General features: G+C 62.6%; 53 protein-coding genes (1 of these 53 running past the window's edge). 20 read left to right on the top strand and 33 right to left on the bottom strand.

Features of this window, described 5'->3' with window-relative positions:
- From BRAO375_RS05950 to BRAO375_RS05975, 6 genes are all read right to left on the bottom strand, one after another.
- A partial coding sequence (locus tag BRAO375_RS05950) for a cbb3-type cytochrome c oxidase subunit I (protein WP_035639157.1) occupies window positions 1-603 on the bottom strand: 603 nt, incomplete at its 3' end.
- A gap of 11 nt (window positions 604-614) precedes the next feature.
- On the bottom strand, window positions 615-1,685 hold the full coding sequence (coxB, locus tag BRAO375_RS05955; protein WP_009026551.1) for a cytochrome c oxidase subunit II: 1,071 nt from the start codon (window positions 1,683-1,685) through the stop codon (window positions 615-617).
- A complete protein-coding gene (locus BRAO375_RS05960; RefSeq protein WP_009026552.1) occupies window positions 1,685-2,305 on the bottom strand; it encodes a c-type cytochrome in 621 nt (206 codons plus the stop codon). The genes coxB and BRAO375_RS05960 overlap by 1 nt, the downstream gene beginning before the upstream one ends.
- Before the next feature lies 1 nt (window position 2,306).
- On the bottom strand, window positions 2,307-3,143 hold the full coding sequence (locus BRAO375_RS05965; protein ID WP_009026553.1) for a substrate-binding domain-containing protein: 837 nt from the start codon (window positions 3,141-3,143) through the stop codon (window positions 2,307-2,309).
- Window positions 3,127-5,019, bottom strand: a complete 1,893-nt coding sequence (locus BRAO375_RS05970) for a PQQ-dependent dehydrogenase, methanol/ethanol family (protein ID WP_009026554.1) — start codon at window positions 5,017-5,019, stop codon at window positions 3,127-3,129. Before BRAO375_RS05970 ends, BRAO375_RS05965 begins: the two co-directional genes overlap by 17 nt.
- 293 nt (window positions 5,020-5,312) lie before the next feature.
- On the bottom strand, window positions 5,313-6,386 hold the full coding sequence (locus BRAO375_RS05975; protein WP_009026555.1) for an FUSC family protein: 1,074 nt from the start codon (window positions 6,384-6,386) through the stop codon (window positions 5,313-5,315).
- A 577-nt stretch (window positions 6,387-6,963) separates the two neighbouring features.
- On the opposite strand from BRAO375_RS05975, the gene BRAO375_RS05980 reads away from it, so the two are divergent.
- Both BRAO375_RS05980 and BRAO375_RS05985 read left to right on the top strand, forming a co-directional pair.
- Entirely contained in the window at window positions 6,964-8,178 is a 1,215-nt protein-coding gene (locus BRAO375_RS05980; RefSeq protein WP_009026556.1) for a zinc-dependent alcohol dehydrogenase, read from the top strand.
- 83 nt (window positions 8,179-8,261) lie between these two features.
- Complete coding sequence (locus tag BRAO375_RS05985) at window positions 8,262-8,705, top strand: MgtC/SapB family protein (protein ID WP_009026557.1); 444 nt, start codon at window positions 8,262-8,264, stop codon at window positions 8,703-8,705.
- 167 nt (window positions 8,706-8,872) lie between these two features.
- Here the strand turns inward: BRAO375_RS05985 and BRAO375_RS05990 are convergent, their stop codons facing one another.
- The 3 genes from BRAO375_RS05990 to BRAO375_RS06000 form a co-directional block, all read right to left on the bottom strand.
- On the bottom strand, window positions 8,873-9,052 hold the full coding sequence (locus BRAO375_RS05990; RefSeq protein WP_009026558.1) for a CsbD family protein: 180 nt from the start codon (window positions 9,050-9,052) through the stop codon (window positions 8,873-8,875).
- Between the two features lie 120 nt (window positions 9,053-9,172).
- Window positions 9,173-10,657: an aldehyde dehydrogenase family protein gene (locus BRAO375_RS05995; RefSeq protein ID WP_009026559.1), complete on the bottom strand. Its 1,485-nt coding sequence runs from the start codon at window positions 10,655-10,657 to the stop codon at window positions 9,173-9,175.
- Window positions 10,658-10,699: 42 nt separating this feature from the next.
- Complete coding sequence (locus BRAO375_RS06000) at window positions 10,700-11,641, bottom strand: NADP-dependent oxidoreductase (protein WP_009026560.1); 942 nt, start codon at window positions 11,639-11,641, stop codon at window positions 10,700-10,702.
- A gap of 322 nt (window positions 11,642-11,963) precedes the next feature.
- Here BRAO375_RS06000 and BRAO375_RS06005 point away from each other — a divergent pair, with 322 nt between their 5' ends.
- The 6 genes from BRAO375_RS06005 to BRAO375_RS35615 all read left to right on the top strand — a co-directional run bounded on the left by BRAO375_RS06005 (window position 11,964) and on the right by BRAO375_RS35615 (window position 19,443).
- A complete protein-coding gene (locus BRAO375_RS06005) occupies window positions 11,964-12,845 on the top strand; it encodes a YihY/virulence factor BrkB family protein (protein WP_052536049.1) in 882 nt (293 codons plus the stop codon).
- Window positions 12,846-13,222: 377 nt separating this feature from the next.
- The gene (locus tag BRAO375_RS06010) at window positions 13,223-14,491 is read left to right on the top strand and encodes a substrate-binding protein (protein ID WP_009026562.1); all 1,269 of its coding nucleotides are present in this window, start codon (window positions 13,223-13,225) and stop codon (window positions 14,489-14,491) included.
- A 37-nt stretch (window positions 14,492-14,528) separates the two neighbouring features.
- Window positions 14,529-15,404, top strand: coding sequence for a branched-chain amino acid ABC transporter permease (locus BRAO375_RS06015; protein WP_009026563.1), 876 nt, complete (start codon window positions 14,529-14,531; stop codon window positions 15,402-15,404).
- 16 nt (window positions 15,405-15,420) lie between these two features.
- Window positions 15,421-17,250 (top strand): branched-chain amino acid ABC transporter ATP-binding protein/permease, encoded by a 1,830-nt coding sequence (locus BRAO375_RS06020; RefSeq protein ID WP_009026564.1) that lies wholly within the window; start codon window positions 15,421-15,423, stop codon window positions 17,248-17,250.
- Window positions 17,247-17,945 carry an ABC transporter ATP-binding protein gene (locus tag BRAO375_RS06025; RefSeq protein ID WP_009026565.1) on the top strand — a complete coding sequence of 233 codons (699 nt, stop codon included), beginning with the start codon at window positions 17,247-17,249 and terminating at the stop codon, window positions 17,943-17,945. The genes BRAO375_RS06020 and BRAO375_RS06025 overlap by 4 nt, the downstream gene beginning before the upstream one ends.
- A gap of 217 nt (window positions 17,946-18,162) precedes the next feature.
- Window positions 18,163-19,443 (top strand): DUF4142 domain-containing protein, encoded by a 1,281-nt coding sequence (locus tag BRAO375_RS35615; protein ID WP_139031310.1) that lies wholly within the window; start codon window positions 18,163-18,165, stop codon window positions 19,441-19,443.
- A 105-nt stretch (window positions 19,444-19,548) separates the two neighbouring features.
- On the opposite strand, the gene BRAO375_RS06035 is transcribed toward BRAO375_RS35615, so the two are convergent.
- Window positions 19,549-20,352: a Crp/Fnr family transcriptional regulator gene (locus BRAO375_RS06035; RefSeq protein ID WP_139031311.1), complete on the bottom strand. Its 804-nt coding sequence runs from the start codon at window positions 20,350-20,352 to the stop codon at window positions 19,549-19,551.
- A gap of 830 nt (window positions 20,353-21,182) precedes the next feature.
- Between BRAO375_RS06035 and BRAO375_RS06040 the strand changes: the two genes are divergently transcribed.
- Window positions 21,183-22,397 (top strand): cation:proton antiporter, encoded by a 1,215-nt coding sequence (locus tag BRAO375_RS06040; RefSeq protein ID WP_035639185.1) that lies wholly within the window; start codon window positions 21,183-21,185, stop codon window positions 22,395-22,397.
- Window positions 22,398-22,607: 210 nt separating this feature from the next.
- Here the strand turns inward: BRAO375_RS06040 and BRAO375_RS06045 are convergent, their stop codons facing one another.
- The 4 genes from BRAO375_RS06045 to BRAO375_RS37875 form a co-directional block, all read right to left on the bottom strand.
- Complete coding sequence (locus BRAO375_RS06045; protein ID WP_009026570.1) at window positions 22,608-23,324, bottom strand: peptidoglycan-binding domain-containing protein; 717 nt, start codon at window positions 23,322-23,324, stop codon at window positions 22,608-22,610.
- 938 nt (window positions 23,325-24,262) lie between these two features.
- Window positions 24,263-24,550, bottom strand: coding sequence for a hypothetical protein (locus BRAO375_RS06055; protein ID WP_009026572.1), 288 nt, complete (start codon window positions 24,548-24,550; stop codon window positions 24,263-24,265).
- 155 nt (window positions 24,551-24,705) lie between these two features.
- Window positions 24,706-25,914: a bacteriohopanetetrol glucosamine biosynthesis glycosyltransferase HpnI gene (hpnI, locus tag BRAO375_RS06060; protein WP_052536050.1), complete on the bottom strand. Its 1,209-nt coding sequence runs from the start codon at window positions 25,912-25,914 to the stop codon at window positions 24,706-24,708.
- A gap of 33 nt (window positions 25,915-25,947) precedes the next feature.
- Window positions 25,948-26,133 carry a hypothetical protein gene (locus BRAO375_RS37875; RefSeq protein ID WP_175345294.1) on the bottom strand — a complete coding sequence of 62 codons (186 nt, stop codon included), beginning with the start codon at window positions 26,131-26,133 and terminating at the stop codon, window positions 25,948-25,950.
- Here BRAO375_RS37875 and BRAO375_RS35620 point away from each other — a divergent pair.
- Window positions 26,132-26,833, top strand: coding sequence for a phosphorylase family protein (locus BRAO375_RS35620; RefSeq protein WP_175345295.1), 702 nt, complete (start codon window positions 26,132-26,134; stop codon window positions 26,831-26,833). The two genes, BRAO375_RS37875 and BRAO375_RS35620, sit on opposite strands and share 2 nt — an antisense overlap.
- Window positions 26,833-27,876 (top strand): hopanoid-associated sugar epimerase, encoded by a 1,044-nt coding sequence (gene hpnA, locus BRAO375_RS06070; RefSeq protein WP_052536051.1) that lies wholly within the window; start codon window positions 26,833-26,835, stop codon window positions 27,874-27,876. Before BRAO375_RS35620 ends, hpnA begins: the two co-directional genes overlap by 1 nt.
- Here hpnA and BRAO375_RS06075 read toward each other — a convergent pair.
- The 7 genes from BRAO375_RS06075 to hpnN form a co-directional block, all read right to left on the bottom strand.
- A complete protein-coding gene (locus BRAO375_RS06075) occupies window positions 27,841-28,485 on the bottom strand; it encodes a YkoP family protein (protein ID WP_009026576.1) in 645 nt (214 codons plus the stop codon). The genes hpnA and BRAO375_RS06075 overlap by 36 nt on opposite strands.
- On the bottom strand, window positions 28,485-29,807 hold the full coding sequence (locus tag BRAO375_RS06080) for a class I SAM-dependent methyltransferase (protein WP_009026577.1): 1,323 nt from the start codon (window positions 29,805-29,807) through the stop codon (window positions 28,485-28,487). The genes BRAO375_RS06075 and BRAO375_RS06080 overlap by 1 nt, the downstream gene beginning before the upstream one ends.
- Window positions 29,804-30,913: an AI-2E family transporter gene (locus BRAO375_RS06085; RefSeq protein WP_009026578.1), complete on the bottom strand. Its 1,110-nt coding sequence runs from the start codon at window positions 30,911-30,913 to the stop codon at window positions 29,804-29,806. Before BRAO375_RS06085 ends, BRAO375_RS06080 begins: the two co-directional genes overlap by 4 nt.
- The gene (locus BRAO375_RS06090) at window positions 30,910-32,061 is read right to left on the bottom strand and encodes a glycosyltransferase (RefSeq protein ID WP_009026579.1); all 1,152 of its coding nucleotides are present in this window, start codon (window positions 32,059-32,061) and stop codon (window positions 30,910-30,912) included. Before BRAO375_RS06090 ends, BRAO375_RS06085 begins: the two co-directional genes overlap by 4 nt.
- Window positions 32,062-32,121: 60 nt before the next feature.
- Window positions 32,122-33,144, bottom strand: coding sequence for an AI-2E family transporter (locus tag BRAO375_RS06095; RefSeq protein WP_009026580.1), 1,023 nt, complete (start codon window positions 33,142-33,144; stop codon window positions 32,122-32,124).
- A 65-nt stretch (window positions 33,145-33,209) separates the two neighbouring features.
- Window positions 33,210-33,944 (bottom strand): PAQR family membrane homeostasis protein TrhA, encoded by a 735-nt coding sequence (gene trhA / locus BRAO375_RS06100; protein ID WP_009026581.1) that lies wholly within the window; start codon window positions 33,942-33,944, stop codon window positions 33,210-33,212.
- A 166-nt stretch (window positions 33,945-34,110) separates the two neighbouring features.
- Window positions 34,111-36,726, bottom strand: a complete 2,616-nt coding sequence (gene hpnN, locus BRAO375_RS06105) for a hopanoid transporter HpnN (protein ID WP_009026582.1) — start codon at window positions 36,724-36,726, stop codon at window positions 34,111-34,113.
- A 204-nt stretch (window positions 36,727-36,930) separates the two neighbouring features.
- Here hpnN and hpnK point away from each other — a divergent pair, with 204 nt between their 5' ends.
- Window positions 36,931-37,824 carry a hopanoid biosynthesis-associated protein HpnK gene (hpnK, locus tag BRAO375_RS06110; RefSeq protein WP_052536052.1) on the top strand — a complete coding sequence of 298 codons (894 nt, stop codon included), beginning with the start codon at window positions 36,931-36,933 and terminating at the stop codon, window positions 37,822-37,824.
- A gap of 5 nt (window positions 37,825-37,829) precedes the next feature.
- Here the strand turns inward: hpnK and BRAO375_RS06115 are convergent, their stop codons facing one another.
- The 5 genes from BRAO375_RS06115 to BRAO375_RS36070 form a co-directional block, all read right to left on the bottom strand.
- On the bottom strand, window positions 37,830-38,507 hold the full coding sequence (locus tag BRAO375_RS06115; protein ID WP_009026584.1) for a ZIP family metal transporter: 678 nt from the start codon (window positions 38,505-38,507) through the stop codon (window positions 37,830-37,832).
- A gap of 78 nt (window positions 38,508-38,585) precedes the next feature.
- Entirely contained in the window at window positions 38,586-41,729 is a 3,144-nt protein-coding gene (locus BRAO375_RS06120; RefSeq protein WP_009026585.1) for an efflux RND transporter permease subunit, read from the bottom strand.
- 25 nt (window positions 41,730-41,754) lie between these two features.
- A complete protein-coding gene (locus BRAO375_RS06125; RefSeq protein ID WP_052536053.1) occupies window positions 41,755-42,930 on the bottom strand; it encodes an efflux RND transporter periplasmic adaptor subunit in 1,176 nt (391 codons plus the stop codon).
- Window positions 42,931-43,125: 195 nt separating this feature from the next.
- Window positions 43,126-43,395 carry an SH3 domain-containing protein gene (locus BRAO375_RS36065; RefSeq protein ID WP_009026587.1) on the bottom strand — a complete coding sequence of 90 codons (270 nt, stop codon included), beginning with the start codon at window positions 43,393-43,395 and terminating at the stop codon, window positions 43,126-43,128.
- Window positions 43,396-43,488: 93 nt separating this feature from the next.
- Window positions 43,489-43,662, bottom strand: a complete 174-nt coding sequence (locus BRAO375_RS36070; protein ID WP_009026588.1) for a DUF1328 domain-containing protein — start codon at window positions 43,660-43,662, stop codon at window positions 43,489-43,491.
- 440 nt (window positions 43,663-44,102) lie between these two features.
- On the opposite strand from BRAO375_RS36070, the gene BRAO375_RS06140 reads away from it, so the two are divergent.
- Window positions 44,103-44,324: a hypothetical protein gene (locus BRAO375_RS06140; protein WP_009026590.1), complete on the top strand. Its 222-nt coding sequence runs from the start codon at window positions 44,103-44,105 to the stop codon at window positions 44,322-44,324.
- Between the two features lie 6 nt (window positions 44,325-44,330).
- Window positions 44,331-44,768 carry a hypothetical protein gene (locus BRAO375_RS06145; RefSeq protein WP_052536055.1) on the top strand — a complete coding sequence of 146 codons (438 nt, stop codon included), beginning with the start codon at window positions 44,331-44,333 and terminating at the stop codon, window positions 44,766-44,768.
- Between the two features lie 77 nt (window positions 44,769-44,845).
- On the opposite strand, the gene BRAO375_RS06150 is transcribed toward BRAO375_RS06145, so the two are convergent.
- Window positions 44,846-46,618: a glycoside hydrolase family 15 protein gene (locus tag BRAO375_RS06150; protein WP_009026592.1), complete on the bottom strand. Its 1,773-nt coding sequence runs from the start codon at window positions 46,616-46,618 to the stop codon at window positions 44,846-44,848.
- Between the two features lie 304 nt (window positions 46,619-46,922).
- Between BRAO375_RS06150 and BRAO375_RS06155 the strand changes: the two genes are divergently transcribed.
- The 6 genes from BRAO375_RS06155 to BRAO375_RS35635 all read left to right on the top strand — a co-directional run bounded on the left by BRAO375_RS06155 (window position 46,923) and on the right by BRAO375_RS35635 (window position 50,831).
- The gene (locus BRAO375_RS06155) at window positions 46,923-47,699 is read left to right on the top strand and encodes a hypothetical protein (RefSeq protein ID WP_009026593.1); all 777 of its coding nucleotides are present in this window, start codon (window positions 46,923-46,925) and stop codon (window positions 47,697-47,699) included.
- 280 nt (window positions 47,700-47,979) lie between these two features.
- Window positions 47,980-48,132: a zinc ribbon-containing protein gene (locus BRAO375_RS39000; RefSeq protein WP_083842436.1), complete on the top strand. Its 153-nt coding sequence runs from the start codon at window positions 47,980-47,982 to the stop codon at window positions 48,130-48,132.
- A gap of 252 nt (window positions 48,133-48,384) precedes the next feature.
- Window positions 48,385-48,849 carry a PRC-barrel domain-containing protein gene (locus BRAO375_RS06160; RefSeq protein ID WP_052536056.1) on the top strand — a complete coding sequence of 155 codons (465 nt, stop codon included), beginning with the start codon at window positions 48,385-48,387 and terminating at the stop codon, window positions 48,847-48,849.
- A gap of 54 nt (window positions 48,850-48,903) precedes the next feature.
- Complete coding sequence (locus tag BRAO375_RS06165; protein ID WP_035639207.1) at window positions 48,904-49,455, top strand: YetF domain-containing protein; 552 nt, start codon at window positions 48,904-48,906, stop codon at window positions 49,453-49,455.
- 180 nt (window positions 49,456-49,635) lie between these two features.
- Window positions 49,636-50,262 (top strand): AI-2E family transporter, encoded by a 627-nt coding sequence (locus BRAO375_RS35630; RefSeq protein ID WP_139031315.1) that lies wholly within the window; start codon window positions 49,636-49,638, stop codon window positions 50,260-50,262.
- Window positions 50,263-50,312: 50 nt separating this feature from the next.
- On the top strand, window positions 50,313-50,831 hold the full coding sequence (locus BRAO375_RS35635) for an AI-2E family transporter (protein WP_244423121.1): 519 nt from the start codon (window positions 50,313-50,315) through the stop codon (window positions 50,829-50,831).
- 152 nt (window positions 50,832-50,983) lie between these two features.
- Here BRAO375_RS35635 and BRAO375_RS06175 read toward each other — a convergent pair whose 3' ends face one another.
- The 6 genes from BRAO375_RS06175 to BRAO375_RS06200 form a co-directional block, all read right to left on the bottom strand.
- Entirely contained in the window at window positions 50,984-51,229 is a 246-nt protein-coding gene (locus BRAO375_RS06175) for a DUF2798 domain-containing protein (protein WP_009026599.1), read from the bottom strand.
- Between the two features lie 137 nt (window positions 51,230-51,366).
- Entirely contained in the window at window positions 51,367-52,530 is a 1,164-nt protein-coding gene (gene nhaA, locus BRAO375_RS06180) for a Na+/H+ antiporter NhaA (RefSeq protein ID WP_035639174.1), read from the bottom strand.
- Window positions 52,531-52,706: 176 nt separating this feature from the next.
- Window positions 52,707-53,957, bottom strand: a complete 1,251-nt coding sequence (locus BRAO375_RS06185; protein ID WP_009026601.1) for a glycosyltransferase — start codon at window positions 53,955-53,957, stop codon at window positions 52,707-52,709.
- An 85-nt stretch (window positions 53,958-54,042) separates the two neighbouring features.
- Entirely contained in the window at window positions 54,043-54,804 is a 762-nt protein-coding gene (locus BRAO375_RS06190) for an SGNH/GDSL hydrolase family protein (protein ID WP_009026602.1), read from the bottom strand.
- Entirely contained in the window at window positions 54,801-55,946 is a 1,146-nt protein-coding gene (locus BRAO375_RS06195) for an OpgC domain-containing protein (protein ID WP_009026603.1), read from the bottom strand. The genes BRAO375_RS06190 and BRAO375_RS06195 overlap by 4 nt, the downstream gene beginning before the upstream one ends.
- 272 nt (window positions 55,947-56,218) lie before the next feature.
- On the bottom strand, window positions 56,219-56,471 hold the 3' portion of the coding sequence (locus BRAO375_RS06200; protein WP_009026604.1) for a pyrroloquinoline quinone-dependent dehydrogenase. It continues 1,886 nt past the right edge of the window; 253 of the gene's 2,139 nt are visible here — the last part of the coding sequence; its start codon lies off the right edge, out of view; the stop codon is at window positions 56,219-56,221.

Here is a 56,471-nt window from a genome sequence, read left to right on the forward strand (position 1 = left end):
ATGCAGGATGGTGACGACGAAGTTCAAAGAGCCCAGTGTTGTGGAGATCCCGAGCATGATGTTGGCCAGGGCATAGAAGTCGATGTTCAGTCCCGGGTTGAACGTCTTCGACGCGTAGGGCACGTAATCGAACCAGCCGTCGTTTGGCGCTGCGCCGAGAGCAAAGCCGACGTAAAGGTAAATCCCGGACAGCACGAAGAGCCAGTAGGTGAATGCGTTGAGTCGCGGCATTGCCATGTCGCGGGTGCCGATCACCAGCGGTTGCAGGTAGACGCTGAAGCCGGTCAGGATCGGGAAGGCGTACCACAGGATCATGGTCGCGCCGTGCATCGTGAACAGCTCATTGTACTGTTCGGGCGTCAGCACGGTCAGGTTGGGCTGGGCAAGCTGGATGCGAAAGATCAGCGCCTCGATGCCGCCGACGATCAGGAAGATGAAGGCGGTCACGACGTAGCGCAGCCCGATCTCCTTGTGATCGACGGAAGACAGCCAGCCGATCACGCCCGGTTTGGTCTCCCACAGGCTGTGCAGCTTCTCGGCGAGCGGCGAGGCATAGTCGCGCACCGCAAGTCGGGGGACGCGATCATATTCCGCGGCGGTCATCGGCGGCTCCCTTATTTCAGCGTCTCGACATATTGCCGGATCAGCGTGAGCTGCTCGCCCGATAGGCCGAGGCGCGGCATCCGGTTGCCCGGCTTGATGTGCTGCGGATCGGCAATCCAGGCCGCGAGATTGCCGGTGTTGTTGGGCACGGTGTCGGCTGCGATGGCGCGCCGGCTCATGACGTGGGTGAGGTCAGGGCCGAGGATGCCGCCGGCCTCGGTGCCGCGGACGGTGTGACAGATGCCGCAGCGGGTCCTGAACAGGCCTTGGCCGGATTGCGGCTCCGGTGCGTCGGTCGCCTTGGCTGGCTGCAGCTGTTGCTGCCGCCATTGCGCATAGGCATCGGGCGGCGACGCGATCACCTCGAACGCCATATGGGCGTGCTGCTGGCCGCAATATTCGCCGCATTGGCCGCGGTAGACGCCTTCGTGGTCGGCCTGCAGCCAGGTCTGGTTCTCCTGCCCGGGGATAACGTCCGTCTTGCCGGCGAGCTTCGGGACCCAGAATGAATGGATCACGTCGGGGCCGCGCAGCTTGACCTCCACTACTTGCCCGACCGGAATATGAATCTCGTTCGCGGTGGTGAATTCCTCCGACGGCTTGTCGGAGAGGTAGCGCACCTCCCACCACCATTGATGTGCGGTTATCTGGAGCCGGACTGCCGCGGGCCCGGGTTGTGGACCAGTGCGCGCCAGTGTTCCGAATGTCCAGACCGTCGTGAACACGAGCACTGCCGTCGAAACACCCGCGCCGATATAGATCCACGATGCGCCGCCACTGGGACGATTGATTGCCGCTTGTCCCGGCATTTGCGGCGGCGGCAGGCCGCGGCGGCGGAAGATGCCGGCGAGGAGTAATCCGCTGACAATCGCGATCACCAGGATCGATACGGCGGTCGAGAACCACAACAGATGCGCGATCGACTGCGCGCGCGATCCGTGGGTCCACCAGTAGTCCAGCGGTGTCTCCGCGGCTCGCGCGGCGCTGGACGCAAGCAGCGCGCAGGTCGTGGCGGCGCACAGGCTCAGACCTCGGACGCCACGTCCGCCGACCTCCGGTCGGCTATGGTCGCGTCTGGTCATCAGGGTTTCTGGCCTTGACTGAAGGTCTCCGTTGCGGTCCACGGATCGACCCTCGGGCCCTTTTCGGCCGGGATCTGCTCGATCGCCGGCGATAGCGGCGCGGCAGAGAAAGTCCGACCCCACTCGGTCGTCGGCTCGTTGCTGATCTTGCCGATATAGCTGACGAGATCCCAGATCACGGAATCCGGCAGCACCGCGCCCCAGGCCGGCATGCCATTGGGGCGTCCTTGATAGATCGACAGGTAGATGTTGGCCGGCGTCGATCCGTAGATGAAGACACTGTTGCTCAGCGCTGGCCCCATCCCGCCGCCGCCATTTGGTGCATGGCAGCCGACGCAGTTCATGCTGATGAAAGTGTTCATGCCGCGTTCGGCCGATTGCGGGTCGCCAGCGGCAGGATTTTTCAGAGCAGGGGCCGTGGACAGGCCGCCCGGCGTCAGATGGCTGACAGGAACCTGCAACAGCGTGCTCGCCCGACCGCCGGCGATCTCGGCTCCGGCGTTGGGCGAGGGGGTATCGGACGGTGTGGCCTCCGCTCGAGGCACGGCATTGGGTTCGAGCGCGATGACACCGGCTATCAGCAGCACGCTGGCAACAGACAGGACAGCAACAGAGCGCATCTCAATGTCCTCCCGATGCCGTCTGTACCGGCTCGACCAGCGGCACGCCGTAGCCCGTCAGCAGCGCCGAAATCGCGGCCTTGTGGGCTTCAATGAAGGCGTTGAGGCGGTCGCGTAGCGCGTCGTCGCCCTTGCGCACGCCCATCGTGATTGCGAACTGAAAGCGCAGCGGCGCGAACCGGCCATCATCATCGATCGGGGTCACCAACAGCGGCACCTGCGATCGTTTTGCGAAATAGCCCGCGAGCGGGCCCCAGGCCGCGGCAATATCGACGTCTCCATCGGTCACAGCATCGATCAATCGGGCCGGCGGATTAGGCTCGCGATAGTCACCGTAAATTGGATAGCCCCTGAGATTGTCAACGATGCCTTCCTGTCCCAGCGCATGTACGGGGGGCGGGTTGTTGCCGTCGTCGCCGATCAGGTGCACGCCGATGCTCAGTGCATGCAGCCGCGAGTCTTCAAGCGATGCGAGATCGAGATGACGGTCCGCGCGCGAAACGAAGACGTAGGTGGAGCGATAGTAAGGCTTCGTCGTCTCGACCAGATCATAATGCTCGGGTACGCCCATCACGACGTCGCATAATCCTGCTTTGAGCGTTCGACGCACGAAGCCACGCCGCTGCGGCCACCATGTGTAGGTCACGCTCCAGCCAAGCGTCTTCGCCACCATCTCGGCGAGCCTGTTCTCAAAGCCCTCGCCAGCCTGGTTCGAGAACGGCAGATTGTTCGGGTCGGCGCAGACGCGCAGCGCTGGTGCATACACCGGCTCCTCCGCCAAGGCGGGAGCGGCGATCCAGAGCGCCGCGAGCAGCGCCGTGTCAGTGAGTCGGCGCATCGGTCTTCTCCTGGTCCCGGGCGGCCGGTTGCGTGGTCTGGGGCGAGGGTTGCTGAGTTGCGTGCTGCGCGGCGTTGCCGACCTTGAACACCAGGAGCTCGCTGCCTCCAGCCGTATAGAATGGCAAATCTTGCGTCGCGCCGGTGAAGCCGAGCGCACTGTTGCGCACGCGTGGATCCACCTCGGCATTCGCGACCACGCCGGGCCAGCCCCCGACGCCGGAGAGGATCGCCACATATTGCTGGCCATCGCTGCCGCGATAGGTAACGGGCTGGCCGATGAAGCCGGAGCCGGCGCGGAACTGCCAAAGCACCTCACCGGTCCTGGCGTTCACCGCCTTGAACATCCGGTCCATGGTGCCGTAGAAGGCGACATCACCCGCGGTCACCAGTGTGCCGGACCACACCGGCAGCTTCTCGTGGATCTCCCAGACCTTTTTGCGGGCGACCGGATCCCAAGCCATGAACTCGCCGCGATAGCCGCCGGGGCCGGCGAACATGTCGACGTCGGCACCGACGAACGGCGTGCCGGCGATATAGCCAACCTCGCTCGCCCGGAAGTTCATGCACAGATGCTGATGCGGTACGTAGAGCAGCTTCGTGCGCGGTGACCATGCCGTCGGCTGCCAGTCCTTGGCGCCTGGCGCGGTGGGGCAGATGTTCTCGACAGTTTTGCCGAGCACCGGGGTCTTCTCTTCGTTCGGGATGATGCGTCCGGTCTTGAGATCGACTCCCTTGTAGGCGTTAATCAACTCGTAGGCGTCGGCAGAGATGACCTCGCCCGTGGTGCGGTCGATGACATACATGTAGCCGTTGCGTCCGGGATGGATCAGCGCCTTGCGCGTCTTGCCGCCGATGTCGAGATCGACAAGGACATTCTCGTTGATCTCGTCATGATCGAACAGATCGTGAGGATTGACCTGGTAGGCCCATTTGGCATGACCCGTATCGATGTCGCGCCCGAAGATCGTCGAGCTCCAGAGATTGTCGCCCTTGCGTTGATTGGCGTTCCAGGGACTCGGATTCGCAGTGCCGAAGAAGATCATGTTGAGTGCCGGATCGAACGACACCCAGCCCCACATCGTGCCGCCGCCGACGCGCCAGCGGTCCGCCGGCCAGCTGGTGACGCCGAGGTCCTTGCCCTTGAGGGAATCATAGAATGGCTTGAAATCGTCGCCGATCAGGACGTCCTTGTCCGGCCCGGTCGCGTAGGCGCGCCATGCGATGGCGCCGGTGTTCTCGTCGAGTGCGGTGACCCAGCCGCGCACGCCAAGCTCGCCACCGCTGTTGCCGACGATGACCTTACCCTTGGCGACGATGGGGGCCATCGTGACGGTCTCGCCCTTGTTGATCTCGCCGAGCTTGGTGTGCCAGATCTCCTTGCCGGTCTTGGCGTCGATGGCGACGGTGTTGTCGTCGAGCGTGTTGAGGAAGACCTTGCCGTTATCGAACGCGAGCCCGCGGTTCACGACGTCGCAACAGGCGACACCTTTCGCCGCCGGCTCGGGCTTGGGTGCATACGACCACTTCAGCTCGCCCGTTGTGGCATCGAGAGCGAAAACGCGGTTCGGATAGGGACCATCGTAGGGGCCGACCACATACATCGTTCCGTCGATGATGATGGGCGCCGCCTCCTGGCCGCGATCGACGCCGACGGAAAATGTCCAGGCGAGCTGCAACTGTCCGGCATTGCCAGTGTTGATCTGGTCGAGGGCACTATAGCGGGTGTTGGCGTAGTCCCGCGCCGGCATCGGCCACTGCGCCGGATCCTGCATGCGGCGTTCGAGGTCGCTCTGCTGCCCGATGGCGGCCGGGAGCCAGGCAGCCAGACCGCAGATTGCCGCAAGCCGTGCAGCACGAAGAGCTGGAGCTAACATAGGTTGCTGGTCTCCGCCTGGCGGACAGCGATATGGGTGCTGCCGCGACGTACAAACGATGCGGCCCAGGACTGTTCCTAAAAATCGCCTCCAACACTGCGGCCCATGGAGGAGAAGTCTCATAAACTTCGAGAGGTGATCAGGGTCGGACCTCGCAGACGCGCGAACCAATAACAAGACGGTACGCCAGCGAACCATACTTATTAGCGTCTGGAGGTTGAGCGCGCCTCAATGAAGGAGCATTGATCATGGTACCTGATATTTCAGGCGCCTCATTGTAAACTGCGTGAGAGCTAAGGTGGCTGCCGTGGCTCGGAGGATGGGCTGGCCAGCAGCCCAGCGGCAACGGCCAACGCGGCACCTATTGCGGTCGCAATCGTACGACGCCAAGCGGCTTCCGATTCAGGCAATCCGGTCAACGCGATCAGGAAGACAACCGTCGCCGTGATGGTAAACGAAAAGGCGGCATAGTTGACTCGTTGAACAGCATAGGTGGCCCACGCGAGAACAACGACACCGGAAGCGAGGACGATGCTGTCAGGACGGACGATGACTGCAAAGAGCGTTGCGGAAATTGCGCCTGCCAGCGTCCCGGCGACGCGTTGAGCTGTCCTGTTCAGAGTATCGCGGCGCTTGGGTTGAAGGATGATGAGGGCGGTCATCGGGACCCAATATCCATTGCCCAGATGCAGCAAACGCTCGATCAGGATCGCCATGCTGACCATGCCGCCGGCGACGGCCGCATAGCGGAGTTCAGCGCGTCCCGTTACAGCACGTCGCAAAATGTGAATGAGCTGGGCCGATTGTGATCGTGTCGGCGCCGGATCTGCCGGAGCTTCGCTTCGTGCAGCACCGAAGGGGTGCCAATGCCACGCGATCACAATGATCAGGGTTTGCAGACCTGCGCCGATGAGGACAAACAGGCCTCGCATCAGCGCGTCGGACCAGTCCGATGGAGCGCTGGCGGCCAGCAAGAATGCGATCGACCATTGCAGGGTCAGCCACCATGGCGCTTGGCCGTACTGAGTGGCGAATCCGCAAATGGCTGCGATCCCGCCGCCTACGAGTGCGCTCCCGAGCAGATTGTCGGAGAGCAATGCGCCGAGTGATCCACACACGCCCATCCCGAGCCCGGCCAGGATCATCGGTGCGGAGCGCAACCGGGACAGGCGCTGGTGGGCTCCAAATCCGGTGGGGAATGCGCCCATTGTCGCCGCCATGCCGGCCTGCAAAGATGCTGGTACGAGCGAGGCGAGCAGAGAGGCGGCGACTGCGATCGTCGAAACGTTGGCGGCGGCGAGCTGAAGCGCGGACCACTTGAATTCGAATGCCGCCTTGAGTGGCGACTGCCTCGCAGCTGGTTTCATTCAGGAGTATCACCTCTGCGTTCGGCCATCGGTGCCTCCGCTCTGATCCACGGCGATGCTGGCCCGTCGTTGGCTCGCTCCGGTCCTGCGCAAGCTTTAAGGAGGCGTCTCGAAATAGGCGAAGCTGCCCGCCAGCGCATACCGCCTTCACATCGTTGACCTGTGCGCCAAGCCTGTAGAAGCCAGACGTCAGCCTCCAACCCGATCTACGTCAGCAATGCTGGCGAACGTCTGCGTATCGGCCTCGTTCCTGGGCGAGGGGTGGCTCTCGGTCAGATAGCAACCCTGCGCATTCTGCATCGTTGGTCGTCGAAATCGAATCGACTGACATCGAGGAGGTGGCAAATGGCTGCACACGCTGGCGAGACGGCAGAAGAGACCGGCGACTTCCGCTGCGAGCGATGTCACTAGACCGCCCACGTGACCAAGGGACAGAAGATCCCCAAATGCTCTCACTGCGGTCGCGCGACCTACGACACCCGCCGCAACGAGCAATGGTTTGTAGCGCCGGACGTTAGGAACGGGCATCTCGAAGCTCCGTTGCACGGTACATATCTCGAGCTGCGGAGAGAGTGGCATGAAGGCGGTTGTCTATCACGACAAGGGCGATATCCGGCTCGAAGAGGTGACCGATCCCACGATCGACCAGCCGACCGACGCGATCGTGCGATTGACGGCCTCGGCCATCTGCGGCACCGATCTCCACTTCGTCCGAGGCTCGTTCGCCGGCATGGAGCCGGGCACGATCCTGGGCCACGAGGGCGTTGGAATCGTGGAGCAGGTGGGACCGTTGGTCCGCAACTTCCGACCGGGTGATCGCGTCGTGATCGGCTCGACCATCGCCTGCGGTTACTGCTCCTATTGCCGGGCTGGCTATTTCGCCCAATGCGACAACGCCAATCCGCACGGCAAACGTTCTGGGACGGCGTTCTTCGGTGGCCCGGGTCCGACCGGCCCGTGGAACGGATTGCAGGCCGAAAAGGCTCGGATTCCGTATGCCCATATCGGCATGGTCAAGATCCCTGACAGCGTCACGGATGACCAGGCGATCCTCGTCTCGGACATCTTTCCGACCGGCTATTTCGGTGCCGATCTCGCCGATATCCATGAGGGGTCCACCGTGGCCGTGTTCGGTTGCGGCCCGGTCGGCCAGTTCGTGATCGCGAGCGCAAGGCTGATGGGAGCAGGTCGCATCATCGCCGTCGACCACCACCCCGATCGGCTCAAGATGGCGCAGCAACAGGGGGCCGAGGTCGTGAATTTCGACAATGAGGGTCCGGTCCAGACCATCGTCGAGATGACGGGCGGCATCGGAGTCGATCGCGCGATCGATGCGGTCGGTGTTGATGCCGAGCACGCGCATCACCACGCCGCGGCCTCCGATAATCTCCGCACTGCGCTCGATTCCGCCGCGCATGCCGTCGAGCCCGAGGTTACCGATGCTGGCCCGCACGCTTACACGCCTGGTGACGCGCCTGGGCAGGCGTTGGACTGGGCTGTGCAGGCGCTCGCCAAGGCCGGTACGTTGTCGATCATCGGCGTCTATCCGCCCACCCAGCGCGAGTTTCCGATTGGGGAGGCCATGAACAAGAACCTCACGATCAAAATGGGGAATTGCAATCACCGCAAATATATTCCGCACCTTCTCGATCTGATCGCGTCTGGGGTCATCGACCCACTCAAGGTCCTGACAAAGACCGAGCCTATGGGGTCTGTGATCGCAGCTTACGAAGCCTTCGACGCACGACGACCGGGCTGGTTAAAGGTTGAGTTGAAGCCGGGAGCGGATTAGCGGAGACACGCGAGCTCGTTGCGGGACTGCGAAGACGGCCGTCCACCGGCACGTCGAGAGATCGCAGGCTGATCGGATGCCAGATGGATCAATTCGACGATATCTTGCGCCTCCTCGTTGCGGCAGCGACCGGCCTTCTGATCGGTATCGATCGCGACGTGCGAGGCAAGGCTGTGGGAATGCGAACCCTTGCGCTCGTCTCGCTTGGATCTGCCTTGGTGTCCATCGCGGCCATCGAGTTCAAGGACCTGCGTGTTCATCCTGACGCGATCTCGCGGGTCATCCAGGGCGTTCTGACCGGCGTCATCAGCGGCGTCGGATTCATTGGCGCCGGGGTCATCCTGAGAGATCGGCGCGAGCAGAAGGTTCGGGGGCTCACCACGGCCGCCACGGTGTGGATTTCCGCAGGCCTTGGGATCGCCTGTGCACTCGGCGCGTGGCTGCTTGTGGCAGCGGCCATCGCGATGACGCTGCTGGTGTTGTTCGGGATGGGATGGGTTGAGCGCGTGACCGGTCTGAAAGATTAACTGGACCAGAGAGACCCGCGCCCTATGAGCGCTGCATTGTCGCGCCGTAACGGCCTGCACATTCCTACGTCGGAAGCGGATCCGGTCACCGGCTCGAGAGGATGAGGCTTTTCGAGCCGGTTGGATCTTTCTGCGCCGTTCCGGGAGGATGTCCCTCCGAGGCCGTCTTAGTCGGTCGCGCGGCTTGCGGCGTCCTTCACGTCGCCGGCGGCCTGGCGAGCTTCGCCTTTGGCCTTGTCGATCTTGCCTTCCGACTGTAACTCCTTGTCGCCGGTCACCTTACCCGCGGCATCCTTGATGCTACCCTTGGCTTTGTCGGCTGCGCCTTTGATGTGTTGCTCGTCCATTCTGCGTCTCCTATGGTTCGTACTGAATGGCAACAAAGCGCGGTGCTATACCGTTCCTATCAAGTCGGGCGTCACGAGCTACCACGCGATGGCCAGTCGCCAGCGAAGCCCCGCGGCGACCTAGGACTGGGCCGGATCTGACGGATAGGTGCGGGGAAGGTGCTGCACGGTGACCCACTGATCTGTCGTGAAGGCCGCGACAGCCCATTTGCCCCCAAAACGGCCGATGCCCGAATTCTTGACGCCGCCGAACGGATTGTTAGGCAGATCGAGGACAGGCTGGTCATTGATGTGAGCCATGCCCGCTTCCATCCGCTGGCCAAAGCGCACACCCCGTGCAACATCGCGGGTGAACACACATGCGCTCAGGCCCTGCGTGGTGGCATTGGCGGTCCGCAGCGCATCCTCTTCGTCGCGCGCGCGGATGAGCGGGGCGACGGGTCCGAAGATCTCGTTCGTCGCGATGTCCATGTCGTTGGTGACGTCGGCAAAGACGTGCGGCTGGATCACGAGACCGTTCGGGTCACCTCCGACGAGTTCACGGGCTCCGCTGGAGCGGGCCGAGGAGATCAGCTTGTTGATAGCCTCGAACTGACGAGGATTGATGATCGGACCAATCATCGTGTCGGGCTGCTGCGGATCTCCGACCTTGAGATTGCGGACAGCCGTAGCAAATCGCTCCGCGAACTCATCGTAGACGGCGTTGACGACGATGAAGCGGTTGGTGATCATGCAGATCTGCCCCTGGTGCAGAAACTTGCCGAACACGGCGGCCCTCACCGCAAGATCGAGATCGGCGTCCTCGAGCACGACGAACGGGCCGTTGCCGCCAAGCTCCAGTTCGACGCGCTTGATGACGTCGGCTTCCGCCATCGCCAGCCGCGCGATGCCGCGGCCGACGGTGGTGGAGCCGGTGAACGAGATCACGCGGGCGGCAGGGTGCTTCACCAGGGCAGCCCCGATCCGCCGGCCCGAGCCGGCGACCACGCTCAGCAGACCTGCCGGCAGGCCGGCCTCCTCGTAGATCTTGGCGAGCAAGGTGCCGCCGCTGACCGGCGTGTCGCTGGCCGGCTTGAGAACCACCGCGTTGCCGACCGCCAAGGCCGGAGCCACGCTGCGATTGGAGAGCTGCAGCGGCCAATTCCACGGGCTGATCACGCCGACGGTCCCGGCTGGCTTGCGGTAGACGCGGCATTCCTTGCCGGGTATGTCGGCGGGCAGGATCGCTCCCTCCACCATGTAGGGCATCGATGCAGCAGCCAGCGTCATGGCCTGCGCCGCCTGCCATTCCAGATTCGCCTTCAGCCGGGTCGAGCCGGCCTCATGGATCAGCCAGCCAACGATCTCTTCGCGGCGTTTGACCATGACGTCCGCCGCGCGCTGCATGACCGCAGCGCGTTCGGCGGGCAATGCGGCCGCCCAATCGCGTTGAGCCGAGACCGCGGCGGAGTAGGCGTCCTGCACGTCGGATTCATCGGCTTCGGCGATCTGCAGCAGTGTGTCGCCCGTGAACGGGTCCTTGTCTGTAATTCGATCCGTACCGCTTCCGGCGCGCCACACGCCGCCGATCAGCATGCGGTCGAGTCCATCATGATTGGCTGGCAAGGGGAGTCCTCCGGCACCGATCAGTCGGGCGTGTCAGTGAGGTCAATGAGCTGTCTCGGTCGCAACCTGCAGCACCACCTTGCCGTGCACGTGCTCGTTTTCCATATGCTCGTGGGCCTTGCCGACGTCCTGCAAGGGAAATACAGAGTCGATCACGACGGTCACCTTGCCGGTCTCGAGCAAGCGTGCGATCTCCGCAAGTTGCGCTCCGCTCGGCTCGGCCATGTAGTTGGTCGCGCGCACGTCGCGGCGCTCGGCTTCGTCCTGATCGGGCTTCTGCAACGTGGAGATCAGGGCGCCACCGCGCTTCAGCACGGTCCAGGAGCGGTCCTGAATGTCGCCGCCGATCAGATCGAACACCAAGTCGATGTCCCGAACCGCGTCCTCGAAGTTTTCGTTCCGATAGTCGATCACCTTGTCCGCCCCGAGCTTGCGGACAAGCTCGGCATCTGCGTCCGAGACGGTAGTCGCAACCCACGCGCCGGCATTCTTGGCGAATTGGATGGCGAAATGCCCGACTCCACCCGATCCGCCGTGGATCAACACTTTCTGCCCAGCCTTGAGATGGCCGTGATCGAACAAGCCCTGCCACGCCGTCAAGGCGGCGAGAGGGACGGCCGCGGCCTCGACGAAGTCGATTCCATCGGGGATCTTGGCGGCGTCGGCCTCATGGATGCGCACAAATTCGGCGTAGCCGCCGACCTCGCGGTCGAGCATGGCATACACGGCATCGCCGGTGTGAAATCGGGTGACAGCTTCGCCGACGCGCTCGACAACCCCGGCTACGTCGCGGCCGAGGACCTTCGGCAACTGCTCCCGTTTGACCGCCGGGTAGCCGCCGGAGCGGGTCTTGTAGTCGACCGGGTTGACGCTGGCTGCCCGTACCCGGACGACCATGTCGCCTTCGCCAGGCTCAGGGGGTGGAATGTCGTCCCACGCCAATTCGGAGGGGCCGCCAAACGCGTGAATGCGGATCGCGTGCATGGTCAGATCTCCTTGGTTCGCAGGCTAAAGAGCCTCTGTCGAGCCCAATGAACCGGGGAGACGGCCGTTCCTAATGCAGCAAAGCGTCGAGACGCCGCAGAGCTGATGCTGTTTCAGGACCGGCAGCGGACATTGCTTCAGAGCCGGGGGAACAGAGGGGTGGTTTGATCGATTTGGGTGAGCAGACAGGGACTGGACGAAAGTACTCCTCCAGGCGAACAGCCAACCCCGCGGGAAGGCTTGAGACCGTTTGTCGACCGAAAGCCGTCACCCAGATCAGCCGGACGAGCTTGCGTAAAGCCACCATTCGAGATTGCGCTTGATGACGAAAACCGGATCAGGACTCGAGAGCGCGGGCCGGCACGTCTCTGGCTGGCCTCGCCGACTTTGGGAATTGACGTCGCGCTTCTTCCAAAGGCTCGGCGACCATAACTCCTCCACCCTGGCCGCAGCGGTGGCCTTCTACTCGTTCTTGTCCATCTTCCCAGCGTTGGCGGCGGTTGTCTCCCTGTACGGCCTCGTCGCCAGCCCCTCAGACATCAGCCGTCAACTCGATTCGCTCCGCGCCGTCCTCCCTGAAGACGTCCTCTCGCCTCTGTCGACCTGGTTGACAAACCTCGTCAACAAGCCGCGCGGCCATTTCGGGCTGGGTCTGACCGTGAGTGTCCTGATCTCTGTCTGGAGCGCGCGTTACGCGACGGCCACGCTGATGACGGCGCTCGATATCGCATTTGCTGTCCCTGAACAGCGGTCCTTCCTGCGCTATAATGCAGTAGCGCTGCTGTTGACGCTTCTCCTGATTGTTTTCGTCGGAACAGTTCTGATCCTGGTTGGGCTCATCCCTGTTCTGGTTGGATATCTTCCGATCGACGCGGTCTGGAAAAGCAGGGCCATGTGGCTTCGCTGGCCAATCCTTCTGGCGTTTGTCGCGGCTGCCGTCGCCTTCCTCTATCGCTGGGCGCCAAACAGATCCGAGGCGAAATGGGAGCTGACGTCGGCTGGCGCGACTGTGGCAATCGCTGGTCTCATAGCGGGATCCTACGGATTTTCTGTCTACGTCAGCTCCTTTGCGAGCTATGACAAGACATACGGGTCGCTTGGCGCTGTGGCGGTGATGCTGACTTGGCTATGGATTGCTGCCTATTCGATCCTTGTCGGCGCCGAGCTGAACGCTGAGATCGCAAAAATGCGTTCGCATAATTGAAGACGACTTCGCCGGAAGATCGACCGTGACGCCCGGTTTTTAATCCAGGTTAGAGTCGACACCTTGCAGTGTACGCTGCCGCTCCAAAATCGATCGATTGCGCCCCTGATTTGGACGAAAGTTTGATTGACCACGCCAGACTGAGGCAGGAGCGTACAATCTAATTAGACCGACAGAAGACGGTCATTGCGCAGCGTCAATCGCGGATGCAGTAAGCATCCGTTGTAAATGGGCGCTCGCAAGAGAAAGCATTTATGTTGGAGGACACAATGCCCAACTCGAGACAAGTCGACGTCCCTTATTCTGCGAACAAACAACGCGCAATATCCTTGTCGCGTCGCGGCGTGCTTCAAGTCGGGGCAGCGGTGGTCGGTGGAATGGTCTTGCCCGCGATGCCACGTGTGTTCGCAGCGGATCACCCGCCGATCGGAACCTGGCCCGCAGGAGCCGAAGGGCCGACGGTGACGATCGGCGCGAGTGTTCCGCGCACAGGCCCTTACGCCGTGCAGGGAGAAGATGAACTAAAGGGGATGCAGCTTGCCGTCGAGCATATCAATAGTGGTCATCCCCTGATCAGCAAGATTGCGCCGAAAGTGCAGAATGGGCTGCTTGGCAAGCAGGTTGCCCTCGTGGTGGCCGACTCCGCCGCAAAGCCGAATGAGGCAGTGCAGGCGCAGCAACGCTTCATCAATGAGAACAAGATCGTCGCGATGACCGGAGCTACGTCGTCCGCAGTGGCTGTGGCTCTGAACAAGTTCGCGGAGCGCGAGAAGGTGATCTACCTCGTCGCCATCTCGGGATCGAACGATACAACCGGGAAAGACTGCTCGCGGTATTCCTTCCGGCAATGTTTCTACGGCGAGACGGCTGCAAATGCGATCGGGCCCGTTCTGGTCAAGACGTTCGGAAAGGGCAAAAAGGCGGCGTTCATGACCCCCGACTATACCTACGGTCACACGGTGACCAAGTCCGTCAATGACTATCTGACGGGCAATGGCGGGTGGACCATGGTGACGAACCAGGTTTCGCCGCTCGGGACGCAGGATTTCAGCCAATACCTCACCAACATCGCGAATTCGGGCGCCGATGTCATCGTCAACGTCAATTGGGGGCGCGATGCGGTGCTGTCGATCCAGCAAGCCAAGCAGTTCGGTCTCATCCCGCGCATGAAGCTGGTGATTCCCTACCAAATTCCCTTCCTCGCCAAGGAGGTCGGGCCCGAACTCACCGAGGGCGTATTTGCCGCAACGGACTTCTGGTGGACGCTCCAGGACAAGTTCCCGCTGGCGAAGATGTTCGTCGAGGCATTCGACAAGAAGTACGGCTACAAGCCCGAATGGGGAGCAAATAACGCCTATATGCAATTCGCGGTGTGGGCGCGGATGGTCTCGGAAGCCGGGAGCTTCTATCCGCCGGACATCATACGGACATATGAAAAGGGCGAGACCTTTCCGTCGACGGTTGGCGACGTGCACTTCCGGGCCGCGGATCACCAGCTCGTCCGTCCGGTCGTCATCGTCCGGGGCAAGCAGCCGAGCCAGATGCAGGGAGACCAGGATTATTGGGACGTGGTCGAGGTCGTTCCAGGCGAGTCCCTCATGCAGAAGCCTGACGCATTCGGTTGCCATCTCGGCGATTATACGTGACTCCGGGAAGCCGCGACCGTCGAAAGAGAGATCAACAGTGCTCAACTGGGCAAACTTCATATCTCAGCTGTTCAATGGCCTCGTCCTGGGGGCGCTGCTGGCGCTGATCTCCTCCGGCCTGACGATCATCTACGGCACGCTCGGGGTCCTGAACCTTGCGCACGGCGCAATGTTCATGCTCGGCGGCTACGCCGGGTGGTTCGCGTATGCCCATACGGGATCATTCGTCGTTGCCGTGATCTGCGGATCGTTGTTCGTCATGATCGTTGGCGTTGTGATGGAGCGTGTCGTGATCCGTCATTTTTACGACCGCCCGGACGAGGATCAGCTGCTCGTGACGTTCGGACTCGGAATCGTTTTCGTCGAGGCGGTTCGCTTCGCCTTTGGGAGTTTATCCAAGACAGTGCTGGCTCCGGAAGCATTGGCTGGCATCACGTCGCTTGGCTTCATGTTCTACCCGACCTATCGTCTGGCGCTGCTCGGCATCGTCGTTGCAGCGCTGCTCGCGCTATATGCCGTGCTCTACAAGACCCGCCTCGGTCTGATGGTTCGCGCGGGCATTGAGGATGCGCGAATGGTCGAGGCGCTCGGCATCAACATTCAGACTGTTTTCGTGATCGTGTTCGGGATCGGGGCGATGGCCGCCGGCTTCGCCGGGATCGTGAACGCACCGGTGGTCTCGATCGCGCCTGACGTGGGGGAGGGCATTCTCGTCCAGACATTCGTCGTCGTGGTCATCGGCGGGGTTGGATCGTTTGGGGGGGCGGTTCTCGGTGGTCTCGTGGCTGGCGAAATCATCAGTCTCACCTCGATGTTCAATCCGGCCTATGCATACGTCATGCTTTTCGTGGCCATGACGCTCGTGCTTGTGCTTCGCCCGCGCGGGCTGCTCGGTGCGGCTGGACGTGAATGACGGGAGAGCAGGCGTGATGCCCAGGAGATTCTCTTTCACGGTCGAGGTCGCAACGGCCGTTGGGCTTCTGGTAACGCCCTTCGTGCTGCCTCATCTGGGCTTCTCGCCGACGACGATCAACCGGATCCTCGTGTGGGGCCTGTTCGGCATTGGCTTCGATATCTTGTTCGGAGTGACGGGTCTTCTGTCGTTTGGGCAATCGGCGTTCTATGGCACCGGCGGCTTCGTGGCCGCCTATCTCCTCACGATCTCGGGACTTCCGAGCGTCACCGCCGCCCTGTTCATCGGAATGTCCGCTGCCGCGCTGGCGGGATATCTCGTCGGGCTGATCGCGCTCCGGCGCACCGGTATCTATTTCGCCATGATCACGGTCGCAATTGCGGAGGTGTTCTACTTCGTCGAGTTCAATCCCCTGGCGGCCTACACGGGTGGCGAAAATGGCCTGCCTGGGGTGCCGACACCGACGCTGGAGCTCGGATTTGCGACAGTGGCGCTCGACACCGACTGGTCGCTCTATATCTATCTGGCGTTCTGGTATTTTATCGGCATCGTCATCGCGCTCAGAATTGTACGGTCGCCGGTTGGCGTCATTCTGAGCGCGATCCGAGACAACCCTTATCGGGCTGCAGCGCTGGGGCACGACGTCCATGGCTACAAGCTGACGGCCTTCGTTATCGCCGCCGCCTATGCCGGCTTCGCCGGAGGACTGCTCGGGGTACTGCAGGCCTTCATGCCACCGGATGCATTCAACTTTGCCACCTCCGGACAGCTCGTGATGCAGACCGCTATCGGCGGCGCCGGGACGCTGTTTGGTCCGCTGGTCGGGGCGGCGGTCTGGCTCTATCTCAGCGATCTCTTCCAAACCACGTTGCATCTGGGAGCGAGCTGGAAGCTTGTCCTCGGCCTCGTCTTCGTGCTTCTCGTCTGCTTTTTGCGTCGTGGCATCGTCGGCGGCCTGAACGATGTGCTGAGGTTCGCTGCACGCAAACGAGGCGGCGAGGACGTGCGCAACGATGAGCCGCGGACTGCGGCGGCAACCCGTGTGGCGTTGGTGCCCATCCATCCACGTGAAGGGAGCGCGAACCACGGTGGCGTCATCCTCGAGGCAAAGGGCCTGACGAAACACTTCGGCGGCCTCGTGGCCAACCATGACATCGATTTCCAGGTGCGCCGCGGTGAGCGACGCGGGATCATCGGCCCGAATGGAGCCGGCAAGAGCACCTTCTTCAAGATGCTGACTTGCGAGCTGACGCCGAGCCGTGGCCGCATCATGTTCAATGGTCGCGAGATCACTGGCCGTTCTGTCACCGAGGTGTGCCAATTGGGGCTCTCCAAGAGCTACCAGGTCAACCAGCTCTTCACCCGGCTGACGGTGCGCCAGAACCTTGTCATTGCGGTGCTTGCCGAGCGGCGCGGATCGTTTCGCCTCGACCTGTTCAGGAATCTGCGCGGCATCCCAGGCCTCTTCGAACGGGTGAACCAGATGCTGTTCCTGATCCATCTCGAGAAACGGGCGGACCTGCTCGTGTCTGAGTTGGCCTATGGTGAGAAGCGGCGGCTCGAGATCGGGCTGGCACTCGCTGGATCGCCCAGCCTGTTGTTGCTCGACGAACCGCTCGCCGGTCTCAGTTCGGTGGAGCGGGCCGATATGGTTCAGCTTCTGAAAGCGGTGAGCCGTGGTCGGACGTTGATCGTCATAGACCATGATATCGATGCCTTGTTCGAGCTGGCAGAACGTATCACGGTCCTCCATGAAGGGCGGATCCTGACGGAAGGTAATCCCGAAGAGATCAAGAGCAATATCGCGGTTCAGGAAGCCTATCTCGGAGGCGTGGAGGCGGCATGAGTCTGCTCGAAGTCAAGTCGCTCAACAGCTTCTATAGCGACTCGCATATTCTTTTTGACGTCGATTTGCGGGTCGAACCTCATGAAGTTGTCGCGCTTCTCGGGCGCAACGGCGCAGGCAAGAGCACGACGATGAAGTCACTGATGGGGCTTGTGCGCCCGCGCTCCGGCTCGATCAGGTTCAATGGCGAGGAGGTGAGCGGTCGGCCGGCCCATGTCATCGCCCGTGCCGGCATGCAGCTGGTCCCCGAGGAACGACGTATCTTCGGCAGCCTCGACGTGGAGGAGAACCTGAAGCTCGCTCGGCTTACCGCGTCGCACAGTGCGCCGATGGACAGCATCTTCGCGACCTTTCCCCGGCTCGGTGAGCGCCGCCGCAGCCGCGGGGCCGATCTCTCCGGGGGCGAGCAGCAGATGCTGGCGATCGCCCGGGCCATGGTTCGTAAGCCCAAGCTCCTCCTGCTCGACGAGCCCTTTGAAGGATTGGCCCCGGTGATCGTGCGCGATCTGATGAGCGTATGTCGAGAGCTCGCGAGGGCAGGACAGACGATTCTGCTCGTCGAGCAGAATCTGGCGGCCACGCTCGCTCTGGCCGACCGGGCCTATATCATCAACAATGGTCATATCGTTCATGAAGGACCAACGGCGGAGATGAAGGCCAAGCCCGAACTGCTTCAGCGCCATTTGGGGCTTTAGCGACGTCCACGCGAGATGTCCGCGAGAGCCGCTGTCGATTTGATGGACGACGAACTCAGCGCGGGCACGGTCTGCATGAGATGAGAGGGCTGGCCACACCGACTGACCTTGAGAAGGCACGGCAGCGTACCACGCAGAAGCAAACAAAAGCTGCGCTCGGACGTTCGTGACCTTGAGGCGCGTGAAATCGTGCGTCGCCATCAAGGAGGAGTTCGCAATGAGAACAGTTGCTCTTGCACTATCAGGATTAATGGTCGTCACGTTCCCGGCTGTCGCACAGACTGCGGCACAGCCGTCCGGGGGCCAGGGCGGTGCAGTGGTGCGCAACCAGGACAGCTCGCAGTTGCAGGCCGCGCAGCGTTTCGTCGATCAGGCCGCGATGATCAACATGACGGAGATCGAAGCGGCCCAATCGGCGCAGAAGACTACGAACCTTCCGGCCTATAAGGACTTTGCCGCGATGATCGTGACCGATCATACCAACATGGGGCAGAACCTGAAGCGTATCGCGTCGACCATGCCTGGTTTGAACGTTCCTGCTCAGCTCGATCAGGAGCACCGACAGAAGGTCGCTCAGCTGCAACAGTTGAGTGGAGCGAAATTCGAGCAGAGCTATCGCCAGAGTCAGATCGATGGACATCAGAAGGCGATTAAGCTGTTCCAGGAATTCGCCAATGGGAACGCCGGCACGCCCGATCTGAGATCCTGGGCGCAGGCGTCGCTGCCGGTCTTGCAAAAGCACCTGCAAAGCGCGGAAAACCTGCCTGTCGCGAATGAACAAGTCGGGGCCGCTACGACGAATGGCAACAACGGCCGGACGGGTGCGGGGATGAGGGCGATGGGGAACGCCGCCAGCAATGCCGGCCAGAATAGCGCCAGCGGTAACGGCATGACCACCGGCAAGGCGAATGCTGCCAAGCAGAGCGACGCGCAGAGTCTGGTCAACGAGGCCGCTCAGATGATCAAGACCATGCAGAAGGACCCGGAGCTGGCGCAGGCCATGAAGAATGCCAAGGGCCTCTATTTGGTCCCGGATTTCGGGCGTGGCGCGGCACTCGTCGGCGTCAGGGGCGGAGCGGGGCTGGTGACGGTCCGCGAGAACGGCAGGTGGAGCGATCCGGCGTTCTATGATTTCGGCGCGATCAGCGTCGGTCCCCAGGTAGGCGCATCAGGCGGGCAAGTGGCTTTCCTGTTGATGAGCCAGGGTGCGGTCGATGCATTCAAGAGCGGCAACAAGTTCTCGCTCAACGCCGGCGCGGGGCTCTCCATCGTGAACTACTCCGCCAACAGCCAGGCGTCCTGGGGAAAGGGCGATATCGTCATGTGGAGCAACACATCAGGCGCTTATGTCGGCGCGACGATCAGTGTGACGGACATCAACTGGGACGACGATAATAACCGGACGTACTACGGTAGGAATGTCGACATGACCAAAATTCTGGATGGTGCCGTCAGCAATGCGGGCGCGCATGACTTGAAGGCGGCCTTGCCCGGCTAATCCGACCATATCAGGTCGCGCATGGGCTGCCTGAGCGGCAGATCCGGCCGGGCCGGCCGGATCTGCTCTTTCGACGATCGGAAACGCTTAGATGATGGAGTGGGCTCAAGACGCACCATTTGGCGTGTCCCGAGACTTGAGGCTGTCGCTGCCGATTGCGCCGGTGACCTCGATACGACCGACCATGACGCTGTCGTGTCCGGCGTCGGGCGTTGAACTCAAAGCGAGTTGACGCTCGTATTCGCGTTCGATGATCCTGAAGCAATCGCAGCAAATGCTCATCAGACCGCCGGGGTTCTGGACCACGATCAGGCCCCGATCGGTTCTGATCAGCGCAAGGCGTTCGAGGTGATCGAGGCATTCGGTGATGCTTGCACGTCTCACGCACAGCAGTTGCGCCAGGATGCTGTGTGTCAGTGGAATCGCGTCGCTTTCAAGCCCGCGGCGGGCCAGCAGCAACCAGCGCGCCAGCCGCTGTTTCAGCGGGTGCGCAGCATTGCATGCGCCAGCCTGGGATGTCTGAACGAGTACCGCTGACAGATATGCGCTCAACAAACGCTGCAGATTGGGCAGGTGAGTCAGCATTTGTCGGAACGGACCGCTCGCAATCCGCAAGGCGTCGCCGCCGACCTGCACGGTCCGCCGATAGAGCGGCTCGCTGTTATGAGCCAAGGCCAGGGGAGCTCCGACCATGCCGTCGGTCCCGATCAGCCACACCTCCGTGAATTTCTCAGGTCCGATCTTTGCCGCGACCGAGACGAGACCGTTCTCGACAAAGTAAACATGCTCCATCGGTAGTTTGTAGTGATGAAGTACCTGGCGAGGCACAAGCGGGACCGTGTCAGATGCGGACAAAACTTGTTGCAGCTCAGTCGAAGGAATTCGTCTGAGAAGGGCGTTGCGGACCATTTCACGAACCTCCTGGTACACAAATCGATTGTCGTCGAATTCCGGACGAACGATCGAACATGGAGATTTGGCCCGATCAGACCCGCTGCATCGCTGCCTGCCAACCGGCTGTCATGGTCATTGTTCCTAGTGTGGCTCTTTTGCCGAAGTCGCGGCTCGGTCGCACTGCTGAAGGGGTGTCGACGGAGTGTTTGCAACGGATGCGATCACCCGTTTGAATCCAGGCGCTTTCGTGTGGAATAGGATGATCGGGTACGACAACGTACCGCTGGGTTGGACCCGCATCGAACCTTTGTCCGTGGTGTCGGTTCAAGCTCCGCGGTACGTCCCAACTCGGTAGGCGTAGAATGTGTGGTCCGCTTATCGCGTTATCGCTGGTGATCCTCGCTGCGCGACGGAATCCGGAGTTCGCGCGAGAGAGCGCCAGCAGCTCTCAGTCCGCAACTCAGAACGAATTGGCGACTAATCAGTCATCGCGGGCGCTGCCTCAGTGTATCAGCAAAAAGGCGCAGAAGCAGGGGTCAATGCTATCGGGTCAATGCTATCAGTTTAGTTCCGGTTTCGTTCGCTGGTGACGCCAAGGACAGCAAGAGCGATCAGGTGACGACTGTCATCGGACCACATTCGCTGACCATGTTCAGTGAAGTCAACACGCCGGGGCAGAAGCCGAAAGCGCTGTCGGCGTCGACGCGCATTCGTAGGGCGAGGCCGGCAACAAACAGAGCGGCAGCGTTCAGAGCAGCAGTTGATTCTGCCGCATGTCGCACGACCGGTCTGGCCCGAATCGCACGCAGGGCGTGATCCGCACCGCCTCGCGCCCGGAGGTCTTCATGGACACGGCCCTCGCATTTCTCGGCATCGGTGGCCTCGTGATCGTGTCGGCATGGATGCCGCTGTTTCTGACATCCGTTCCGGTCTCGCTCGCCATGGTCGCAGTGTCCGGCGGGATCGTGTGTGGGCTGCTGGGCGTTCCCGCGCACATTCTGCGGGTGGCAGAGCTGGAGACCTTGGTCCTGTGCGCCTTGCTGGTTGCGGTTCTGGGCGGCGGCCTCAAGCTCGATCGCCGGTTTGCACCGGTGACATGGGGCAGTACCTGGCGGCTGCTTGGGCTTGTCATGCCGCTGTCGATCGGCGCAATAGCGACGCTATCGTATTTCCTGTTGGGATTGCCGGCAGGCCTTTCGCTCCTGCTCGGAGCCGCACTCGCCCCGACCGATCCGGTACTCGCCTCGGAATATGCTGCTGGACCGCCCGGCACCGGGGAGGAGGACGAAACCCGCTTTGCCTTGACATCCGAAGCCGGGCTCAATGATGGTGCCGCCTATCCTTTCGTCATGTTGGGCCTTCTGATCACGCAAGGTCATATCGGCGCTTCCGGAGATCTTTGGCAATGGCTGCTGCGCGACATGCTCTGGAACGTCACGGCCGGTGCTGCGATCGGAATCGGGCTCGGTTGGGTATTGGTTAAGGTCAATGCGTGGCTTCCGAACGACCACCGGCTATCGGCGTCGAACAGCGGGTTGGTCGCCGTCGGACTCGCCTTCGTGGCGTATGCGTTGGCTCTGCTCGTCGACGGCAATGGCTTTGTCGCGGTGTTCTGCGAAGCCGTCACGATTCGCAACCTTGTCGACGTGGTCGCCTACAGTCGCAGATTGAACCACGCCGCCGATCAGTTCGAGAGTCTCGGAATGGTGCTCGTTCTGGCCGGGCTCGGGGTTGCGCTGGCCAACGGACTGCTGGACGAAGTAGGTTGGCGAGAGTTGGCTTTCGCGGCGCTCGTACTGCTGATCGTACGACCATTCGGTGTCGCGCTCGGCATGTTGGGGACAGGCCAGGACCGCGCAACGCGCATCGCGCTGGGCTATTTCGGCATCCGCGGGATCGCATCGATCTACTACGTCGCCCATGTCGGGCCGCAGCTCGCACAAGCTGATGCTCGGCACCTTTACGCGCTGGTCGGACTCGTCGTGCTCAGCTCGGTCATGCTCTATGGCACCACGGCCCGGTTGGTTGGTGACAGATTGCGGGCTTACCGGCAGAGATAACCAGCGCCCCGGCCATCGGAGAGAGGCTGTGTACCTGCTGCCCAGGGGGTGCGCTTAGATCGTTCGCGACCGCCGTGGGTCTATCATGGCCTGATGAGCCCGCTCAAGGCATGCCCCGTATCTGTGCGGCTCCCGTTGTTTGCGCCGAGGCCCGCCGGCGCGTCGGCGAGAGCCGCGCTGGTACGCGGCTCTCGCTCGTGAACGGGAAGGTTACTTGTTCGTGCCGCCATTGGCTCCGTCCGAGGTACCGCCTCCTGTGGATCCGGCATTCCCACCGCCGTCGGCGTTCATCTGACCCGTGCCTGACGAATTGCCGGCATTGTTGTTCGCCGTGTTGCCGGTGCTCATGCCGACTGTCCCCGACGAATTGCCGCGTTGGCCGCCTGCGCTGCCGACGGTCTGCCCTCCGCCCGGTGCTTCGTTGGTAATCCGCTGCGACGGAAGCGGGCTACCGCCGACGTTGGCGGCGTTCTTGCCACCTCGAGGCGGCGGCGCGCCGTTGGTGGTTGCCAGAGCCTGGTTACCATTGCCGAGCGGGTTGCCGATGATATTGTTCCAGAGCCCGAGAGCTGCGATCGACGATAGATTGAGATTGCCGGTCGGCTCCAGACCATGAGCCTGCTGGAAGTTCAGCAGCGCATCCGCAGTGGCCTGATTCCAGGTACCGTTGACCTGTCCAGCGGCGTAGCCGAGGCGGTTCATGGCCTGTTGCACTTCGCGCACGGCCGAGGGCGAGATTGTGAGGATGGCTCCGGTGCCGGAGGCGTTCTCATTGCTGACGCGCTGGCTCGCCATGCCGCCGCCATTCGCACCGTTGTTGGCGTTGGCGGCGTTGTTGTTCGCGCCGCCGGCGGTTTGGGCCATTGCGGCTGGGGCAACGAGCAAGGTTGCGGCGAACACTGCGGCAGCGCACTGCGTCCTCTTCATGTCTAGACTCCATTTCTGTTGCTGGTTTGCGCCGACGCAGGACGGCGACGACGATGCCAAGCTAACAAGAAAAGAAAATGCATCGTTCCAGTCCTTGGCAGCGCGGATCGCTTGAGGTCTGAGCGATTCCGTACTCACGAGCACGACAAGCCTGGCGGATGTAAGTAATAGTGCGCGCATTAAATGTATTTGAAAAAAACAGAAACTGCCGAGTGCCGGCTGTTTGCGTGGTAAGCGCTCGGGCGCATCAGGAACGGCTCGGCAGAGCCCGAGTTGGGAGGGAAGAAGCGAGCCGTCAGCAACGAGGAGCAAGAGATGGCAAACCAAGTACCCGAACGTCAAGCAAGCTCGAACGTGTGGCCAGTCATTCTGGTGATTGCCGTCGTGATCGTGGCGGGAGGTTGGTGGTGGTGGAGTGTGAGCATGCCCAGCCGGAGCGCGAGCACGGTGCCAGGCACACAGGCCCCGCCGTCGACTTCGCAGGCTTCATCCTCGCCGGTCCCGCAGTCCTCGCCGTCCGCCCCGGCTTCACCGACCAAGAACGCTGCGAATTCGTCATCGTCTGAGACGACTGGCCGAGCGAACTCGCAGCCTCATAACACTTCGGCAAACGCGCCGGCCGCAACGGAGCAAGCGAGCGGCGGGTCGTCTGCCAGGCCCGATACGGCCGCTCCGGTTCAACGGTCCAACATCCAGAGTGGTGACCTCAACGCGAGGGCGAACCATCCCGCGACGGAAGCTGGCGGAACGGTGGGGGCCAGCGGAGGCGGCGTTGGTCTGAGCGGCTCGGCTCTGCCTAGCCCGGCAGCCGGCGGTAACGTCTCCGCAGCGGACCAGAATCAACGCGCACCGGGAGCCGCGGGTCCAGGCGCAAGCGGTGCATTGAGCCGCTGAGCGCTTGATCCCGCCGCCCTGTGCGAACGCGGGGCGGCCGGCAATCAGGCGGGGGTCGGCGTGGGGTTGAGGTCGACGCAACTGGCATTCCGCAAGAACAGGCTTTGCAGAATCGGCCGGCTCGCCGCAAGAGTGGGGGGCGCCGGGGACGGCCGGCAGGTCAGCGAATTCAAACTGTGCAAAGCTAATTCGGGCTTCTCGATGGTTTGGCCGGAATGGTGAGGAGCCTTCACTTGCGCCCGATCGAGGGCGCCCAAGGCGCTCAAGCTGCCGACGAGAACCAGAACACTGGTCATTGTCACGATTGCAAAACAGCGTTCAATGTTGTCCATTGTGATGCACTCCGACGGACTGGTCGAGCGCTACGTAAAGCGGTTGAGTCGAAGGTTGTAAACCGCTGCATAAGGCCCTCGGTACGGCGCCGCGCTTGCTTTCTGAGACGACCCATCGCTGTTCCAGGGCGAACATTGCGTTAGTCAATCCGGCGTCACCGCGCGTCGTCGAGGGTGCCGTTCTCAAGAATCCGGTAGCGGTGCCCGCGCCACGCGACGCTGGTGCCGAAGAAGGCGGCTACGAAGACGGCCGCCATGATCAGGTCATGAAGGACAATATGCCGTCGTTCCCTGCCTTCGAGCCGGAGCGTTCTCGCGACGGTCGTCGCAAGCACGAGGCGGCTTGCGACTGCGATTGCGACAAGCAGCAGCGGATAGGCGCTTCCTAACAGACCGGCCAGCAGCGAAAGCATCAGCGGCTGCATGAAGATGAGCCCGCCATAGCCGACCGGGTCGACCGAACGGATCGTGCGGTGGACGCGCAGTTGATGCTGCCAGTACGCCGAAAAACTACGTTCAAAACAGACATGCCCGACCGCCCAGGGGGGAACGATCACCTCGAGCCCGAGGGCTCTGACCGCCTGTCCGACCGCATAATCGTCCGCCAGATCATCGCAAAACGCCTGAAATCCGCCGATTCGCTGCAGTACGTCGCGGTGCATCGCGATGGCAGAACCAAAACACGGAGTGGCCGCACCGCAGACGAGCGCAACGACGGCGTTGGGGAGGAAGGCCGAGTTGATGCTCAGGGCAGAGAGCCGTCCCCACAGGCCACGCTCGGCCATGCCATAGTAGAGGCAGGTCACGGCCCCGTTGGTTGGACACTCCAGCGCGGCTGTCGTGTCCGCCACGAAGTTGGGCCCGACCACGATATCGCTGTCCGACAATATAACCGTGTCGTGTGTTATTGCGGATTCCATATTGGCAAGGTTTGCTACCTTGCGATTGGTGCCCTGACATCTTTCGTCGACGACGAGGTCGATCCGCTGGTCGGGATACAGGCGCTTCAGCAATCGCACGACATGGGCGCCGTGGTCCGCTGGACTCTGGACTCCTGCTACGATCTGGATCGAATCAGCATAGTTCTGCCGGCAGAGAGTCGACAGACGTTTGTATAGGCCGGGCTCCGAGCCGTGTATCGGCTTGAGAATGGTGACGGTTCGAGACGCGTGCATGTTGCGGGAAGGTTCGGATGATTGACCGAAGAACCAGAGCACGGCTCCTGCTGCAAAGCAGTTGTACAGAATGCCGAGGCTGGCGCCGGCAAGACAGAGGTCGGCAACGATATGGAAATGAGGTGCTGTCATGATCAAATCACGATGCGTCTGACATGAGAACTGGCTGGGCCTGAGCATGGAGACCATGCGATTGCCGCCAAGACTGCGCCTTTAGCAGGCTCATGTTGCGAATGAACCAATATGCCGGGACGTTCCTAAGTTGTTGGTACGCAGCAGAAGTGATGTCTTGATGTTGTTGAGAAATGGCTCGATGTTGTTGAGAGTCGCTAGTTGCCTTGCGGACTCCTCGCCAAGGTAGCGTCGCAGCGTGAGCAACCTTGAAATAGCGTCGGCGTTGATGCTCATGGAATTCCTGCAGACATCGGGCTCGGACGGAGGCGTCACCATCTGCGTGGCGCTGGAGCTCGAGTCGCAGATAGCGCGGAGGCACTTCGTACCGCTGAGCCGCGTCGAACCCTGGGCGCAGAGCTTGGAATGCCTTTCAGCCACTCGTATCCGGGGTCTCGTTAGCCTCGGCCTTGCCGGCGGCCTGTGCGACGAAGTCAGCCTGGGCGATGTGGTCGTTGCGTCCGCCGTCGTATTCAACGGGCAGTGCTTTCCCACCGACGATCGGTGGGCAGATGGTGTGCTATCGGAGATGTCGTCCGCGATCTACGCTCCAATCGCCGGCGCCGACGTCGCTGTCACCAGTGCAGGAGCGCGCCGCGAGCTCTCGCGACGATCGGGGGCGGTTGCGGTCGATATGGAATCGCATTCAATTGCGCGATGGGCGGCTACCAACAAAATCCCATTTCTGGCCATCCGGGTCGTCATGGATGACGTTGGGCGGCGCGTGCCCGAGGCGGCGGTGAGCTGTGTCTCTTCCGCCGGGCAGACAAGTCCGGTCCGTCTTTGCGGACTCGTGATGCGACGTCCGCTTGACGCCTTGGCCATCTTGCGTCTCTGCGCGGATTGGCCGCAGGCGAGGCGATCACTGCACGGATGTTGTCTGGCGCTCGCCTCGCCTGGCACGGCCGCCGAACCCAAGTCGGCCACGAGGACTTGATGTCCCTGAGTAAAGCCGATGTCCTTCTGACCGGAGCCAGCGGCTTCATCGGCTCGGCAGTGCTCCGCGAAGCGGTTCGGCAAGGATTTCGAGTTCGAGCGCTGGTCAGAAGGGGAAGCCATTATGCAGACCTGTCGTCCGAGAGCGTACACTTCGCTTACGGGGATCTGCTTGACTCGGCTTCGCTGCGCCAGGCCTGTGAGGGATGCCGCTTTCTGTTCCATGTCGCGGCTGACTACAGGCTGTCGCTGCATCATGGCGCGAGAGTTCTGGCCTGCAACGTGATGGGCACCGACCATTTGATGTCGGCGGCTCTGCGCGCGGGAATTGAGCGGATTGTCTATACGAGTAGCGTCGCGACCTTGCGATATCAGGTCGGTGACGCCTCGGCGGAGGAGCCGGAAAGTCTTCCACTCGAGATGGCTGTGGGCCCCTATAAGCGCAGCAAGATTCTGGCTGAAAGACTGGTTCTTCAGAAGATCGCCGAGGACAATCTGGCCGCCGTTGTCGTAAACCCGTCAGCGCCGATCGGCCCGCGTGACTGGCGTCCGACACCCACCGGGCGCATCCTCGTCGCGGCAGCGAGGGGCCGGATGCCGGCTTTCGTGGACACCGGATTGAACCTCGTTCATGTTGACGATGTTGCGAAGGGGCATCTGGCGGCTCTGCACCGCGGTCGGATCGGGCAGCGCTATGTGCTCGGCGGTCAGAACGTCTCCCTGTCGGATTTGTTGGCGGAGGTCGCGTCGCAGCTTGGCCGGCGCTTTCGCGCCGTCCGATTGCCTTGGTACGCTGCTGTGCCGGCTGCGTTGGCGGGCGAAGCCAGCGCCTTTCTGACCGGAAGGGAGCCGTTGGCGACCTGGACCGGCGTTCAGCTCGCGCGGCACCGGATGTATTTCAACACGGCAAAGGCCGCGCGTGAACTGGGCTATCACGCGAGGAGTTATCGGCTAGCGGTCCATGATGCGCTCAGCTGGTTCGAAGCGAACGGGTATGGCGTGCGACGCTCAGCCGCCTGCGGCGGTCTGCCCACCGGCTTGTGACCGGGAAGGGCCCTGATCCGGGCTGCGGCCAAACCGAGCAATGAGAGCGGCGCGCGGCATATAGACGGCCACGCGGGTCCGCCCCAAGGTGTTGCTGCGCAGGGCGGCCGGGTTATGCGACCACACCAGCAGGGAGATCAGGACATTCTCGCCGAACCAGTGCACGCGCTCGGCTACGGTTCTTGATGTGCTGGCCTGCTCGCGTGCTGCGGCAAAGCCGTAGCGCGCCGAAAGCTCGGCCATCAGCGGAGCTGTGTCATCCGATCCAAAGGCAAGCGTCCCGCTGATCGCAACAATGTCGTCGAAATCCTTGCGGCTGGCTACGAAGGATGCGAGCTCGCGCAACGACAGGTCGATCTCACGCGCAAGCCGTCGCGCCCAGGCCAGCGTGGGACCGGTCGGGGAAAACGGGGGGACATGCTCGTTCCAGACATGAAGTGCAAGCAATGGAGCGCCGGCGGGCAGATAGGTGCCGTCTGGCAGCATCACGGCGGTACGGCACGCCGCCCTCTGCAGTCGGAACAGGCAACTGGCGGAGGACGTGTACTCGAAGATGTGCTGCCGGTCGCGCAGAGATTGATCGATAGTGGCCATCAACTTGCTCAACATCACGATCGCTCCGATGCGGACAGCGGGCGCGATACCGTGCTCGCCAAGTCGCCGCCGACGGCTTCCAGCGGAGACGAAAACGGTGCCCCGACGGCGGGAGGAGGGCGGACATATTGGTAACCTCTCGTCCAGGGCCGCTGGACCGAGCCGTCGGTCGATGGCTTGAACGCCTGCACCTGCGCGATGGACAGCCATCCGCGATCGAAGGCGCAAGCCATGCCGGCGAGGAAGACCCGCCAGGTTCGAACGATCTCCGGACGAGTCGTTGCGTATGCCTCGGCGAGATGCTGTTCCAGTCGACGGCTCCAGTGCTGTAGCGTGAGCGCGTAATGCGGACGAAGGTCTTCCGCATCGGCGAATTCGAGGCCGGACGCGGAGAGCTCGACCAGAACACGCGACAGGTGGGGAACGGCGCCGCCGGGAAACACATGCCGGTCGATGAACTCGCCGCCGGGCGGCCCGCGCGAGCGGCCGGCGGGATCGGTCGAAACGATTCCATGGTTCAGGAACACCCCGCCGGGGCGCAGCACTCTGGCCACGGTCCGGAAATAGGCCGGGAGATGAGCGAGCCCGACGTGCTCGTACATGCCGACTGAGACGATCCGGTCAAAACTACCGATGTCATTGAGATCCTCGTAGTGTTTGAGCTGGATGTCGATCCGATCGGAAAGGCCTGCCGAGGTAACGGCGTCGCTGGCTGCCGCATATTGCTGCCCGCTCAGCGTGACGCCGACAACTTGCGCTCCGTGGCGCGTCGCCGCCCATCGGGCCAGGCCTCCCCATCCACAGCCGAGGTCGAGCAGCCGGTCGCCTGGTCGCAGCAGAAGCTTGCGGCAGATGTGTTCGAGCTTCTGCTCCTGCGCGAGCGCAATGTCCTCGTGTCCGGTGCGGAAATAAGCGCAGGAATAAATCATCAGCGGATCCAGCCAGAGCCGGTAGAAATCATTGCCGACATCGTAATGATGATGGACGTTGCTGCGAGCGCGTGATCGTTTCCGCAGCAGCCGTGTCAGCGCCGGCAGGCGTGCGGCTCCGACGATCGGTGAAAAGCGGCCGAGCCGCTCTGCAAGAGCAATCCCCGCGCGAACGACATTCTCGATCGGTCCGTCCACCTCGATATCTCCCGCAACATAGCAGTCGGCGGCGCGCGAGAAATCGCCGACGACAAGGGCTTTCAGTGCGACGGCCGAGTGGAACGTAATCGTGACGTTAGGGTGCGTCGACGAGAAGAAGGAGCCGTCGGGGAACACCAATCGAACCGGGGGAAGATCATTGCCGAAGCGGTCCTCCAGCCGTTCAAGGAGATGGCGGACGAGGCTCATCTTGTCACTCCTGGGCTGCTCCCTCTGCGCATCTGCTCGGGGCTTTCGTCGTACAAGGTCGCCAGCGTCGTTCGGATCACGAGTGCGATCGGCACGGCCGTGATCACGCCGACGATGCCAAAAATCGCGCCGCCTGCGAGGAAGCAGAATATGATGAGAGTCGGATGCACGCGCCCCGCCGCCCCGAGCAGGATCGGTCCGATCAGCTGATCGATGGTCAGCCGCAGGGCCGCCAGGTAGAGGCCATAGCCGACGATGGCATCGAAGCTCGAATTGTGCTGCAGGGCAACAACGCCCGCGATCGCCGCCGCGGCAATTGGACCTACGACCGGGATTGCCTCGAGTACGCCCGTCAGCAGCGCGAGAAAGATGGCGTGCGGAACGCCGAGCGCGAGACCGAGACCGATATAGGCCAGGATTGCCGCGAGGCAGACGACGGCCATCACGCCGATGAAGTAGCGCCGCAGAACGGGATCGAGCGTGACGAGGAGATGATCCGTCACGAGCGTGCGATGCCCTGGCGGAACGAGCCGAATCAGGCCGCGGACAATGGAGTCGCCGCTGATCATGAAGAAGAAGAGAATGACGAGCGTGAGCATTAGCCCGAAGCCGGCGCCGAACGTCGTACCGGCCAGCAACGCGATCAGGCGCGGGGTGGCAAGTGCATCTCTCAGCGCAACGGTGGCTTGGCGTGCGATATCCGGTGCAGACATCTGCTGGCCGAGAACGCGAACGGGGCCGGCGCCGACAACGCCGCGGACGAGTTGCGCGATCGTGGTCTGCAGGTCGCCGAGCGCGGCAGCGATCTCACGGGCGAAGGGAGGACCGCATAGCCAGCCGAACAGCGCACCCGCGCCGACGATGACAAAGAAGCCCAGGGCCGCGACGAGCGCCCACGGCAGATGTGTTGCTGCTACGATCCGCGCGATCAAAGGCCAGCAAATGTAGCTCACGACGGCGGCCAGGACAAACGGAAGCAGAACGAGCTGAAGCTCATATAAGGTGATGATCGCGAGGGCCACGATGAAGAGGATCGCGTGTGTCGAAAGCTTCTCGACGTGCTCGTGATCCTTCGCGGTGCTGATCTGGCAGGACGTGCCGGTCACGGGTAGATCCGTCCTTTCCACACGATGCGCCCCTTGCGGTGACGACGGACGCTCTCGATCGCAAGGCATGCGCCTAGCCAATAGCCGAGCGGAAACAGCAAGCCATACCAGAACGGGATACGCAGGTAGACGGCTCCGGCGACATGGAGTCCAACGAGCGCCGCGGTTGCCGCGGCAGCCGGCAGAGCTGCAATGCAGCTCGACGTGGTCCCATCGGCACACCGTTCAGCGAGCAGCGCGGGCAGCAGGATGCTGATTGCCGACGCCAGTACGACCAGGGCGGCGGTGATGACGGTCGCCGCGGGACCACCGAGCATTTCGACCATGTTTTTCGAAAGGCCAGGCCACAGATCTGTCCAGCCTCGGTACATGCGCGCGGTCAGCGCCGTCTGCCCGTCAGCAAGCAGCACCTGCCGTCCGCTTTGTTTAATCAGGCCTGCCAAGGCAGCGTCTTCGCAGATCGCGGAATGCACGGCAGCATGGCCGTTGACCGCGCGATATGCTGATCTCCGAACGAGCATGAATTGTCCACTGACGGTAACGCCGGGGCTTTCTGGCCTTTGCAAAGTTGCGAGATCCTGGGTGAATGCCAACAGATAGAAGCCGCAGGGAATCAGCAAACGCTCCGGAAAGCTCACAAGCTCCTGACGTGGTGCAAGCGACAGCAGATCGAGTTCAAGGTACTCGGCAGTTCGAACCGCCCTGGTCAGCAATGAAGGCTCGGCACGCACATCTGCATCGATGAAACACAGCCATTCCGCGCCGGCAGGGGCGGCCTGGGCACCGGTCCAGCAGGCCTGCGGCTTCCCAACCCAACCGGGGCGAAGCGGCGGACTGCTGACTGGCCGGATCAACGGCGATCGGGCGGCGAACGACTGGGCAATCGCGAGACTTTCATCGCGAGAGCTGTCGTCGACGACCAAGATCGCTAGACGATCGCGCGGATAGTCCTGCGCATCGAGGTCCTGCAGGCAAGCGGCGAGGTTGCAGGCCTCGTCGCGCGCGGGAATGATGACGCAGACGCCCGGATAATCATTGTTCGGTGCTTGCACGGATCCCAGCGACGGCAGCAGCGCCTGCTGACGGCTGGCACGCGCAATCAGCCACGCAACACAAACAAGCCAGGCAATCGATAGCGCAAGATCCATCGCGCGCCTCGGTCGTCATCCTCGGACCGCTCAATGAGTGGCCGCCGGATAGGTTCCTGTTCACGGTTTTGGTTCGCCTGGCAAGCTTGTGGGCTGGCCGAGCACTTCGCGGAGATACAGCTTCTTGATGGCAACAAAGGTGATCACCGTGATCGGTGCAGCGAACACGATCGCGACATCGCCGAAGATCATGCTGACGAGCACGATGCTGAGGATGAGCACGGCGGGCGGCAGGAAGATGAGCTGCCGCTGGATGACTGGTACGATGACGTTCCCTTCGATCTGATGGATGATGAGGTACGCCACGATCGTCCAGATGGCGACGGGGAGGCCTGAGCTCACGGCCACCAGGACGGCTGGGATGGACGCGATCAACGGTCCCACATAGGGAACGAACTCGCAGACGCCCGCGATGACGCCGAGGGCGATCGGAGACGGCAGGCCGATGAGCCAGACTGCTGTGGCGGACAGGGCTCCGATGAGGAGCATCTGGATCCCTTGCCCGAGCAGCCACAGGCGCAGCGCGCGGCCGATATCATCGAGTGTTTCGAGCGCGTCACGACGGCTCCCCGGCCTGAAGAGCGCCGCCAGGCCCTTGCGATAGACCTGGGGCTGCACGGCGAGATAAACCCCGGCGGCGACAGTGAAGACGATCTGTTCGAGAACCTGGACGCTCAGACTGGCGAGATTGCTGGCAAGGCTCGTCAGCGAGATGTTTCCCGTCCCGGCATGGGCGAGAACGAGCCGGCCAAACTCCGAGTGTCGCATATTGTCCCGGATGGAGGAGGCGGCAGCTTCGGCGCGGGTCAGCACGTCCTGGATCTCCGACGCCAGCTGCGTGCCGAACAGATAGAATGTTCCGCCTGCGGTACAAAAAATGAGAAGACCGGACACCATCAGAGCAAAGCCGTGCGGCATGCCGATCCAGCGCGTGAACGGCTCGCTCACCAACTCCAAGAGCATGGCCACCAGGATTGCGCCGACGAAGACAAGCACGAAGTCGCGCAGATACCAAACCAACGGCGGCAACGCGGCGAATGCGACCGCAATCGCGACGCGCTTGGTGAATTCGCCGGTCGACATCTGAGTCATCGTCTCCCTGTCCGAAGCAACGTGTTGAGCTGGCCCTGAAGCAGGAGCGGATGTCCTCAATGGGGAGCGTGCCCGTTGCTCGCGATGTCGAAAATCGCGAAATAGTGCAGCACAATTCCCATCAGGACAAAGCAGTGCCAGATTGCGTTCTGGAAGCGCAGCCGCCGCCAGAGATGAAACACGACACCGACGCTGAACGACACGCCGCCGCCGATCATCAGCCAATTGACCGCAGGTGGAAGCGTGTCGGCCTGCGCTCTGCACAAAGTCAGACCGCACCATCCCATCAGCAGATAGGCGACGAGCGCCAGCCTGTCGTAGCGGCCGGGCATCAGCAGCTTGACCGTCGCCCCTGCAGCCGTCGTACTCCACAGACTGACAAGCAAGGCAAGCTTAACTCCGGGTTGCTGGACCCTGGCGATGAACGGCATGTAGGTGCTGGCGATCAGAACATAGATGGCGGAATGATCGAGGCGGCGCAGCAGCCACTTTGCGGGACTTATCGGCCAGAGATTGAAGGCCGCCGACGTGCTGAGGGTCAGCAGCAGACCGATGAGATAGATCGCGACGTCGACTTGCATCTCGACGTCGCTCAGCGGCGCGAGAACAGCGGTCATTGCCAGGACTGCGGAAATGGCAAAGCAAAGCCCGACGACATGAATGAGAAGATCGGCACGGATCTCCACTGGGCTGTAGGGCCAATCGATCGGCGCGGTCAGGTCGACAATGGCGCGACGGCGGCGTTCGGTCTGGAGGTCATGAGCTTTGAGCGTGTTGGAGAGAATGCGCATTGGGATTAGCTACGGTCGGGTTTTGAACGAAGGAGGCCAGCTGTTGATAACGAGCGCTGTCGCCGAAAGGCGAAGGTGCGTAGAAACAATCACATGGCTTCCAATCGATCGTGCACGCCGCCCGTTCCCTGCGAGGGTAAGGTTGGATCGGTCGCGGACTGTGTTTTTACTCCGCTGCAGGTGGCGCCTCTGGGCATTCGCGTGCGAATGGCTTCACGTCTCTCGGCTGTCCCATCAGGACGGGCTGAAACAACACGGCGGCGGTCATGGTGCAGAGGAGCGAGAGGGCCATCAGTCTTCCCATGCTCGACATCCCCGGATATTCGGAGGCCCACATGCTGCCGAAGGCAACGGCGTTCGTCAGCGCGCTGAACACGACAGCCTGGGTCAACGCGGATTGGAGCAGGTGCGTCTTTCCCGCCCGCCAGGCCATGATGTAGTAGATCTTGAAGGCAACACCGACTCCGAGAAGAAGCGGGAGTGCCACGATGTTAGCAAAATTGAGTGGAAGACCCCAGATCACCATGATTTCGAGTGCAAGCAGACCGGCGACGAGCAGCGGAATGAGCGTGAGCAGCACGTCGCCGATCCGCCGCAAGGCGATATAGAGCAGCGCCGTGATCGCGAGCAGCGCAAGGAGCCCGGCTTCGACGAAGGCGCCGGTGACGGTGCGGCTGGATTCATAGTAGCTGATCGCGGCGCCGCTAGCCACAGGAGCAGCGGCCAGCACGGCTCGGGCGAAGCCGCGCAGCACGTCGGCGTCATTGGCATTGCCTCTGGGTGAAATCTGTACCCGGGCGCGGCCGTCCGGAAGGACCCAGTCCCGCTTCAGGTCCGGGGGCAGTGTGTCGCGTGTCACACGGCTTGCGGACAAGCCAGATCTGAGTGCCTGGAGATCATAGGTCAACGGTTGAATGAAGGCGAGCGCGGCGCGCTCGCGAGCCGCCGCATCGGCGTTGGCGAGTTGTTCCAAGAGCCCGGCGAGATCGCGCGCAGCGGTCCCGCCCTCTCCCTCGTCGGCTCTGGCTGCTTCCTGGAGCGCCTTGGCGGCCGATTGGAGGGCAGCAACGGTCTGCTCGTCGGTGGGAGCCTCGGTCTCCTCCCGTATCCGGAGTGCCGGTCCAAGATCAGAGCGTGCCTGATGAAGGATGGCGAGCTTTCCATCCTGTTGAGCCGGGATGAAGGTCGACAGTGTTGATGTGCGCGCAACCTCGGGCAACGCTGAGAGCCGCTTCGCCTGCTGATCGGCATCCTCGAGATTGGCGGCGAGCAGCTCAGCGTCCAGGCTTGCCGCCAGCGGATCCTGCTGCAACTTACGATAGGTGGCGACCGCGGGCGATGACGGGTTCTGCAGATTGATTGGGTTAAAATCGAACCGGAGCTGGAACAGGAGCGGAAGTCCAGCCAGAATGACTGCGGCCGTGACGGCCAGGACGATCTTGCGGTGGCGTTGCAGGAAGTTGTCGAGCGGCGCGAGGCGGGGGAAGCCGATCGGCGCGGCCTCGCCCGCCGGGGCCAGGAGCATCAGTGCGGCCGGCACCATCGTGATGCTGGAGACGAACGCGAGGATCATGCCGAAGCCCGCGATCAGGCCGAGCTCGGAAAGGCCGCGGTAACTGGTCGGCAGAAAGGCGAAGAACGCGACGGCCGTTGCAGCAGCCGCCAGGGCGAGGGGATCACCCGCCTTGTGCGCGGCATTCCTCAAGGCTTTTCGCAGATCACCGATCTCATGGCGTTCGGCACGGTAGCGTACGCTGAGCTGGATACCGAAATCGACTCCGAGGCCGACGAACAGCACGAAGAATGCGATCGAGATCAGATTGAATGAGCCGACCATCAGCAGACCGAGCGCGGCGGTCGCTGCGAGTCCTACCGCAAGGCTGAACAAGACGGCGACGATGAGCTTCCAGGACCGCAGGGCGAGCCAGAGCACGACGATCACGCCGAACACGGCGGCCAGCGTGTCGCGCAACGCGCTTTCGCGGATGACCGAGAACTGCTCGTCGTTCATGGGAACCTGGCCCGTCGGCGCAACCGTCGCGTCATAGTCGCGCTTCAGGGCGAGCTCATGCGCAGCGCCTCGGATGGCCTGGGTTGCGGCGCGGCCGGGCTGCAATTGATCGAAGTTGAGAACGGGGGAGACTTCGATGAAGTGCCGTCGCAGGCTGAGTGGCAGGTCATGACCTTGGAGCAGCGCCTGCCAGGAGAAGGTGGCGGGCCGCCCGGCCAGCACGTCTTTCAGGGTCTCGCTCGCCTGCGCGAGCGGACGAGCAAGGCGGTCGAGGCCGACCTGGCCGGACTGGACGACGGACGTCAGCATGTTGACAACGCCGCGCAACGAAGGGTCCGAAGCCAAGCCGCGCAGCAATGGCTTTGCGGTTGTGAGCCCAGCGATCAGTTGCTTGAGATCGGCCTCCGAGCTGTACAGCAGCCCGTTTCCCTCGAGCGTGAGGCCGGCGTCCGGCCGGTTCAGCTGTCGGATGTGGGCACGGTCGTTGCGTAGGGAATCGGCCAGTCGATCGGCGGCGAGCGTCGCGCCCTCGGCAGTGCGTCCCTCGACCACCACCGTCACTGCGCGCTGCGGAAACGCGCGCTCGAGCTCAGCTTGACGCCGGTGCCACGGCAGGTCCTGCGCGATCAAGGCTTCCACATCGGTGTTGATCTGGAAGCGCGTCACGGCAAACAGACTACAGCCGATCATGAGCAGCATGCCGAGTACGAGCGTCGCCCATTTGTGCTGTGCACAGGAGTCAACGATCCGCACAATGAGCCTGGTGATCATGGCAGTAAGACGCTTCGCGCGAGGAGCCGAACGAGGGCGCAAGCCCTCGATCGATCAAACCGTCTGGCACCTGCAAGTTCCTGCCATCTTAGAGCCGGTCGGACGGAGTATAAAGTGTACGGTCGCGAACACTCCGCGATGTCAGTCGAGGGAACGAAGCGGAAGCTGGAAGCATTGCTCCGGCCAGCCCCCGCCGGATCGCCCATGCTGCATCGCCTCGTGATCAATGCCGACGATTTCGGGCTCGCAAAAGAGGTGAACGAGGCAGTCGAGAGCGCGCACCGAATGGGAGCGCTGACTGCAGCTAGCCTGATGGTGAGTGGAGCAGCCGCGATTGACGCCATCGCGCGCGCACGTCGACTGCCGGAGCTGAACATCGGTTTACATCTGACGCTGCTTGAGGGCCACGCAGTTCTCGGTCAGGACCACATCCCGGATCTACTCGCCGCGAATGGACGACTTAGAACGGATCAGGTGCGGTTGGCCGTCGAGCTCGTACGTTCTCAGGACACACGGCGCCAGCTCAGGGCAGAAATCGAGGCTCAGTTCGAATCCTTCGTCCGGACCGGGCTCAAGCTCGATCATGTCAACGTTCACAAGCACTTTCACCTCCACCCCGTGGTTTTGTCGGACCTGCTTGCAATCGCGCGCCAATTTGGCGCCCCTGCAGTGCGGATTCCGGTTGAGCCGCGAAAGCCTATTTGGGAGATCGATAGGACGGCCCCGGGCCTGTCGGGCCTTGCGTTGCAGGCACACGCAACTTTTCTACGACGTATCGCCCGGCGCGCCGGCTTTCTCGTGCCCGACGCAGTGTTCGGCCTCGCCTGGTCCGGCGCATTCACGCGCTCGCGGTTATCGGCTCTTCTCGGGCGCCTTCCCGCGGGACTCGTCGAGATCTATCTTCATCCAGCGTCAGCGAACACCTTCGCCGGCTGCGCGATGGGTTATCGCTACTGCGATGAGTTTGCGGCCCTGACATCAGCTGACGTCGTCACTCGGGTCGGCGGCTTCGGAACGAAGGTCGGAGGCTATGCCGACGTTGGACACTCTGCTTCTGCGATTGTGCCGCCGGTGATCGCCTGTGCGAACGCGCGCTGATTGCATCAGCCGAGTGCTTCGTTGAGAATGACCAGCCCGATGAATCCGACGAAGAACATCGCCGTGGTCCAGAGGCGGTCTTCGACCTCGTGAGCCTCCACCATCAATTCCTCGACCGCGAGATAGAGCAGGGCGACGAGGCCGAACGAGAATGCAGCGGTCTCAAGTGCGTCAGGACTGCGCGAGATGGGATGAGCCAGCAGCGTTCCTACAGGAACCATACATGATACGACGACCGTGGTTGCGAGGACGAGGTGTTTGGGCACACCCGCCTGGAATGCCGCCGCGATTCCGACGGCGAGCGACAGGAATTCCAGCGACAGCGCGATCGCGAGCAGGATGCCTTGCGTCTGACCGGCGGCGAAGCCGAGGCCCAGGACGATGCCATCGATGAGGGCGTCAACTGCGGCTGCTCCAATCAGTCCAGCCGGCCCGCTGGCGCGCTGCTCGGCCACCCGAAGCATGAGCATGGCCGCCAGGCCGACCACGGCTCCTGCCGCAACGGGCCAGATGGTCCCTCGGCGGATCGCGTCCGGCAACAGCTCGGAGGCGGCGGCGGCGAAGATCACGCCGGCGGCGAGATGCTGGGCGGCGCTCGTGATCTGCTTGCTCGGCTGCGAGAACACGACGAACAGGCCACCGAGCAGCGAGGCACCCACAGGGATGAGGGCATAGATCCACATCCCGAGCAAACGGACGTCCGACAGTGGCGTTCCGACGGGTTCGACGCGATGGTTTGCGTGCGTAACAAGAACGATCGGCTATTCGGGCGCACGGTCTTGCCGCTCCCGAACCGCGTTTCGCCTGCCCGAGATCCACTCGCTGAAACGCTGAAAGGCAACGAACAGGCCGGGAATGAGGATGATCCCGATGAATGTGGCCGCCAGCATGCCGGCAAACACGGTCACGCCGATGTCGCGCCGGCTGGCGGCGCCCGCGCCGGTGGCCAGGACGAGCGGCACAACGCCGAGAATGAAGGCGGTCGCCGTCATCAGGACGGCCCGGAAGCGCATGGATGCTCCGGTCATCGCGGCCTCGACCACCGGCGAGCCGGCATCGCGACGCTCCCGCGCAAACTCGACAATCAGGATCGCATTCTTGGCCGCCAGGCCGATCAGCAGGACGAGACCGATCTGCGCGTAGATGTCGTTGCTCAGGCCGGCAAGCCAGAGACCCGCAAGAGCGCCCACGCCGGCCACCGTGACGGAGAGGAGAACTGCGAGCGGAGTCATCCAGCTTTCGTATTGAGCCACGAGGAACAGATAGGAGAAGACCAGCGCCAGAGCCAACACCCACGGGGCCTGGCCCGAAGATGCCTGCTCCTGCAGTGAGATACCGGACCACACATAGGTGTAGCCGGTCGGCAAAGTCCGGTCGGCGATCTCCGCCATGGCGGTCAGCGCTGTCCCGGAGCTCACGCCCGCGCCCGGCTGGCCATTAATGGCCACCGATGGAAACTGATTGTAGCGGGTGATCGCGGCGGGACCGAGGATGGTCGAGAGCTGCACGAGGCTCTGCAGCGGCACCATCGCATTCGCCGAGCTTCGGACATACAGATTGTTGATGTCGCCGATGCGGCGCCGGAACTGCTGCTGATCCTCGATCTGGACCTGATAGACTCGGCTATACAGATTGAAGTCGTTGACGAATAACGAGCCGAGGTGAGCCTGCATCGCGGTGAAGATGGCGGCCGGTGTCACCCCGAACTGCGCGATGCGGGTCCGGTCGATCCGCGCGAGGACCTGCGGCACGGACGCACTGAACGTGCTGAAGACGGAGGAAAGCCGACGATCCCCATTGGCGGCAATCAGCAGACCGCGCATCGTGGCCGCGAGCTGCTGCGGGGATTGGCCGCTGATTGCCTGGAGCTGGAAGTCGAACCCGCCGGTGCGGCCGAGGCCTGCGATCGGCGGCGGGTTGAAGGCCACGACCGAGGCGCGGGGATCAGCGGCAAAGCGCGGCAGCAGCCGGCCTATCATCGCGCTCACGGTCTGGTCCGCGGTCCGCTCACTCCAGGGCTTCAGGACCGGGATCAGCAATCCCACGTTCGATCCGGCTCCGGCGAGCAGGCTGAAGCCAGCCACGCTGATGACGTCAGCTACTCCGGGCGTGTTCTGCAGCGTGGCTCTCACGTCCTCCATGACGGCCTGAGTTCGCGGGAAGGCTGCAGCGTCCGGCAGTTGGACGTTGACGAAGAAGTACCCCTGATCTTCGCTAGGCAGAAATCCGGTCGGCAGCAGCCGGAACAGGCCGAACAGGGCGGCTCCGGTGAGAAGAAACGCGATCAGCAGTACGATCAGATGGCGTCCGAACCATCCGGCTGCACCGACGTAAGCGCGGCGGCCGCGATCGAGCCCCGCCGCGAACCAGCGCAGCGGCGCGATCTTGCGGCGCGTCGAGGGCGGACGGAGCAGGAGGGAAGCAAGGGCTGGTGTGAGCGTCAGCGCGCTGACGGCCGACAGCAGCACGGCAACCGTGATGGTGACCGCGAACTGGCGGTAGAGCTGGCCGGTCACGCCGCCGAGGAAGGCAACAGGCACGAACACGGCGGCGAGCACCAGCGTCGTCGCGATGATCGGGCCGGTGACCTGCCGCATCGACAGCCGCGCGGCGTCCGGTGCCGATATGTCCGGCTGCTCCTCCATGACCCGCTGGACATTCTCGACCACCACGATGGCATCGTCGACGACCAGGCCGATCGCGAGAATGAGGGCGAACATCGTCACTGTGTTGGCGCTGTATCCGGCGACGTAGAGAATGGCAAAGGTGCCGATGAGCGAAACCGGGACCGTCAAGGTCGGGATCAGCGTGGCGCGGAACTCCTGCAGAAAGATATAGGTGACGAGCACCACCAGGACGAAGGTGATGCCCAGGGTCATCCCCAGTTCTTCCGCAGTCGCGGTGACGAAGCGGGTGGTGTCGAACACGATCGTATAGCGGAGGTCGCTCGGAAACCGTGCTGCAAGCCGGTCGAGCTCGGCATGAACCTCACGGCTCACGGACAATGCGTTGGCATCCGGTGCCTGATACACGATGATCGTGGCCGAGGGCTGGCCGTTGAGCTTGGATTCGGCATCATAGGATTGTGCACCGAGCTCGACATTGGCGACGTCGCTGATGCGGACGACGGCGCCGTTCGGGTTGGTCCGCAGCACGATGTTGCCGAACTCGGCCGGGGTCTGCAGGCGGCCGTGAGCGACGATCGTGAGCTGCTGCTGCTGGTCCGCTCCCGTCGGCGCGGCTCCGATCTGTCCGGCCGAAGCCTGCACGTTCTGTGACTGTACGGCTGCGACGATGTCCTGTGCCGTGATGCCGAGCTGGTTCATTCGCACCGGGTTCATCCAGATCCGCATGCTGTAGTCGAGTGCGCCGAGCACGGTCGCGTCACCGACCCCAGGTAGCCGCGCCAAGGCGTCCCGGACATTGATGGTCGCATAGTTGTTGATGAAGATCGGGTCATGCGTGCCCTGCGGCGACAGCAGGTTGACCGCGAGCAGCATGCTCGTGGACGATTGACGCACGGTGATGCCCTGCGAGGTGACGCTGGTCGGAAGATGCGCGGTTGCCTGCGTCACCCGGTTCTGGACATCGACCTGGGCGAGGTTCGGATCCGTGCCGATCTGAAACGTGACGTTCAGCGAGTAGCCGCCGCTCGTGCTGGTCGAATCCATGTACATCATCGACCGGGCGCCGTTCACCTGGACTTCGATTGGTGCGGCGACACTGTCTGCGACCACTTGCGGATCGGCGCCCGGATAGGTCGCCCGCACCTGGACCACTGGCGGGGTGATCGGTGGATATTCAGCGACCGGGATGGCCGACAGGGCGATCAGTCCGGCCAGCACCGTCACCACGGCGATCACGATCGATAGATTCGGCCGCCGGATGAAGAGGTCGGAGATCATGCCGCAACCCGGTCGTATCGGCGCATCATTGTGACGTACCGGAGTTCGGCGCCGCCGACGGCAGGGCTGAAGAGGGGGCCTGTCCCGAGGCCGCGCGCTCCGGCACAGTGGTGACCCGTTGTCCGGGGTGCACCTTCTGGCCCCCCTCGACGATGACCTGGTCTCCGTTCTCGAGGCCGGCGGTGATCGATGCGCTCTGTTCGATCTGCTGCCCGGGGGTGACGTCGCGCCGCTCAACCTTGCCGTCGTGGCCGACCAGCAGAACGTATCGTCCCTGCTTGTCCTGCAGGACCGCAGCCGCCGGGACCAGAAAGCCGCTCGGCGGTGATTCCGGACTGATGATCGCAGTCACCAGCATACCGGGCAGCAGCAGCCGATCCGGGTTGGGAAAGTCGGCATAGACGGGGAGTGTCCCGGTGGTGGCTTCCACCGTGTGCCCCGCGAACGCGACGCGTCCTTGCGTTCCGTACAGCGATCCGTCCGGAAGTCTCAGCTTTGGTACGAAGCGCGCATTGATCTCGTCCTGCGTCGCTCCGGGATGCGACTGCCGATAGGCAACCAGCGACCGTTCGTTGATCGAGAACACGACCCGGATCGGGTCCAGCTGGACCACGGTCGTCAGCGTGCCCGTCGTCGGGCCGACGAGATTGCCGGCTGTCACCAGCGTTGGTCCGGCCCGGCCCGCAATTGGGGACTCAATCGTCGTGTAGCCAACGTTGATCTCGGCCGTCTGGACCTGTGCCTGGGCCGCGGCCACGTTGGCTGCCGCAATGTCGTGCTGCGCCTGGGCCTGCTGAAGGGTCGCCTCCGCGGCGGTCTCGTGCGCGTAGAGCTGCTGCTGACGCTCGAGATTTTGCTGAGCCTGCGTCAGAGATGCTTGTGCACTCTGCAGCTGTGCCTTGGCGGCGGCAAGTGCCGCCTCATACTGCGCGGGATCGATCTTGTAGAGCAGCGCACCGGCAGCGACATCCTGTCCGCCTTCGAACGCGACGTGTTGCAGGATGCCGGCGACCTGGGCACGGATGTCGGTCGACTGGATCGCCTGCACGTGCCCGATGAACTCGCTGTTCCGATCGAGCTCCTGGCGGCGGACCGTCATCGTGACAACGGCCGGCGCAGGTGCTCCGTCCGGCGTTTGCGCGGAAGAGGCATGGCCGTGGAGGCCTGACAAGATCGCGGCCAGCACGACGATCCGCTTCAACACGAGGACTGCTGCAGGACCTGATTGGGAAGTGGGCACGACGGGCCTGCCTATCGACACGATCCAGCGGGAATGAACTGCACGATACAGAGTTCCAAACTCCCGTCAGCGAAGGAAACGGTCCTGGGATGGGCATCAGGTCGCTGGCCAGAACGGCTGCCCTTTGGGTCTTGGAGCGTGCAATTGCGGCCGGCATCAGCTGCGACGCTGGAGAAGCCGGGTGCGGAGGAGCTTTCCGTTGATCCAGCCGATCCTTCCACGCCATTTGACGCGGCACCAGCCGTTGCTGATGCAATATCGGGCGTTGACGATCTTGCCCCGCGGAACCACCGCGATGACAGCATAGCTTGTGCCGGGAGAGGCTCGCATCGCCGCCATGTTGAGTACCCTGGCAGGGCTCGCCTCTGCTGACGACATCGACAGACACAGGATGGCAGCTGCAGTCGCGGTGAGTATGAACTTCATATGCGGGCTCCTTGCTTCTGCGTGTCTCATCACCTTTTCAAATGGAGGTCGCTTGCTGCGTCAGCAGGCCGCGCCTCCCCGGACGTCGTTTCGCTAGAGCAGCACCTCGCCTGCGACAAAGGCCATGACCAGGAAGACAAGGAAGATCGCGATCGCGGCGAAAAACAGCCATTTCGCGATCGTCGACGCTCCCGCCGCGATTCCGCTGAATCCAAGGAAGCCGGCGACGACCGAGATGATGAAGAAGATCAAAGCCCATTTCAGCATGTCACGCTCCTGAAGCCCCAACTCTGAGTTCATACTCCCGAAGGCCAGCTCTCATCTGCAAGCTCAGTCGATCCATGACGCTTCCGTTAAGGTTGAATTCGACGCCACCAACGTCGGATCGGGACCTGGAGTTCGGAAGAGTCTCGCAACGAAGCTCAGTTTGGTACGCCGCCGGACAAGGCATCGAACCGGCCGGTCCACGCTCGCGTCCGCAGGAACGATCATCGAATGCGCTGGTTGCGAGCGGAGGTCCCGTCGCTGCAATGGATCTCTGTGCTACCGGACTGTAAGTGCGACAGCGATGCGACCGAACCTTATCTATGGCGCCGTGGGCGGCCGTGGCGGGCCTGACCGAACTGAGTGTCGACATTGATCGGGAATTCACGAGAGCGGGAGCGCGCCGTCAGAAAGCGCTCGTGAGGTGAGCAGGAGCAAGGCGAATGGCAATGCAGATTGTAATGGATCGCAGCGGAGACACCAGGCATCGCTTCAGCTTGCACGACGCGGCCGCGTGTGCTGAGGCCGAGCAGCGCTTCAGACAATTGACCGGCGACGGATACACCGCCGCAACGCGCGACGCTTCAGGCGAACTCAGAATCTTGCGCATGTTCGATCGCGAAGCGGAGGAGACGGTGTTCTTCCCGCGCCTTGTTGGAGGGTAGGCGGGCATGCCCCACGCGGCTGCTCGCGAGCGTCTTGCCGCAGTTCGTCGTAATCCCGGATTCATCGCGTTGCGCCAGCTCTATCGGGCGGTGCGGCGCGAAAATACACCGGAAGGACGAGCGAGAAAGCTGCTGCGGCAGTGGTTGACTCACGAACAGCGCCAGATGTTCGACGCCAATGGCTACTTCGACGTGACTGGTTGCCACAGCAGCCGGCGCTATCGGATTTATTACGGGACGATCGGGAATATCAGAGAGCTGAACGCCGAGGGCGACCCGCGCCTCGGCCTCTGCTTCGCTCCGGCCCAGAGTCTTGCCCCGGGAGATGTCCTGCTGGCGCAGAAGATCGCGCTGGAGACGGACGAACTGGGCACGCTGGCCGTGGCCAACTGCTTCCCGTCGCAGTCAAGGCCGCCGCTCTACAACGGCTGGGAGCGCGGCTGACGCGCTGAGCGCCGCCGTCGCATCCATCGGACAACAGCGAAGCAACATCGTGGCGTGAATGCGAGCCTGCTTGGCCTCTAACCGGCTGGCATGTCTCCGCCGCGCTCGCTCGCGGCTCCTTCGAACCGCAAAGCCGTCCGGATCAGCGAGAGATGGGACAGCGCCTGTGGAAAGTTGCCGGACAAACGGCGTGCGCCGACATCGTATTCCTCCGACAGCAATCCCAGATCATTGCTGACCGAGAGCACCCGCTCGAAGGTCCGGCGCGCTTCATCTCTGCGCCCCTGCATCAGCTGACAGTCGGCCAGCCAGCAGCTGCAGGCAAGGAACGCGCCCTCGTTGTGCTCGTGGTGTGGTTTCCGACGTTGCACAAGTCCATCAATCACGAGTTGCTGTTCGACCGCCGTGATGGTGCGGGTGATCCGCGGGTCGGTCACTGGAAGGAAGCCGAGCAGGGGCAACAGCAGCAGACTGGCGTCGATCGTCTCGCCGCCATAATACTCGGTGAAGCGACCAAGCCCAGGATCGTAACCCTCGCGACAGATCTCCTGGTGCATCTCGTTGCGGAGATCCGCCATTCGGCGTAGCTGCTCGTGGTGGTGGCCCTTGCTGGAGCCAAGGCGCACATAGCGGTCGATGGCCACCCAGGCCGAAACCTTGGAGTAGACAAAGTGTCTGGGCTCGCCACGGACTTCCCACAGGCCGTGATCGGGCAAGCGCCAGATCTGCTCCACGTGGCGAACGACCGCGTCCAGCACGAATTCCTCCTGCGCGGTCTGGTCGATTCCCGCTTTCGCAGCCGTGAACAAGGTGTCGACGAGCTCGCCATAGATGTCGAGCTGCCGTTGCGAAGCTGCCGCATTGCCGACCCGGACCGGAGGCGTCCAGCGGTGGCCGGGCAGCCAGTCGGGGATCCATTCCTCCAGCCTTCTGGAGCCATCGATCCGATACAAAATCCGCATGCTCCTGGGCTCGCCCGCGACTGCGCGCAGCAGCCAGTCGCGCCAGGCCCTGGCTTCCTCGTGATAGCCCGCATCGATGAACGCCAGCAATGTGAAGGCGGCATCGCGGATCCAGCAGAAGCGATAATCCCAGTTGAACTGCCCACCGGGACGCTCCGGCAGTGACGTCGTCGCTGCGGCGACCATCCCTCCCGAAGGCTTGTAGGTGAGAGCCTTGAGCGTGATGAGCGATCGCTTGATCTGCGCAGGCCAGGCGGTGAGCGTCCGGAAGCGCGAACTCCACGCTTCCCAATGAGCGAGGGTGTCAGCGAGCTCGTGGCGGGCGTCGGCCGGTTCGCTCGTGCCGTCCAGGGAATAAGAGAGGACGAAGGCGCGGTCGTCCCCGGCGCCGACAGCGAAATTGCAGCTGACAAGCGCAGCGTTGATGTCCAGATCCAGTGGCGCATCGAGCACGACGAGATCGGGGCCGATGCGTGCCGTCGCGCGTCTGTCCTTCGCCTCGAGCCAGGGCGGAGCAGAACCATAGTCGAAACGCAGCGTCATCTCGCAACGCATGTCCACACGGCCGCGCAGTCCATGAACGATCCGGATGAGTCGGGCAGAGCGAGAGCGAGGCGGCATAAAGTCGATGACCGACGCGACGCCGGTCGATGTCTCGAAGCGGGTTTGCAGAACGAGCGTATCGTCGATGTAGGCGCGGTCGATCCTGGCCGTGCCGGTTGCGGAGATCTTCCAGCAGCCGTTCGCGGCGGTGCCGAGCAGCGCGGCGAAGCAGGCATCGGAGTCGAAGCGAGGCCAGCAGAGCCAGTCGATCGAGCCATCCTTCCGCACCAGCGCCCCCGACTCCTCGTCGCCGATCAGACCGTATTCGTCGATGAAGCCGGACATCCAACCCTCGGCCATTTGGCTGCGATCCAACCCTTGCCGGGTAGAACCGTTCCTTCCGCTATCGGTCAGCTGAATGGATCCGCGGAGCGCCGAAGGCGGTACGTTGCCAGACATTGAGCAGGAACGGACCGGTGGCGGCTTTGATTGGCAGGTCGCCATGTGACGCTGAAGCTTTCTGCGCCGTATCTCTTGCAGTGTCGATTCTCTTGCAGTGTCGATCGCCAGAAGCGGCGAAGAATGCGCGCTCCGTCACTGCAGCAATCAAACCTTAGCCAGATGTGGACTTCAGCCGAACGAGACACACATGCAGACACGAACGATCGCAATCATTGCAGCCGCCTTGCTCACCGGTGCCTCGGCTGCCGCCATGGCACAGAGTTCAGAAGGGCAGACCCCGACCTATGGCAATCGGCCCTACGGGCGGAATTATCAAGGTCAGTACGACCAGGAGTCGGCTCAGGGCATGATTGGCAGTGGCCCTAGCTACGACGCTGGCAACCGCGTCCGCCAGCAGCTCGGATCCAATCAGAACGACGGCGACCGATGGCCGAACCAGCCATATGGCGCCGGCCAGGGCCGCATGCGGAACGCTTCAAATCAAAATGAAGGGCAGCAGGGGCAAGGCGGCCAGAACCGGATGATCGGTGCGAACGCGACTGGCCAAAGTCAGCTTGCGCAATGGGAGAACGTGCCGCGAGATGTGCAGCTGCAGCTGCAGCAGGAAGGTTATAGCAATGTCAGGGTCGCGCCAGGATCTATGGTGGTGAGTGCCGAGGATCCGAACGGACGCGACGTGCTGCTGCTGGTCGGGCCCCGCCCGGTTACTAAGCTGACGGCGGCAGACAACGGCAACTCAGGTTGGAAGCCGCAGAGCTCCACTCACAACCAGGCTGACAGTCAGGCGAGCCACAACGGTGTCTCAAGCAATTCGAGCACGGTCGGCCAGTCGAGGGATCATGGGTCAAAATCAACAAACGCTATGTCGGAGCAGGACGATGGTGCATCGAACGGCGGTGAAGCGTCCAATTCCGCTGAAGCAGCCGATGCTGGTTGGCAGCATTCGCCAGCAACTCCTCAATAAGCGGGCCTGATCGTGCGCCTGGTCGCGAGGACCCGGCGCCGAGGTTCACCGCGTTTGGCTGCTTAGTCCCTGGTATCGTGGCGTGACCCGCCTTTATGCTGCATTGTCAAGGGAAAGAACACTCGATTACGGGGGGGCGGGAGCAATCCGGCCATGCGGGCGAACTTGTATGTCGCATTGTCGTTCGTCGGCATGCGTCGATCCCGCCGTCGAATAGAAACCCTCTCGACGCCTTGTCGTTGGTCGTCGAATCTGGACAGGCGCTGCAAGGAGGTGTGACATGGCTGCTCATGCTGGCGAGACGGCAGAAGAGACGGGCGATTTTCGCTGCGAACGTTGTCACCAAACCACCCATGTGACCAAGGGACATAAAATTCCGAAGTGTTCCCACTGCGGTCACGCGACCTTCGACACACGGCGCAATGAGCCCTGATCGATCGGTGCAAACCAATGCGCCGCGGCGATCGCCATGCGTGACGCCCTGTAGTGCGGCTGCTGCACCTGGGTCGAATTGAGTTTGGTTTGTACGCAGCTGTACCACGGAGCAGAACCCGCCGGACAGCCACGGATTAATCCTTCGCGGATCGATGCGGGAGAACCAGCGGATCGGCATCGCCAAATTGCCATTTGTGTCCAGATATCAGAGCAACCGTTCGCCGCGGCACGCTAGCCGGCGGCTAAGCCAATGAAGGAATTCGACATGAAGTCTGGTCTTATGACGGCGATCGCTCTTGCGCTGATCTCGCCTGCGGCGTTAGCGCAGACAGCGTCGCCATCCCCAGCACCGGCCGACAACTCGGCTGCTCCGGATACGGCGGGGCAGGGCCTACGAATGGCCGACAGCGCCAATCTGGCAGTGAGGTTCGTGGCCGTGAAACCGGCGGACGTCCTGTCATCCAAGCTGATTGGCGCTGGCGTCTACAACAATCAGAACGAGTCGCTCGGCAGCATTGAGGATCTGATCATCGAAAATGGCAGGGCCGTTTCGGGTGTCGTCGTCAATGTCGGCGGCTTCTTGGGATTCGGCGAGAGCTACGTGGTGCTGGACCCGTCGACGGTCGTTTTGACCCGGAAGGACGGTGACTGGAAGGCCTTCGTGAACACGGCCAAGGACACTCCGAAATTCAGCTACAGCAAAACGCATAAATGAGGTGAGGGCGTTCGTTGGCGACTTAATTCAGAACAGGTCAGGCGTATGTCCAGCATGTTCTTTGACGGATGGAGCGGCCTGTTGCGCGTGCTTCTGGTCGGTACGCTTGCCTATGTGGCGCTCATAGCGTTCCTGCGTATCTCAGGCAAGCGGACGCTCACGAAACTGAACGCCTTCGATCTGGTGATCACCGTCGCATTGGGTTCGACGTTGTCCTCGATCGTTCTGACCAAATCGGTCGCTCTTTTCGAAGGTCTTCTTGCCCTTTTTCTGCTCATCGGCCTGCAATACGTCATCACGTGGCTGTCGGTTCGGTCGACGACAATCCAACACGTCATCAAGGCAGAACCGACGCTGTTGCTCCATCGTGGCAAATTTCTGGAGGACGCGCTGCTGCGGCAAAGGGTGACCAGGGACGACGTTCTTGCCGCGATCCGTAACGACGGCCTTGCCGAGGTCGACAGCATCGCCGCCGTTGTTCTGGAAACCGATGGTTCGATGAGCGTGCTGCCGCAATCACCCGAATCCGGCAGGAGCGCGGGCAGCCTTGCAGGAATTGCAGCCGTTGACAGAACTGGCCGCAGGAGGAGCTGCCTGACGATGTAGGGCCCGGGGGTGGAAACCATGCGGCCTGCGGCTTCGGACCTTGCTCGATGGAAGTTTGACGGTGGGCCGGCGGCGGCCAGTCGACGTCGATGTCGCTGCGCGACGGTGTAATTCTCGCATCTTCGACTCGCCTTTGGGAGAGCTGGCTTCGGTACGGCACTGGATTTGACGAGTCCGACGATGACCGCTCGTCGCACCCGGCGCTACGTATACACGGAGCCAGACGACGAACTGAGATCGAGCCGACCCAGGCTCGCCGTCGTCATGGGTGCTGCTGTCCTCGGCCAGCTGCAGCATTCGCAATCTTTCGTACATCAACAGCGAGCTCAGATGTCCCGTCGCAATGTCTCGATCCTAGCGCTGTGTGTGGGCTTCACCGTGCTGCTCTGGCTTGCGGCCGACGTGCTTCTGATCGTCTTTGCCGGCATTCTGTTTGCGGTCTTCATCAGCGGGGGCGGCGACTGGATTGCTGCCCGTCTTGGTCTGGCGCGCGGCTTCGGACTTCTCATCTTCTGCACGCTTTTCATTGTGGGGATCGCCGTCTTTCTTGCCTTTGCCGGTACCCGCTTTGCCGACCAGGTCCAGAACCTGCTCAATAGCCTTCCACGCGCCTTGAAGTCGGTGCGGGGCTATATCGATGCGCATGATTGGATGCGGCGTGCCTTCGAGACATTCGACGCCGGCGATTTCGTTCCGTCGGGCCGTGAGGCGACCTCGGCATTCTCGACAACCTTTGGCGTGCTCGGCAATCTCGTGGTCATCGTCTTCGTCGGGCTCTATGGTGCGATCGATCGGGCAGATATGTAAGGGGAGCTGCCGCGTTGTTGGCGCCGAGCCTGCGTCCCTTGGCGGCTGACATGCTGAGCGAAGCGGGGCAGGCCTTGCGCAACTGGCTGATGGCGCAACTGGTGTCTATGGCCGTCGTCGGCGTCCTCACCGGCCTGGGGCTATGGGCTCTCGGCGTTCCATTGGCGCTGGTGCTAGCGGTTCTGGCTGCGCTGCTGACGTTCATTCCCAACATCGGACCGCTTGTCGCTGCCATTCCGGCGGTCCCGCTCGGGCTGTCGGATGGGCTTGCGAGCGCGCTCTGGATCGCCGGGCTTTATACCATGGTTCAGATGATCGAAAGCTACGTTGTCACACCTCGCGTTCAAGAGGAGACTGTATCACTACCCCCTGCGTTCACGATCTCGATGCAGTTGCTGTTCGGAGTGTTGTTCGGGACCCTGGGGCTTGCGCTGGCGACACCGCTCGGGGCCGTTCTGCTTCGCGTTCTCAGCCGCTTCTTCGTGTCGGGCTACCTCGATAACGCGCACGAGCCGGGGCCTCTCGATGTCGAGCGGGAGTTCGTTGCCGCTGAATCGCCGCAACCTTGAGGGTGGCGTCGCGCGAATGAACGACAGTTCACGTCGGCACGCGGCGCTGCGAGTTGCATGCTCAGTTACAAGGGATAACATTGCCGTACTGCGAGGCGGCGTAGCCAATGCCCAGCCATTTCGAGAGGGGGTGTGCGATTCTCAGGCTGCCACTATTTCGGGTCTGGTTGCTCGTCTCGGGTCAGAAAGACTGCCAGCGACCGGATGACGGGCGCGGCCATGACGACGATTGGCAACATCGTGGCCCAGGCGATCAGCCATGACGACAGCCAGTTGGAGACGAAGTCGCCCATCGCAAAGGATGGAAGGCTGGCAATGCCGGCGGCGACGAAGCAGGTGAGTCCGGACTGAATGGCCGCAAAGACGAAGTGGCTGTAGCGACGGGGAATGCCGAGCATTGCGGTCCTCCTCACAGACGAAAAAGCAAGAGTCGGGCCACGAACGGCCCCGGGCTGGACAGCGTCCTCGCGTCGCAGAGGAGGCGTGCAACGCGGACGATCCCAGGAGGCAGCCTGCCGATGCGAGAGTCTAGACCTCACAGCGTCGGTGCGACGCCTTTGCGCTTTCCAGGCCAGCTCAGCAGCGCCATGCCGAACAGGCCCGACAGCAGTGAGCCAAGGAGGACGCCGACCTTGACCTCGTTCTGAAGCGTTTCGGAAGCCGGAAATGCCAGCAGGCCGATGAAGAGGCTCATCGTGAAGCCGATGCCGCAGAGCACAGCAATGCCGTAGACCTGATGCCAGGCAGCGCCGTCGGGCAGCTGAGCCAGACGCAGCCGGATGGCCAGCCAAGTTGCGGCAAATACGCCGCTCTGCTTGCCGACGAACAGGCCTGCGATGATGCCGATGGTGACGGGCTGCTTCAGGACATCCCAGCTCATACCGGCTAGGGACACGCCGGCATTGGCGAAAGCGAAGACAGGCAGGATCAAGAAGGCGACCCAGGGCTGGATCGCGTGCTCCAATGTGAGGAGGGGGGAGTGCTTGCTCGGGGAGGCCGGAATGGTCCAGGCCAGCGCGACACCGGCCAACGTCGCGTGGACGCCGGATTTGAGAGTGAAGACCCAGAGCGCCACGCCGAGCACGAGGTAGGCCGAGAGCCGCGCAACGCCGGTTTGATTCAAGACCACAAGCACGGTCAGAACGGCTGCGGACGCGGCAAGCCATTCGAGCGCGAGGTGATCCGTATAGAACACCGCGATGACGGTGACGGCGCCGAGGTCGTCGAGGATGGCTAATGCGGTCAGGAACACCTTGAGAGAGCTCGGTATGCGCGAGCCGAGCAGGGCAAGCGCGCCGAGTGCAAAGGCGATGTCCGTCGCGGTTGGGATCGCCCATCCGCGAAAGGTCTCCGCGGTATTCAGGTTGAAGCCGATGTAGACGAGCGCGGGAACGGCCATTCCGCCGGTTGCTGCGAATGCCGGCAACACCCGCCGCGGCCAGGTCGAGAGCTGCCCATCCAGGAACTCGCGCTTGATCTCGAGCCCGACGAGCAGGAAGAACACCGCCATCAGCGCGTCGTTGATCCAGTGCAGGATCGAAAGTCCGGCGACGTAGCATTGGAGTGAAGCGAAGTAGAATTCTGAAGCCGGAGTATTGGCGACGACCAGCGCGGCGGTGGCGAAAATCATCAGGATGATGCCAGCGCCGGCCTGGCTCGCGACGAGGCGCTGGAACGCAGAGGGCAATGAACGTGACATCGTGTCGTGTATGGCACTCGCCGGGCGGGCAATCAATCATGCCGCCCCGAGGAGATTGCGGCCAATTGTTGCGGCTCGATGCCGGCGATGCTGTGGAGAGTGCATCGCGCGGTGTCCGTGTGGAGAATGCTTTCGCTTGGAGCACGAGCATTTTGTTCGGACGGTGTGCTCCAGCTTCAACGGGCCCCCTGGGCCTTGATCAGCCCGACCGCCTCGGCGACGCCGTCCTCCTGCTGGATGATCCTCGCGGTCGCCGAGGCGCGGCGTCGCATGATTGGGTCATTGACGGCGCGGCAGATGGCGGTGGCGAGACGTTCCGGCGTCAGCTCCCGATGGGGAATTGGAGCAGGTCCGGCGCCCAGCCGATGGACCGCACGGCCCCAGAATGGCTGATCGCCGAAAATCGGACAGATGACGCTGGGACGCCCGGCGCGGAGACCGGCCGCAGTGGTGCCTGCGCCGCCATGGTGAACGACCGCGGCCATGCGGGAGAACAGCCAGGCATGTGGCGCCTCATTCAACATGTGGATGTGCTCGGGCGTGCGTCGCATTGCCAATCCGCCCCATCCCGTCGCCAGAATGCCGCGTTGGCCGGCACGAGTCAGTGCGTCGATGATGACCGCGGTGATCCGCTCAGCGTCCGGAGAGGGCAAGCTGCCGAAACCGACATACACCGGCGGCGGTCCAGCTTGGAGGAAGGCAGCGAGTTCGGGCGGCGGCGTCCATCCTCCGGCGTCATCGAGAAACCAGTATCCCGTAACGTGAGCCGTCTTATCCCAATCGTTGGCGACTGGCACCACGGCAGGGCTGTAGGGATAGAGCCTGGCGATGGGGCGGCCGCGCAAGGCCAGCCAATCCGATTTTGGTGGCAAGCCGAGAACCTGCTCACGCCATCTGGCGACCGTCCTGCGAAAGGGGAGGTCGCCGTAACGGATCACCAGAGCGTGGCTCGCGCGGTTCAGTGGCCCCAGATCAGAGAACGGCAAGAGAGGACTGGGGAAGGCCCCCGTTGAAGACAGGGCTGGCAACGGCAGCGCGACGAAAGCGGGGATGCCGAGCTTCTCGGCGATGTGCACGCCGCCTATGGCTTTTGGATGATAGACGATGGCGTCCGCGTCCTGCGCCGCCTCCCATTGCGCGTCGAGCAGCGATCGAAACAGCGGACCCAATCCCGCCATCAGCCGAAAGCTGGCGAGCAGCTTGTGATGGCCGGACATCGCGGCATGAGCGAGCGGAGTGTGAACGAGATCGACCAGATCTCCGGGCAGAGCGTGAAACGGCAAGCCATGAGCGCTTACGAACGGTTTGAACTGCGGTGCCGTCGCGAACGAAACGTCGATCCCGGCGTTCTGCAAGCCACGTCCGAGCGCTACGAATGGCTGCACGTCGCCGCGGGTCCCAAGTGTGTGGATCGCGATCCGCGTCATGCGTGGTCCTTATCACCAAGACGTATGTCCGGCAGCCATCGATCGAGGCGTCTTGTGGTGCCTCCCTGGCTTGGAGAGTACCGCGCTATTCGGTCGCCGGCGAATTGGAATGGGACGCCATGATCATACCTTGGACGATCAGGCGGGCCAGCAGTTTGCCGATGCAAGCGTGGACCCCCTCGGCCACGTCGGTGTTGTGGGCCTCCGCAGAAAGGTCGAACGTGCCCCGTTCATTCCAGTCCTTCATCACGGCTAGACGATCGAACAGGTTTGCAGAATTTTGGAGCGCGAGGTACCGGATCTGATCGGCATACGGACCGATCGCAATCATGGCCTCGGTTCTGGGGCTGAACTGCATGTTCATGAGAACCACGTCGACGTTTTTGGCCTTAAGGGCTGCGACACCGCGTTCGAGCGCGCCGCCGAACTCCTCGGCGTCGACAACCCGGATGGCGTCGACGGTACCCGTCTGCCAGATCACCAGACTGGGCTTCCGTGCTGCAAGCAGTTGGACGATGCTGCGTTCCTGCTCAGACGCGCTCTCCTGCGATCGCGCATACACGATCACGTCGACTGCGACTCCCGGCAGTTGGGCCGCAAGAGCAGACTCGAGCTGCTTTGGATACGCGCGATCTGGTCCGGCCTTGCCCGCGAGCATGGATGAGCCGCTTCCAACCACGGCAATGTCGAGGCGACGCGCCATTGCCGCTGATCTCGCATTCGGCATCGGGAACGTCGCCTGAACCAGATGGTCCGCAACGAGGCAGGCGGCTTGCCCGCCGGCGGCTGGCGCTGGCAGCGGAAGCGCCGCAATGATGACGAGGCTCGCCGCGAGCAGAAGCCTCATGACGAACTCCTTGCCGGTCCGGCGCGGGTCGATTGCACTGCTCGGCCTCGCCCGTCAATGTGCTTGAACCAGTTCATGACGGCCGCCGCCATGGTCATCAGCAGCATGCCGGCAAAGCTGACGAACAGCTGCAGGACGATGCCGCCGTGCGTTTCGATGATCATGAAGTGGGCGGCAAACGACAGGAAAACGCCGAAACAGAAGATCTCGAGCGAGTGCTGGCCACACAGTACGAGGGGACGGAGACAGGATGAACGCAAGTAGGGCCATTCGCGCGGCAGAAGGCGCACGACCAAAACCGTTAGGGCAAGGAAGTGCAGGATGCGTAGCGGGTCGAGGCTGGTCTTGTCGATCGGATACATCCATTCGGCCAACCATCTCGGGACGAACACGGTCCAGGCCGGAACATGCCATGTGACGACGATCGCCAGGGAGACCGACAGGTAGGCCACCGAAGCGGCCAGGACGGCACGTGACAGGAGCAATCCGCGAAGCTGGTCGGCGCCGCCGAGCGCACACCAGGCACCGAAGCTGAAGAGCAGCTGCCAGGCAAAAGGATTGAAAACCCAGTGCCCGCTTGGATAGGCCGGAATGTTGAGATCAAGCATCCGCGTCACGCCGTAGATCGCGATGCTGCCGAGGAGTGCGAGGGTGGGACGGCGCAGCAGCAGCCAGAGCAGCGGGGCGAAGCCCGCCAGCAGCGCAATGTACAGCGGCAGCACATCCATGTTGGCGGGCTTGAATCGCAGCAGAAGCGCCTCAATCAACGTCACGTCTGGGTCGCGCAGGAACTCGAACACGCCCATCTCCTCGGAATACAGCGTATTCCTGAAGCTTCGGGCAACATAGGCAATCTGCGCCAGATAGACGCAGAACAGAAAGACATGAGCGACATAGATCTGCCAGGTGCGACGCAGGATCCGCGCGCCAGCCACGAGGAAGCCCTGCTGGCTCATCGCTGCGCCGTATACATAGGCAGCAGTATAGCCCGAGATGAAAACAAATATCTCGGTGGCGTCGCTGAAGCCGAAATTCCGAATGGTAAATGAATTGACGAAATTCGACGGAATATGGTCGAGGAAAATCAGCCACAACGCTAGCCCTCGGAAGAAGTCGAGGCGCAAATCACGTTTGGTCTCCACGACCTGTCCCCCCGCGAAGATCGCCCACCTGTGTTCGATTTGCCGGCGGGTGTAGCTAGTCCTACGGATGGGGATTCATCGTCTCTCCTGCAATGACCGCGGCGATCCGACGCATCTGTTTCGAAGCGAAGGTTTGCCATGTCCTGTCCAGTGTCTCGCGACACAATGACTGGCCGCCAAATGTCGCATTGTGTCGAACTGTCTCAAGGCTCGGAAGGAGACGCTCGGATGAGCAAGCGACACACCGTCAATTGTCCAGTCGAAGCACGAAGCTATTTCGGCAGCGCATAGACGGCGACCTGATCGCCGACCTGGTCCTTGAGGATCGTGTTGCCGCCCGCGATGAAGGCGACGTATTCGCGGCCCTTGTACTCGTAGACGGCGGGATTGGCGACCGCGGGGGCCTGGACGATGTCGGACCACAACTCCTTGCCGTCGGCGAGCGCGTAGGCCCGGACCTTGGCATCCATCGAGGCGCCGATGAAGATCACGCCGCCGGCCGTGACCGCGGGGCCGCCGATCGTC

It is taken from the genome of Bradyrhizobium sp. ORS 375 (genome assembly GCF_000239775.1).
Lineage (GTDB): Bacteria > Pseudomonadota > Alphaproteobacteria > Rhizobiales > Xanthobacteraceae > Bradyrhizobium.

What these genes read in the sequence shown, in the direction of transcription:
- coxB (WP_009026551.1), bottom strand. Translation starts at nt 1,685, where the DNA reads ATGACCAGACGCGACCATAGCCGACCGGAGGTCGGCGGACGTGGCGTC.
- BRAO375_RS05960 (WP_009026552.1), bottom strand. Translation starts at nt 2,305, where the DNA reads ATGCGCTCTGTTGCTGTCCTGTCTGTTGCCAGCGTGCTGCTGATAGCC.
- BRAO375_RS05965 (WP_009026553.1), bottom strand. Translation starts at nt 3,143, where the DNA reads ATGCGCCGACTCACTGACACGGCGCTGCTCGCGGCGCTCTGGATCGCC.
- BRAO375_RS05970 (WP_009026554.1), bottom strand. Translation starts at nt 5,019, where the DNA reads ATGTTAGCTCCAGCTCTTCGTGCTGCACGGCTTGCGGCAATCTGCGGT.
- BRAO375_RS05975 (WP_009026555.1), bottom strand. Translation starts at nt 6,386, where the DNA reads ATGAAACCAGCTGCGAGGCAGTCGCCACTCAAGGCGGCATTCGAATTC.
- BRAO375_RS05980 (WP_009026556.1), top strand. Translation starts at nt 6,964, where the DNA reads ATGAAGGCGGTTGTCTATCACGACAAGGGCGATATCCGGCTCGAAGAG.
- BRAO375_RS05985 (WP_009026557.1), top strand. Translation starts at nt 8,262, where the DNA reads ATGGATCAATTCGACGATATCTTGCGCCTCCTCGTTGCGGCAGCGACC.
- BRAO375_RS05990 (WP_009026558.1), bottom strand. Translation starts at nt 9,052, where the DNA reads ATGGACGAGCAACACATCAAAGGCGCAGCCGACAAAGCCAAGGGTAGC.
- BRAO375_RS06000 (WP_009026560.1), bottom strand. Translation starts at nt 11,641, where the DNA reads ATGCACGCGATCCGCATTCACGCGTTTGGCGGCCCCTCCGAATTGGCG.
- BRAO375_RS06005 (WP_052536049.1), top strand. Translation starts at nt 11,964, where the DNA reads ATGACGAAAACCGGATCAGGACTCGAGAGCGCGGGCCGGCACGTCTCT.
- BRAO375_RS06010 (WP_009026562.1), top strand. Translation starts at nt 13,223, where the DNA reads ATGGTCTTGCCCGCGATGCCACGTGTGTTCGCAGCGGATCACCCGCCG.
- BRAO375_RS06020 (WP_009026564.1), top strand. Translation starts at nt 15,421, where the DNA reads ATGCCCAGGAGATTCTCTTTCACGGTCGAGGTCGCAACGGCCGTTGGG.
- BRAO375_RS06025 (WP_009026565.1), top strand. Translation starts at nt 17,247, where the DNA reads ATGAGTCTGCTCGAAGTCAAGTCGCTCAACAGCTTCTATAGCGACTCG.
- BRAO375_RS35615 (WP_139031310.1), top strand. Translation starts at nt 18,163, where the DNA reads ATGAGAACAGTTGCTCTTGCACTATCAGGATTAATGGTCGTCACGTTC.
- BRAO375_RS06035 (WP_139031311.1), bottom strand. Translation starts at nt 20,352, where the DNA reads ATGGTCCGCAACGCCCTTCTCAGACGAATTCCTTCGACTGAGCTGCAA.
- BRAO375_RS06040 (WP_035639185.1), top strand. Translation starts at nt 21,183, where the DNA reads ATGGACACGGCCCTCGCATTTCTCGGCATCGGTGGCCTCGTGATCGTG.
- BRAO375_RS06045 (WP_009026570.1), bottom strand. Translation starts at nt 23,324, where the DNA reads ATGAAGAGGACGCAGTGCGCTGCCGCAGTGTTCGCCGCAACCTTGCTC.
- BRAO375_RS06055 (WP_009026572.1), bottom strand. Translation starts at nt 24,550, where the DNA reads ATGGACAACATTGAACGCTGTTTTGCAATCGTGACAATGACCAGTGTT.
- hpnI (WP_052536050.1), bottom strand. Translation starts at nt 25,914, where the DNA reads ATGGTCTCCATGCTCAGGCCCAGCCAGTTCTCATGTCAGACGCATCGT.
- BRAO375_RS35620 (WP_175345295.1), top strand. Translation starts at nt 26,132, where the DNA reads ATGGAATTCCTGCAGACATCGGGCTCGGACGGAGGCGTCACCATCTGC.
- BRAO375_RS37875 (WP_175345294.1), bottom strand. Translation starts at nt 26,133, where the DNA reads ATGAGCATCAACGCCGACGCTATTTCAAGGTTGCTCACGCTGCGACGC.
- hpnA (WP_052536051.1), top strand. Translation starts at nt 26,833, where the DNA reads ATGTCCCTGAGTAAAGCCGATGTCCTTCTGACCGGAGCCAGCGGCTTC.
- BRAO375_RS06075 (WP_009026576.1), bottom strand. Translation starts at nt 28,485, where the DNA reads ATGTTGAGCAAGTTGATGGCCACTATCGATCAATCTCTGCGCGACCGG.
- BRAO375_RS06080 (WP_009026577.1), bottom strand. Translation starts at nt 29,807, where the DNA reads ATGAGCCTCGTCCGCCATCTCCTTGAACGGCTGGAGGACCGCTTCGGC.
- BRAO375_RS06090 (WP_009026579.1), bottom strand. Translation starts at nt 32,061, where the DNA reads ATGGATCTTGCGCTATCGATTGCCTGGCTTGTTTGTGTTGCGTGGCTG.
- BRAO375_RS06095 (WP_009026580.1), bottom strand. Translation starts at nt 33,144, where the DNA reads ATGTCGACCGGCGAATTCACCAAGCGCGTCGCGATTGCGGTCGCATTC.
- trhA (WP_009026581.1), bottom strand. Translation starts at nt 33,944, where the DNA reads ATGCGCATTCTCTCCAACACGCTCAAAGCTCATGACCTCCAGACCGAA.
- hpnN (WP_009026582.1), bottom strand. Translation starts at nt 36,726, where the DNA reads ATGATCACCAGGCTCATTGTGCGGATCGTTGACTCCTGTGCACAGCAC.
- hpnK (WP_052536052.1), top strand. Translation starts at nt 36,931, where the DNA reads ATGCTGCATCGCCTCGTGATCAATGCCGACGATTTCGGGCTCGCAAAA.
- BRAO375_RS06115 (WP_009026584.1), bottom strand. Translation starts at nt 38,507, where the DNA reads ATGTGGATCTATGCCCTCATCCCTGTGGGTGCCTCGCTGCTCGGTGGC.
- BRAO375_RS06120 (WP_009026585.1), bottom strand. Translation starts at nt 41,729, where the DNA reads ATGATCTCCGACCTCTTCATCCGGCGGCCGAATCTATCGATCGTGATC.
- BRAO375_RS36065 (WP_009026587.1), bottom strand. Translation starts at nt 43,395, where the DNA reads ATGAAGTTCATACTCACCGCGACTGCAGCTGCCATCCTGTGTCTGTCG.
- BRAO375_RS36070 (WP_009026588.1), bottom strand. Translation starts at nt 43,662, where the DNA reads ATGCTGAAATGGGCTTTGATCTTCTTCATCATCTCGGTCGTCGCCGGC.
- BRAO375_RS06140 (WP_009026590.1), top strand. Translation starts at nt 44,103, where the DNA reads ATGGCAATGCAGATTGTAATGGATCGCAGCGGAGACACCAGGCATCGC.
- BRAO375_RS06145 (WP_052536055.1), top strand. Translation starts at nt 44,331, where the DNA reads ATGCCCCACGCGGCTGCTCGCGAGCGTCTTGCCGCAGTTCGTCGTAAT.
- BRAO375_RS06150 (WP_009026592.1), bottom strand. Translation starts at nt 46,618, where the DNA reads ATGTCCGGCTTCATCGACGAATACGGTCTGATCGGCGACGAGGAGTCG.
- BRAO375_RS06155 (WP_009026593.1), top strand. Translation starts at nt 46,923, where the DNA reads ATGCAGACACGAACGATCGCAATCATTGCAGCCGCCTTGCTCACCGGT.
- BRAO375_RS39000 (WP_083842436.1), top strand. Translation starts at nt 47,980, where the DNA reads ATGGCTGCTCATGCTGGCGAGACGGCAGAAGAGACGGGCGATTTTCGC.
- BRAO375_RS06160 (WP_052536056.1), top strand. Translation starts at nt 48,385, where the DNA reads ATGAAGGAATTCGACATGAAGTCTGGTCTTATGACGGCGATCGCTCTT.
- BRAO375_RS06165 (WP_035639207.1), top strand. Translation starts at nt 48,904, where the DNA reads ATGTTCTTTGACGGATGGAGCGGCCTGTTGCGCGTGCTTCTGGTCGGT.
- BRAO375_RS35630 (WP_139031315.1), top strand. Translation starts at nt 49,636, where the DNA reads ATGACCGCTCGTCGCACCCGGCGCTACGTATACACGGAGCCAGACGAC.
- BRAO375_RS35635 (WP_244423121.1), top strand. Translation starts at nt 50,313, where the DNA reads ATGCTGAGCGAAGCGGGGCAGGCCTTGCGCAACTGGCTGATGGCGCAA.
- BRAO375_RS06175 (WP_009026599.1), bottom strand. Translation starts at nt 51,229, where the DNA reads ATGCTCGGCATTCCCCGTCGCTACAGCCACTTCGTCTTTGCGGCCATT.
- nhaA (WP_035639174.1), bottom strand. Translation starts at nt 52,530, where the DNA reads ATGTCACGTTCATTGCCCTCTGCGTTCCAGCGCCTCGTCGCGAGCCAG.
- BRAO375_RS06185 (WP_009026601.1), bottom strand. Translation starts at nt 53,957, where the DNA reads ATGACGCGGATCGCGATCCACACACTTGGGACCCGCGGCGACGTGCAG.
- BRAO375_RS06190 (WP_009026602.1), bottom strand. Translation starts at nt 54,804, where the DNA reads ATGAGGCTTCTGCTCGCGGCGAGCCTCGTCATCATTGCGGCGCTTCCG.